This is a genomic window from Psychrobacter immobilis (genome assembly GCF_003148585.1).
GTDB lineage: Bacteria > Pseudomonadota > Gammaproteobacteria > Pseudomonadales > Moraxellaceae > Psychrobacter > Psychrobacter immobilis.
Genome location: NZ_QGGM01000002.1, coordinates 179,546 through 237,216, shown reverse-complemented (window position 1 = coordinate 237,216; position 57,671 = coordinate 179,546). Strand labels below are relative to the sequence as shown.

At 42.4% G+C, this 57,671-nt stretch carries 51 protein-coding genes and 1 other RNA gene (1 of these 52 cut by a window edge); 34 read left to right on the top strand and 18 right to left on the bottom strand.

From position 1 onward, the window contains the following. From C8D84_RS02935 to C8D84_RS02920, 4 genes are all read right to left on the bottom strand, one after another. Nucleotides 1–77: the beginning of a Smr/MutS family protein gene (locus tag C8D84_RS02935; RefSeq protein WP_055124887.1), read on the bottom strand. It extends 655 nt beyond the left edge of the window; the window shows 77 of its 732 coding nt (coding positions 1–77); it begins with the start codon at nucleotides 75–77; the stop codon falls past the left edge of the window. 76 nt (nucleotides 78–153) lie between these two features. Beyond that, nucleotides 154–1,032 carry an indole-3-glycerol phosphate synthase TrpC gene (gene trpC, locus C8D84_RS02930; protein WP_109589911.1) on the bottom strand — a complete coding sequence of 293 codons (879 nt, stop codon included), beginning with the start codon at nucleotides 1,030–1,032 and terminating at the stop codon, nucleotides 154–156. A 70-nt stretch (nucleotides 1,033–1,102) separates the two neighbouring features. Beyond that, the gene (gene trpD / locus C8D84_RS02925; protein WP_109589909.1) at nucleotides 1,103–2,224 is read right to left on the bottom strand and encodes an anthranilate phosphoribosyltransferase; all 1,122 of its coding nucleotides are present in this window, start codon (nucleotides 2,222–2,224) and stop codon (nucleotides 1,103–1,105) included. Nucleotides 2,225–2,332: 108 nt separating this feature from the next. Further along, a complete protein-coding gene (locus C8D84_RS02920; RefSeq protein ID WP_109589907.1) occupies nucleotides 2,333–2,956 on the bottom strand; it encodes an anthranilate synthase component II in 624 nt (207 codons plus the stop codon). Nucleotides 2,957–3,662: 706 nt separating this feature from the next. Between C8D84_RS02920 and glnA the strand changes: the two genes are divergently transcribed. Then, nucleotides 3,663–5,072: a type I glutamate--ammonia ligase gene (gene glnA, locus C8D84_RS02915; RefSeq protein WP_055124883.1), complete on the top strand. Its 1,410-nt coding sequence runs from the start codon at nucleotides 3,663–3,665 to the stop codon at nucleotides 5,070–5,072. Nucleotides 5,073–5,265: 193 nt separating this feature from the next. Then, nucleotides 5,266–6,063 (top strand): DUF4124 domain-containing protein, encoded by a 798-nt coding sequence (locus tag C8D84_RS02910; protein WP_109589905.1) that lies wholly within the window; start codon nucleotides 5,266–5,268, stop codon nucleotides 6,061–6,063. A 160-nt stretch (nucleotides 6,064–6,223) separates the two neighbouring features. Here C8D84_RS02910 and C8D84_RS02905 read toward each other — a convergent pair whose 3' ends face one another. Then, nucleotides 6,224–6,877, bottom strand: a complete 654-nt coding sequence (locus C8D84_RS02905; protein WP_372862538.1) for an SIMPL domain-containing protein — start codon at nucleotides 6,875–6,877, stop codon at nucleotides 6,224–6,226. A gap of 328 nt (nucleotides 6,878–7,205) precedes the next feature. On the opposite strand from C8D84_RS02905, the gene ffs reads away from it, so the two are divergent. The 12 genes from ffs to msrB all read left to right on the top strand — a co-directional run bounded on the left by ffs (nucleotide 7,206) and on the right by msrB (nucleotide 23,454). Next, nucleotides 7,206–7,302: signal recognition particle sRNA small type (gene ffs, locus C8D84_RS02900), an RNA gene on the top strand. A gap of 196 nt (nucleotides 7,303–7,498) precedes the next feature. After that, nucleotides 7,499–8,095: a LemA family protein gene (locus C8D84_RS02895; RefSeq protein WP_109589903.1), complete on the top strand. Its 597-nt coding sequence runs from the start codon at nucleotides 7,499–7,501 to the stop codon at nucleotides 8,093–8,095. Between the two features lie 58 nt (nucleotides 8,096–8,153). Continuing rightward, a complete protein-coding gene (locus C8D84_RS02890) occupies nucleotides 8,154–11,192 on the top strand; it encodes a M48 family metalloprotease (protein WP_109589901.1) in 3,039 nt (1,012 codons plus the stop codon). 146 nt (nucleotides 11,193–11,338) lie between these two features. Continuing rightward, on the top strand, nucleotides 11,339–12,247 hold the full coding sequence (locus tag C8D84_RS02885; protein ID WP_109589899.1) for a DNA polymerase III subunit psi: 909 nt from the start codon (nucleotides 11,339–11,341) through the stop codon (nucleotides 12,245–12,247). Between the two features lie 107 nt (nucleotides 12,248–12,354). Then, entirely contained in the window at nucleotides 12,355–13,464 is a 1,110-nt protein-coding gene (serC, locus tag C8D84_RS02880; RefSeq protein ID WP_109589897.1) for a 3-phosphoserine/phosphohydroxythreonine transaminase, read from the top strand. 291 nt (nucleotides 13,465–13,755) lie between these two features. Then, nucleotides 13,756–15,588 (top strand): extracellular solute-binding protein, encoded by a 1,833-nt coding sequence (locus C8D84_RS02875; RefSeq protein ID WP_109590081.1) that lies wholly within the window; start codon nucleotides 13,756–13,758, stop codon nucleotides 15,586–15,588. A gap of 105 nt (nucleotides 15,589–15,693) precedes the next feature. Continuing rightward, nucleotides 15,694–16,473 carry a hydroxyacylglutathione hydrolase gene (gloB, locus tag C8D84_RS02870; protein WP_109589895.1) on the top strand — a complete coding sequence of 260 codons (780 nt, stop codon included), beginning with the start codon at nucleotides 15,694–15,696 and terminating at the stop codon, nucleotides 16,471–16,473. A gap of 90 nt (nucleotides 16,474–16,563) precedes the next feature. Then, nucleotides 16,564–17,631: a microcin C ABC transporter permease YejB gene (locus C8D84_RS02865; RefSeq protein ID WP_109589893.1), complete on the top strand. Its 1,068-nt coding sequence runs from the start codon at nucleotides 16,564–16,566 to the stop codon at nucleotides 17,629–17,631. 50 nt (nucleotides 17,632–17,681) lie between these two features. Continuing rightward, nucleotides 17,682–18,713, top strand: coding sequence for an ABC transporter permease (locus tag C8D84_RS02860; protein WP_211181238.1), 1,032 nt, complete (start codon nucleotides 17,682–17,684; stop codon nucleotides 18,711–18,713). A 7-nt stretch (nucleotides 18,714–18,720) separates the two neighbouring features. Beyond that, entirely contained in the window at nucleotides 18,721–20,394 is a 1,674-nt protein-coding gene (locus C8D84_RS02855) for an ABC transporter ATP-binding protein (RefSeq protein WP_228244443.1), read from the top strand. Between the two features lie 222 nt (nucleotides 20,395–20,616). Next, on the top strand, nucleotides 20,617–21,981 hold the full coding sequence (locus C8D84_RS02850) for an iron-containing alcohol dehydrogenase (protein ID WP_228244437.1): 1,365 nt from the start codon (nucleotides 20,617–20,619) through the stop codon (nucleotides 21,979–21,981). 267 nt (nucleotides 21,982–22,248) lie between these two features. Then, nucleotides 22,249–23,454 carry a peptide-methionine (R)-S-oxide reductase MsrB gene (gene msrB / locus C8D84_RS02845; protein WP_109589887.1) on the top strand — a complete coding sequence of 402 codons (1,206 nt, stop codon included), beginning with the start codon at nucleotides 22,249–22,251 and terminating at the stop codon, nucleotides 23,452–23,454. Nucleotides 23,455–23,583: 129 nt separating this feature from the next. Here msrB and folE read toward each other — a convergent pair whose 3' ends face one another. Next, complete coding sequence (gene folE / locus C8D84_RS02840) at nucleotides 23,584–24,180, bottom strand: GTP cyclohydrolase I FolE (RefSeq protein ID WP_228244435.1); 597 nt, start codon at nucleotides 24,178–24,180, stop codon at nucleotides 23,584–23,586. 343 nt (nucleotides 24,181–24,523) lie between these two features. Here folE and C8D84_RS02835 point away from each other — a divergent pair, with 343 nt between their 5' ends. Together C8D84_RS02835 and C8D84_RS02830 are read left to right on the top strand one after the other, a co-directional pair. Continuing rightward, a complete protein-coding gene (locus C8D84_RS02835) occupies nucleotides 24,524–25,330 on the top strand; it encodes an enoyl-ACP reductase FabI (RefSeq protein WP_109589883.1) in 807 nt (268 codons plus the stop codon). Nucleotides 25,331–25,440: 110 nt separating this feature from the next. Beyond that, a complete protein-coding gene (locus C8D84_RS02830; protein ID WP_087814274.1) occupies nucleotides 25,441–26,136 on the top strand; it encodes a YoaK family protein in 696 nt (231 codons plus the stop codon). Between the two features lie 48 nt (nucleotides 26,137–26,184). Here the strand turns inward: C8D84_RS02830 and C8D84_RS13720 are convergent, their stop codons facing one another. Further along, complete coding sequence (locus C8D84_RS13720) at nucleotides 26,185–26,343, bottom strand: hypothetical protein (protein ID WP_167541670.1); 159 nt, start codon at nucleotides 26,341–26,343, stop codon at nucleotides 26,185–26,187. A gap of 531 nt (nucleotides 26,344–26,874) precedes the next feature. Between C8D84_RS13720 and C8D84_RS02825 the strand changes: the two genes are divergently transcribed. The 8 genes from C8D84_RS02825 to C8D84_RS02795 all read left to right on the top strand — a co-directional run bounded on the left by C8D84_RS02825 (nucleotide 26,875) and on the right by C8D84_RS02795 (nucleotide 35,749). Beyond that, nucleotides 26,875–28,296 (top strand): SLC13 family permease, encoded by a 1,422-nt coding sequence (locus tag C8D84_RS02825; RefSeq protein WP_060491069.1) that lies wholly within the window; start codon nucleotides 26,875–26,877, stop codon nucleotides 28,294–28,296. 142 nt (nucleotides 28,297–28,438) lie between these two features. Continuing rightward, on the top strand, nucleotides 28,439–29,242 hold the full coding sequence (locus tag C8D84_RS02820; protein ID WP_109589881.1) for a metallophosphoesterase family protein: 804 nt from the start codon (nucleotides 28,439–28,441) through the stop codon (nucleotides 29,240–29,242). A 91-nt stretch (nucleotides 29,243–29,333) separates the two neighbouring features. Beyond that, nucleotides 29,334–29,927, top strand: a complete 594-nt coding sequence (locus C8D84_RS02815) for a DUF1543 domain-containing protein (RefSeq protein ID WP_109589879.1) — start codon at nucleotides 29,334–29,336, stop codon at nucleotides 29,925–29,927. 48 nt (nucleotides 29,928–29,975) lie between these two features. Next, the gene (locus C8D84_RS02810; RefSeq protein WP_109589877.1) at nucleotides 29,976–30,293 is read left to right on the top strand and encodes a hypothetical protein; all 318 of its coding nucleotides are present in this window, start codon (nucleotides 29,976–29,978) and stop codon (nucleotides 30,291–30,293) included. A gap of 97 nt (nucleotides 30,294–30,390) precedes the next feature. After that, nucleotides 30,391–30,516 carry a hypothetical protein gene (locus C8D84_RS13945; protein WP_265089715.1) on the top strand — a complete coding sequence of 42 codons (126 nt, stop codon included), beginning with the start codon at nucleotides 30,391–30,393 and terminating at the stop codon, nucleotides 30,514–30,516. Between the two features lie 54 nt (nucleotides 30,517–30,570). Continuing rightward, on the top strand, nucleotides 30,571–30,807 hold the full coding sequence (locus tag C8D84_RS02805; protein ID WP_109589875.1) for a hypothetical protein: 237 nt from the start codon (nucleotides 30,571–30,573) through the stop codon (nucleotides 30,805–30,807). Between the two features lie 210 nt (nucleotides 30,808–31,017). Beyond that, on the top strand, nucleotides 31,018–35,205 hold the full coding sequence (gene hrpA, locus C8D84_RS02800) for an ATP-dependent RNA helicase HrpA (RefSeq protein ID WP_109590077.1): 4,188 nt from the start codon (nucleotides 31,018–31,020) through the stop codon (nucleotides 35,203–35,205). A gap of 175 nt (nucleotides 35,206–35,380) precedes the next feature. Next, a complete protein-coding gene (locus tag C8D84_RS02795; RefSeq protein ID WP_109589873.1) occupies nucleotides 35,381–35,749 on the top strand; it encodes a hypothetical protein in 369 nt (122 codons plus the stop codon). A gap of 212 nt (nucleotides 35,750–35,961) precedes the next feature. On the opposite strand, the gene C8D84_RS02790 is transcribed toward C8D84_RS02795, so the two are convergent. Together C8D84_RS02790 and C8D84_RS02785 are read right to left on the bottom strand one after the other, a co-directional pair. Further along, nucleotides 35,962–36,291 carry a hypothetical protein gene (locus C8D84_RS02790; protein WP_045447417.1) on the bottom strand — a complete coding sequence of 110 codons (330 nt, stop codon included), beginning with the start codon at nucleotides 36,289–36,291 and terminating at the stop codon, nucleotides 35,962–35,964. 293 nt (nucleotides 36,292–36,584) lie between these two features. After that, on the bottom strand, nucleotides 36,585–37,442 hold the full coding sequence (locus C8D84_RS02785) for an AraC family transcriptional regulator (protein WP_109589871.1): 858 nt from the start codon (nucleotides 37,440–37,442) through the stop codon (nucleotides 36,585–36,587). Nucleotides 37,443–37,627: 185 nt separating this feature from the next. On the opposite strand from C8D84_RS02785, the gene C8D84_RS02780 reads away from it, so the two are divergent. Continuing rightward, on the top strand, nucleotides 37,628–38,041 hold the full coding sequence (locus C8D84_RS02780) for an organic hydroperoxide resistance protein (RefSeq protein WP_109589869.1): 414 nt from the start codon (nucleotides 37,628–37,630) through the stop codon (nucleotides 38,039–38,041). A gap of 294 nt (nucleotides 38,042–38,335) precedes the next feature. On the opposite strand, the gene C8D84_RS02775 is transcribed toward C8D84_RS02780, so the two are convergent. Then, entirely contained in the window at nucleotides 38,336–38,707 is a 372-nt protein-coding gene (locus C8D84_RS02775) for an MliC family protein (RefSeq protein ID WP_109589867.1), read from the bottom strand. 177 nt (nucleotides 38,708–38,884) lie between these two features. Continuing rightward, nucleotides 38,885–39,805 carry a DMT family transporter gene (locus C8D84_RS02770; protein WP_109589864.1) on the bottom strand — a complete coding sequence of 307 codons (921 nt, stop codon included), beginning with the start codon at nucleotides 39,803–39,805 and terminating at the stop codon, nucleotides 38,885–38,887. Nucleotides 39,806–40,144: 339 nt separating this feature from the next. Between C8D84_RS02770 and C8D84_RS02765 the strand changes: the two genes are divergently transcribed. After that, a complete protein-coding gene (locus C8D84_RS02765) occupies nucleotides 40,145–40,828 on the top strand; it encodes a DUF421 domain-containing protein (RefSeq protein ID WP_109589862.1) in 684 nt (227 codons plus the stop codon). Between the two features lie 136 nt (nucleotides 40,829–40,964). Here C8D84_RS02765 and creD read toward each other — a convergent pair whose 3' ends face one another. From creD to pnuC, 4 genes are all read right to left on the bottom strand, one after another. Beyond that, the gene (gene creD / locus C8D84_RS02760) at nucleotides 40,965–42,557 is read right to left on the bottom strand and encodes a cell envelope integrity protein CreD (protein ID WP_109589860.1); all 1,593 of its coding nucleotides are present in this window, start codon (nucleotides 42,555–42,557) and stop codon (nucleotides 40,965–40,967) included. Nucleotides 42,558–42,702: 145 nt separating this feature from the next. Continuing rightward, nucleotides 42,703–43,227 carry a TIGR00645 family protein gene (locus C8D84_RS02755; protein WP_045453071.1) on the bottom strand — a complete coding sequence of 175 codons (525 nt, stop codon included), beginning with the start codon at nucleotides 43,225–43,227 and terminating at the stop codon, nucleotides 42,703–42,705. A 63-nt stretch (nucleotides 43,228–43,290) separates the two neighbouring features. Then, nucleotides 43,291–43,830, bottom strand: coding sequence for an AAA family ATPase (locus tag C8D84_RS02750; protein ID WP_228244434.1), 540 nt, complete (start codon nucleotides 43,828–43,830; stop codon nucleotides 43,291–43,293). Continuing rightward, the gene (pnuC, locus tag C8D84_RS02745; RefSeq protein ID WP_109589856.1) at nucleotides 43,823–44,584 is read right to left on the bottom strand and encodes a nicotinamide riboside transporter PnuC; all 762 of its coding nucleotides are present in this window, start codon (nucleotides 44,582–44,584) and stop codon (nucleotides 43,823–43,825) included. Before pnuC ends, C8D84_RS02750 begins: the two co-directional genes overlap by 8 nt. Before the next feature lie 297 nt (nucleotides 44,585–44,881). Here pnuC and C8D84_RS02740 point away from each other — a divergent pair, with 297 nt between their 5' ends. The 7 genes from C8D84_RS02740 (at nucleotide 44,882) to C8D84_RS02715 (ending at nucleotide 53,664) form a co-directional block, all read left to right on the top strand. Continuing rightward, complete coding sequence (locus tag C8D84_RS02740) at nucleotides 44,882–46,027, top strand: beta-ketoacyl-ACP synthase III (RefSeq protein WP_060491083.1); 1,146 nt, start codon at nucleotides 44,882–44,884, stop codon at nucleotides 46,025–46,027. Between the two features lie 303 nt (nucleotides 46,028–46,330). Continuing rightward, nucleotides 46,331–47,422: a peptide chain release factor 1 gene (gene prfA / locus C8D84_RS02735; RefSeq protein WP_055125440.1), complete on the top strand. Its 1,092-nt coding sequence runs from the start codon at nucleotides 46,331–46,333 to the stop codon at nucleotides 47,420–47,422. 201 nt (nucleotides 47,423–47,623) lie between these two features. Continuing rightward, nucleotides 47,624–49,156: a lysine--tRNA ligase gene (lysS, locus tag C8D84_RS02730; RefSeq protein ID WP_109589854.1), complete on the top strand. Its 1,533-nt coding sequence runs from the start codon at nucleotides 47,624–47,626 to the stop codon at nucleotides 49,154–49,156. A 114-nt stretch (nucleotides 49,157–49,270) separates the two neighbouring features. Continuing rightward, nucleotides 49,271–49,954, top strand: a complete 684-nt coding sequence (locus C8D84_RS13825) for a hypothetical protein (RefSeq protein WP_228244432.1) — start codon at nucleotides 49,271–49,273, stop codon at nucleotides 49,952–49,954. Then, nucleotides 49,939–50,550: a hypothetical protein gene (locus tag C8D84_RS13820; protein ID WP_228244430.1), complete on the top strand. Its 612-nt coding sequence runs from the start codon at nucleotides 49,939–49,941 to the stop codon at nucleotides 50,548–50,550. The genes C8D84_RS13825 and C8D84_RS13820 overlap by 16 nt, the downstream gene beginning before the upstream one ends. Nucleotides 50,551–50,619: 69 nt before the next feature. Further along, entirely contained in the window at nucleotides 50,620–52,530 is a 1,911-nt protein-coding gene (dnaX, locus tag C8D84_RS02720; RefSeq protein ID WP_109589852.1) for a DNA polymerase III subunit gamma/tau, read from the top strand. Between the two features lie 234 nt (nucleotides 52,531–52,764). Then, nucleotides 52,765–53,664, top strand: a complete 900-nt coding sequence (locus C8D84_RS02715) for a LysR family transcriptional regulator (protein WP_045448120.1) — start codon at nucleotides 52,765–52,767, stop codon at nucleotides 53,662–53,664. Between the two features lie 114 nt (nucleotides 53,665–53,778). On the opposite strand, the gene C8D84_RS02710 is transcribed toward C8D84_RS02715, so the two are convergent. Beyond that, nucleotides 53,779–54,960, bottom strand: coding sequence for an aspartate aminotransferase family protein (locus tag C8D84_RS02710; RefSeq protein ID WP_109589850.1), 1,182 nt, complete (start codon nucleotides 54,958–54,960; stop codon nucleotides 53,779–53,781). A gap of 47 nt (nucleotides 54,961–55,007) precedes the next feature. Next, on the bottom strand, nucleotides 55,008–55,199 hold the full coding sequence (locus C8D84_RS02705; protein WP_109589848.1) for a DNA gyrase inhibitor YacG: 192 nt from the start codon (nucleotides 55,197–55,199) through the stop codon (nucleotides 55,008–55,010). Nucleotides 55,200–55,408: 209 nt separating this feature from the next. Here C8D84_RS02705 and C8D84_RS02700 point away from each other — a divergent pair, with 209 nt between their 5' ends. Next, nucleotides 55,409–56,077, top strand: coding sequence for a class I SAM-dependent methyltransferase (locus tag C8D84_RS02700; protein ID WP_109589846.1), 669 nt, complete (start codon nucleotides 55,409–55,411; stop codon nucleotides 56,075–56,077). 81 nt (nucleotides 56,078–56,158) lie between these two features. Here the strand turns inward: C8D84_RS02700 and C8D84_RS02695 are convergent, their stop codons facing one another. Next, nucleotides 56,159–57,553 carry an ABC1 kinase family protein gene (locus tag C8D84_RS02695; RefSeq protein WP_109589844.1) on the bottom strand — a complete coding sequence of 465 codons (1,395 nt, stop codon included), beginning with the start codon at nucleotides 57,551–57,553 and terminating at the stop codon, nucleotides 56,159–56,161. Between the last annotated feature and the right edge of the window lie 118 nt (nucleotides 57,554–57,671).

Here is a 57,671-nt window from a genome sequence, read left to right as displayed (position 1 = left end):
TCGCGACCTTTGCTAAGTTGGCCTTTTAGCTCTTTGAGCTGGTCTTGCATTTCTTTTGAAAATAGAGAGTTTGACATAGAAGTTAACGTATCGTTGGTTGATGAATGAATGAATGATTGATTGATTTAAACTGTTCAATAGACTTAAGCCACTTTACCCGTCTGCTGCGACGCCCGCAAGTAAGGATTGTAACGCTTGTCCAGGATGGTCAGTCTTCATGAACTGTTCACCGATTAAAAAGTGCTGAATGTCATTATCTAACATCAAACGAATATCAGCGCTATTATGAATGCCACTTTCGGTGATGATAAGCGGTTTAAGCGTGCTATCCATATCAGCTGCCAGTGCGTCGATTAAAATATTTTTTAGATCAAGCGTGGTTTGCAAGTCGACATCGAAAGTATTCAAATCACGATTATTAATGCCGTAAATATTATGTGCTGAGCGCGGTAGCTGTAGCGCACGTTCAAGTTCGGCTTTAGTATGGACTTCTATCAATACATCCATACCCAATTCGATACTTAGCGCATGCAGCTCTTGTACTTGGATATCGTCAAGGCATGCCATAATGAGTAGAATACAGTCAGCTCCCATCAGATAAGATTGATAGATCTGGTACACATCTATCATAAAATCTTTACGCAGTATCGGTAGGCTTACCGCATTAGCTGCTTGAATAAGATAGCTATCATCACCTTGGAAATAATCGCGATCAGTCAATACAGACAGACAGCTGGCACCTGCTTGCTCGTATTGCTTGGCAAATAGGGCAGGCGCGAAGTTGTGATTGATAACGCCCTTAGAAGGAGAGGCTTTTTTAATCTCAGCGATGATACCAATACCATGCTCTTTAGTGCTAGCCGCCCGCAGCGCCGCCGCAAAGCCACGACGTGGTTTGTTATCCGCCGCGACTTGTGCTTGTAATTCCTCAAGAGATAATACCTTGCAAGCGGCGTTTACTTCTTCCACTTTAGTGGCGACAATGCGTTGCAATACGGAAGGAATATCTGTCTTGGTTTCTGTATGAGTCATGCGGGTATCCGAATATCGTTAAATGTAAATAGACAAAATAGCTAGAGTGCACAGTAATGGTGCTTAGCCGTTAAGCAGGAGTCACCAATTGCTGCGTGTATGTGGCGAGAGACTCAAGCTTGAGTAGAGCATCACCATTCTGAATGACTTTTTGTGCCCGGCTTACACCATTAGCATAGTTGCTGGCAAGTCCTGCGGTATATATGGCCGCGCCTGCATTTAGTGCAATCATATCACGTGCTTTAAGTACAGCACGGTCTTGAGAGTTTTCTCCTGATAGAGCCGCGCGAATCAGCTCAAGACTTTGCGCTGGAGAATCTACATCGAGACCGATAAGGGTTTGTGACTCAATACCTGCATCTTCTGGCATCATCTCATAAACAGATATCTCACCATCTTTTAATTCAGCGACAGTGGTTGAGGTAGCGAGACTGATTTCATCCAAACCGTCTTTTGCGCCCACAACCATGACATGACGTGCGCCTAAGTTTTTCATGACTTTAGCGATAGGCTCGCACAGCTGAGCGGTAAAGACACCGATTACCAGATTGGGTGTGCCAGCAGGGTTGGTTAATGGCCCTAAAATATTAAAGATGGTACGCGCTTTGAGCTCGCGGCGTACTGGATTGGCATAACGCATCGCACTGTGATGATTGGGCGCAAACAAAAAGCCGATACCTTGGTTTTCGATACATTCTTTAGATTGCTCAGGGGTAAGCGCCAGACTGATACCTGCTTGCTCAAGCAAGTCTGAGCTGCCAGAGTTGGTAGAGACGCCGCGGTTACCATGTTTGGCCACTTGCGCACCAGCGGCGGCGGCAACCAATGCTGATGCAGTAGAGACATTAAATAAATTTGCACCATCACCGCCAGTTCCGACGATATCGACTAAGTAATCACAGCCCCGTGGTTCGATATTGGCTGCTAACGCACGCATTGCACTGGCAGAGGCAGTAATCTCATCGATGGACTCACCTTTCATACGCAGACCAGTCAAAATAGCACCCATCATGGCGTCGCTACATCTGCCTTGCATGATAATCAGCATCACCTGATACATCTCATCAAAGGTTAAATCAATGTGCTGAAAAATTCGCCCCAAAGCCGTCGTCAGTAGCGTATGTGTGTCTTCATCAGACAGTTGAGCAATGTTAGTTGGGGTAGGGCTTTCATTTGTTTTTGTCGTACTCATTATGATCTCTCTTAATATTTTTATACGTTAATCTTAAATTATCAATAGAATAGGTTTTATTTTAATTTTGTTATTAACGCCCTTTTTAGAACATGCTTTAATAAGCTGTTAGCCGACTTGTGGTAGTTCATCTGAGGTTAGGACTGACAAATGATGCGTTTGCAAAAAATTGTTGAGCAGCTGATAACCTGCTTCGCTTAAGATAGACTCAGGATGGAATTGTACCCCTTCTATCGCAAATGTTTTATGACGGATACCCATGATTTCTTCAATACTGCCATCACTGTTTTGTGTCCATGCGGTCAGCTCAAGACAATTGGGCAGGCTGGTTTTATCAATGACAAGCGAATGATAGCGCGTGACTTGTACGGGATTAGGCAAGCCTTCAAAGACACCTTGGTCAGTATGATAAACGGCGGATAAGCGACCGTGCATGACTTCACCAGCCTTGACCACTTGTCCACCAAATGCTTGTCCAATTGCCTGATGTCCTAGGCAAATACCTAGTATCGGTATCACGCCCTGAAAAGTCTTGATAGCTTCTAGAGAGATACCAGCCTGATCGGGATCGCAGGGACCGGGGCCAATGACGATCGCATCTGGCGCAAGGGTTCTAATATTTTCAATAGTGGTTTGATCGTTACGCCAGACGGTGATGTCCTGCTGTAATTCACCGAAGTACTGTACAATATTGTACGTAAAGCTGTCGTAATTATCGATCATCAGAATCATTAGCGTTCTACTTATTGAGTTCTACTTATGGAGATGGTTATATAACGCCGTTATCTTACCACTATTTTGTAGAGTATCAAATGTAGGGTGCAGGCGACCCAAATAAGTGGTGAATAACAATCTATTTTGCTTATTGGGTGACATTCGTTAACATCTCAAACGCACTAAAAAAGTACATGATTTTTTATTTACGCACTAAATATGCACTAATTTAGTGCATAAATGCGTTATTAATGACTCTGGATAAATAATTTGTATGACACCACTGCCGATAAATCTATTGCTGAAATAGTTTCAAAAATATTATAAGTTGCTGTAATTATTATTAATAACTATCCTTTTATCCTCTATATTTTCAGCGTTATAAAAAACTGGCATAGCCTTTGCATTATTACTGTTATGATTATCTTTGGTGATAAAGTGGTTCAATAATTATTATTAACAAGTGCCTGAAGAGTTCAGCATAATGAGTGATATGTTGTTAGAATAATATCGAACCAAAACACTGGCGGGTCTTATTAAGCGCATAACTCAGATGACTATCTTGACTAATAATATTGACAGTGCTGAGAATAAGCATAATATTAAACAGGATATTTAGCTCTAAACGCAGCGCTGACTGTTATCAAACCAGAGATTTTTAACCAACAGATTGTACCTATAATTTTAAATCGCAATAACCTAATCAACACAACGGAGACTATTTATGTCGAACAAACTACTAGATCTTATCCAATCCTCTAATGCTAAATGGGTTGATTTTCGCTTCACTGATACACGTGGTAAAGAGCAACATATCAGCTTCCCAGCGCATAGCGTTGACGAAGAAGTGATGGAAGACGGCAAAATGTTTGATGGCTCATCTATCGCTGGTTGGAAAGGTATCGAAGCGTCAGATATGATCTTGCGTCCTGATCCAGAGACGGCTTTTCTTGACCCGTTCTTTGATTCACTTACCGTAGTTGTTACTTGCGATATTATCGAGCCATCAACGCTACAAGGTTATGATCGTGACCCACGTTCTATTGCGCGCCGCGCCGAAGAGTACTTAAAGTCAACGGGCATTGGTGATACTGCTTATTTTGGTCCTGAGCCTGAGTTCTTTATATTTGATGATGTGAAATGGTCAATTGATATGTCTGGCGTTAGCCATAAGATCACAGCCGAAGAAGCGGCATGGTCGACTAACAATGACTATGAATGGGGCAACATGGGACATCGTCCACGTGTTAAAGGCGCTTACTTCCCAGTACCACCAATCGATAGCTCGCAAGACATGCGCTCTGTTATGTGTGAGCGTTTAGAAGAAATCATCGGCGAAGGCTGTGTCGAAGTTCATCACCATGAAGTTGCGCCTTGCCAGTCAGAAATTGGTGTCGCTTTTAATACGTTAGTCAAAAAAGCCGATGAAGTACAGCAGCTAAAGTATGTTGTGCATAATGTTGCGCATCAGTTTGGTAAAACGGCTACCTTTATGCCAAAACCAATCGTTGGTGACAACGGTTCAGGCATGCACGTGCATATGTCAATCTCTAAAGATGGTGTTAATACTTTCTCAGGTGATGAGTATGCGGGTCTTTCTGAATCTGCACTGTATTTCATCGGTGGTATCATCAAGCATGCGCGTGCGTTGAATGCGATTACCAACCCATCGACTAATAGCTATAAGCGCCTAGTACCGCATTATGAAGCGCCTATCAAACTTGCATACTCAGCGTCTAACCGCTCAGCGTCTATCCGTATTCCACATGTTAGCAGCCCAAAAGCGGTACGTGTTGAAGCACGTTTCCCTGATCCAGCGGCCAACCCATACTTAACGTTTGCAGCGTTACTAATGGCAGGTCTTGATGGTATTCAAAATAAAATACATCCAGGTGAAGCGGCTGACAAAAACTTGTATGACTTACCACCAGAAGAAGAAGCACTCATCCCAACTGTTGCGGAGAGCTTAGAAGTTGCATTACAAGCCTTGCGTGATGATCATGAGTTCTTGTTAAAAGGTGATGTATTCACTGAAGACATGTTAGAGGCGTTCATCGCTTTGAAAGAAGAAGAAGTGCAACGTGTCAATGTAACCGTGCATCCCGTTGAGTTTGACTTATACTACAGCTGCTAATTAGTCGCTAAAGCACTCAGTTATTTTGAGTCATAAAAACCAGCTAAGTTATTCTTAGCTGGTTTTTTTTACGTCTCAATAATAATTTGCTAAATCAACGGATCTGTCCTCTTTGAAATTATTACTGATTTAACACCCAAAGTATCGCATAATAGATATTCATAATATTAGGTACTCATTAGGTTGACTGACTATGACTTCATTATCAAAACCGGTTTTTTCAAACAGTAAGTTAGGGTTGGCACTGATTGCTGCTACGATGATTGGTATGGCAACTCTCTATGCCCCTTTGGCAAATGCTGCGCCTATTTATAAAGTTATTGACGAAAAAACAGGCCAAGTCACCTTTACCGATCGCCCGCAAAATTATGAGCAGCAGGCAGGTAAAAAAATCAGCCAGACGGGTGTCACGACGAAAGAAAGTCGCGTCAGCTCAAGTAACAGTGATAACATGAGTAGTCAACCTCCTTCTAGTAATGTTAATACGACTACGCAAAATACGGCTGCCAAAAATAGCCCTGTCGCCAAACCAGCCGTCACTTATCAGCTTGCTATTACTGAACCAAGCGCAGAGCGTGCATATCGTCGCCCAGCCCAAAGCATTGATATCAATGTGCAAGTGAAGCCGAACTTACAAGCAGGTGATAGCGTTAGTATTTATTTGGATGGTAATGAAGTCGCGCAAGGTCTTAGCGCATCGATTGCAACGGTAGATGTTTTGCCAGGATCGCACAAGATAAAAGCCGTGTTAAAAAATGAGAAAGGTCAAACACTCAAACAAGTAGAGCGTACGGTTTATGTGATTCAAAACAATACAACATTGCAAAACAATAAGAAAATCGCGCAACAGCTTTTAGCTTATCAAAATCTACCTTGGTATCAAAAAGTACTGTTAAAAATGCGTCAAGAGGGCAAACAACCGAATATGCAATCATTTACTAAGCCTATAGTGGACAAACCTATGACGCTTGAGCAACCGGTGATAAATTAACTTGTAGGCAATGTTTCAATCATGGATAAACATAAGAACTTATACAAAGTAGAGTAACTTTATAAGTTGATTTCTTCCTTATAAACATAAAGGCAAGCGCTGATTGCAGCGCTTGCCTTTATGTTTATAAGGATATTTATTAATTCTATGTACTTATAGCTTATTTAGTCAATTCAATCGTACCATTAGCAGTCACTGAGATAGTACTATTGCCAGATTCAAAACTTTGGCTAGGTACTGACTCGTCGGCCGCGCCTGCTTTCATGCTCATAGCACTATACATCGGACGTGGGTAGTTGCTACCTGTATTTAGATTCACATTGACCACACGATAGCCACGAGCATCCCAAGCGCGTGTTAGGTTTTTAGCTTGTTGCTGAAAAGCACGAGACGCATTGGTCATCAGCTTTTGCTCAAGCGCATCCTTCTTGGTATCTGAGACACCAAAGTTCAGATTGTCCATCACCAACGTTTCTTGTAGGTCAGCGATGAGTTGGCTGGTTGCTGCAAAGTCGGTGCTCTTTAAATCGATGTTTGCTTGTCCTGTCCAGCCAATGATTTTGTCATTTTTATCATAGCGAGGGTAGGTGCGCTGTTGTCCGGTGCTCACGGTAACCGTTGGATAGCGCTTAGCAATTTTCATGGCATTATTAATTGAGGTGTTGAGCGTTGTCGCTAGAGTTTTAGAATCCGTTGCCTGCGCTTTTTTATATAAGCTGGCTCGTACTTCATCATTCTGGATTTCTTCTTTTACTTCTGTTTGAAAAGTAAGCTGATCGTAGCCTGTTGGTTCTGCATGCGCGCTACCCATCATGGCTGTGAGTAAAAATGCAGTACCAGTCGTTAGAGCAGCTTTATTAAGTAGAGTAGTTTTCACAATGATCTCCTGAGTGAGTTATAACAATAGTATTTAGGTGAGCCATACCATAGGTAAGACTCGCCTTTATATGAGAAGCTGTCCATTTTAGTTATTAGTTGATACCGAGTATGCTCAGCTTCCTCAACTAAAATAGCAAAATTTAACAGGCTTGCTGTGAGAATTTTGTCACCTAAGTTACAGGGCGTTTTGAGGTCATAGAAAGAGTTTTACGATAGGGGTTGTAATATTTAAAAATTCTTGTATAATTTGCAACTGGTGGCTCCATTGGTAGCCTCGCAACATTGTTCTATGAACCCCGCCAGGACCGGAAGGTAGCAACGGTAATAGTCACAGTGTGTGCCGAGGATTTGCTTTTGGAGTCGCTTTTTTTTGCCTAAAATTTGATACCTGTTTTGATATTTAATCAGAAATGCTCGTTTGATTTATTAAGTCCTTCATTGTAAAGGGCTTTTTTTCGACCTTTTTTTGTCCGATTTTGACCTTTGATTGATTAAGATGGGTTAAAATACAATGTATTAACTTTTATTAACATTCTGGACACTTTAGGGTTTTCTTATGAAGATGTTTGTTTGGTTGTTCATTGCCTTCGTGCTACTAGTGATTGTGTTTGGAGTATCTATATTTAATAAATTGGTACGCGCTCGCAATCAAGCGAAAAATGGTTTTGCTCAAATAGATGTACAACTGAAGCGCCGTCATGATTTGATTCCAAATTTGGTTGAAACTGCTAAACGCTATCTAACGCATGAAGAAGAGACGCTGACCCGTGTGATTAGTGCACGTAATCATGCCCAGAGCTTGCAAGACTCCAATACACATCAGCCAGACTCGCTTGAGCATATGGCGCTATTTGCCAAAGCTGAGAGTATGCTGTCTAAAGCGTTAGGGCAGTTTTCAGCGGTTGTGGAAGCTTACCCTGAGCTAAAGGCGGACAGCATGATTAAAGAGTTGATGGATGAGCTGACCAATACTGAGAACCGCATTGGCTTCGCCCGTCAGCACTATAATGACAGCGTGATGTTCTACAACAATGACCGCGAGGTATTTCCCAACAATCTTATTAGTACGACTTTTGGCTTTCGCCCGTTAAGCCCGCTAGTTTTTGAAGAAAGAAAGGTGATCGCTCAAGCACCTGTCGTCAATATGGGCTGATATTGAATTATATTCATATGTTCAGATGCGTTTAGCTATTTTTAAGTCAGGCATATAAATGGATTTTTTTGGTGAACAACGCACCCGTACCCAGCGAAGTCTATTGCTCTATGGGCTATTTTTTCTCATTGTTTTTGCTCATCTGGCAGTAGCGCTAGGTATCATGGCGCTGCTGCTAACGATATTTACTGGTGGCATTTATCATTGGGTGTTAATACTGGTTGCTATCTGGACAATCGGTAGCTTTGTGATCGGTAGTTTTTTAGAGTACAGACGTTTAGAAGCGGGTGGTCGCGCTATTGCTCAGCGTGTGGGCGGGGTTCGGCTGTTTATCGACCACAGCCAAGATGCGTGGGAGCATAGTCAAGGGGTTGCCCATCAGCATGAGACTATACCAAAGGTTCGTTTCAGCACCCACCATATCGCCGTGCGTGATGAGCGAGATTTCCCGCCTGTCTACCGTCGTTACTACGAGATTACCCAGCAGCTAGCCATTGCTTCTGGTGTACGTATGCCGATTCTCTATATACTGCCTAATGAGCAAGGTATTAACGGCTTCGTTGCTGGTCGTCATAGTCAAGATATGGTGTTGGTCGTCACTCAAGGCGCGCTTGATAAGCTGTCCGATGAGGGGTTATATGGGCTGATAGGGCATGAATATGGTCATATCTTGCATGGTGATGCGACGTTTAATTTGCAACTGATGGTGGTGCTGGCAGGCTTGCAATTACTCTATGACTGGAGTGATTCTATTAATAATTTTGGCACTGGTAATCAACGAAGTCATCAGAATAGCCATAATAATTATTTTGATGATGCGGTCAATCGACTGTCACAAAGAGCCGTCGATAGCCACGCGCGTAGCACTGAAGCTCAAACCGCCAATTTTACCACCCATAGTGAATGGGTAAGCTATTGGCAAAGTCAATCACAAAGCCAGCAGTCGTCAGCTAAGAGCCAGTCACGATGGCTACAAAATAATAATAAGTTCGATAGTCAAGCACCGCGCAATATTTGGACGTTGTTAATACATGGATTGAGTTTTTCGAGTATGGCCAGTGCGCAACTGATTAAACACAGCTTTAATCGCCAGCGTGAATTGCTTGCCGATGCGACCAGCGTGCAGCTGACACGCTCGCCGGCTATTATGGAAACCTTACAAGCCATTCATCAAGATTCGCTTGGTTCGCGCTTAACCAGTATCGCCGATATCAATGGTCTTAGTCATTTCTTCTTTGCCAGTAGTGGTGCTGATTTGGGTGACGTCTCTTGGTTTGCCACCCATCCGAGCTTGGCTGAGCGAATGAGTGCCATTAATGCCCACGCTTATCATGATTTTGCGGTAAAAGTGGCTAAAGAAAAGCACATAAATCAACAGAAAATAAAAGAGATATATGAGCAGCGGCGATTAGGGGATTGGGGCGTCATAAAAGCAAATAGCCTAAGCAAAAATAAACAAGAAAAAAATAGCCAATCATCAGTATTTGAAACTCAATCAGCGTTACATAACAATGAAAGCGATGACGATGACGATGACGATAAAAGCCGCCTTACTAATAACAGCAATGATGTTATAGACAAAGAAATTACTACTTTTCCTGCAAATGAAATAAAGAATGATTTGGACGAAGATAAGGGTCTAGAGTTTGTTATCGAGAAAGATGTCGTTGTTGCAGGACGTTTACAAGTTCAAGCGCAAAATACCGGTATTTATCAGTTGCTCAAGCCATGGCAAGCAAAACCTGATAGCGATTTGCCATCGGATACATTGATTGGTATCGACGATAGACAAAAAGTTTCACTGCCGCAGTATATACTCAATCACAGTTATCACCCGCTCGGGGCGCAAGCTTTGATTGAAGCTGTTATGTTGTGCCATCAAGGTCGCATATTATCAACGACTGAGAGTTATGATTTGAGTGATATCTGGCTTGGACTTGCTAACGATAAAACGTCTGCTGCTGAAATCAATAATAACGCTAGCGATAATATTAGCAGCCACCTCCAGTTTTTAGCGCATACGATAGATCATAAATTATTAGCGGCAGTGGCACATCTTGATAGGCGTTTAGACAACGCATTGATTGCATTGGCAATAAAGCAATTGAGTCAGCATGACCTGTCAGAAACTGCTATCAATGAATCACGCTTAAGATATGAAGCGAGTCATAGCAATCAAGATCATCAACATTATGTGCAGCAAAAAAAGTGTCGTACACTGCTGATGCGCTATCAACAGGGTATCATTGAGCTATTTGAACACTATCTAACGGCGGATTTAAGTCAACACTTCGCTGATAACATAGCCAGTGAAGATGGTGCTATGGATAAAACTAAGCCAGTATCAACGCACTCAGTAACAATCGACTCTCGGTTGCCATCGATTTTATCATTATGGCAAGCGCTACAGTTGCAGCAACTATTACTGATATTGTCTACTATATTGAACGAGACACACGTGCATGCTCAGCCTCAGCTATTATGGTTATGGCAGCAAGCATTGCAAGCGGGTAGAGATGATATTTATGACCAGCTTGACCCTTCAGGACAGGTATTTGATGGTCTCGATGTTGCGGCGAAAACCATGCTTGTTTTATTGGCTTATCGCCTATCAAAAGATGTCAAGGGTCAAATCGTATCAGCACTAGATAGCTCAGTACACATTTCAGTACTCAGTTATAATAATGAAAGTGTTGCTCACTATATTGTGGATTTGCGGCGTCATGCACGTTTGATTGATATTGATTTAGCCGCTGTTAGTGACGCAAATTTGCAATGGCTACTATTGACTGTGCAAAATATAAATAGTCTCCAATTATTGGCAGTGATAGAAGTGGTGTCTATTTTTATAGCGCCTGCCAGTCAGTCGCCTGCATCAGAAGCCAAAGGTAATGATAATTATAGACAGAGGCAACAGGGCGGCGATCAAATAGATTATAATGTGATTAATAATAAGCCTTATGATTACAATGATTACCGGCAATGGCTGAGCACATTGCATACGGTGATGTTACACGATACGATAGTCAGTCAAGATGAGTATGATTGCTTGACCGAGCTTGCCAATCATTGGTTCGGCGTTCGGCAGATTTTTTGAACAATGTCATTGACGGCATTTAAGTATTCTTTTTTAAATTGAATCGACTATATTTTTAATCCTTTTTTTTAACATCGCTCTTTAATATTGTTTTTGACATTAAAAGCCTGTAAATCCATTTTAGATAAGTAGGATAGTAAATAAGCATGAGTGATATCCAAGACCCGCTAATTGTATTGCAGCATCGTATGCAGCAGCGCCAGATTTTAGCGATGATGGGTATCACTCAGTGGGTGCAGCCGGGCTCTGAAATCCTGAGTATCGCAGATATTTCCGCGCCTACTCTGGCTACCACTAACTCGACTATCGTTAATACCAGCACGGCCTCTATTCCTGCTGCTGCGACCCTTGAACAGCCAAGTGTTAAGTCTCTCAATGGTGAAGATATAAGCGTTGGGGTGTCGCATTCAGCATCTGCTGATTCGCTATCAGGTATAGTGGATGATGAGTCTGCTAATCACTATTATGATGATGCTAATGAGATAGGTTTACACCATTCTGACCAGCAAAGCCCTGTTACTTATAGTTTTGACTCGACTACTCCTAATGCCCTTAATATATCTAAGCCAGCCGTTACCTCCTTTGTAGATACTGTTGTACAGCAAACTTCTATTGCTGATATAAATGACGCTTCGAGCTTTGGAAATGGCAGTTTTAAAGAAGAGGGCTTTCAAGAGGAAAGCTTTAAAAAGGTAGCACCCTTTGATTTACAAGGTGGTTGCTATGGCGATTGGGTGATTTTGGTGGACATCCAAGCCCTTAATCATGACAGCCAAAAACTGTGGCAAAATATCACCCAAGCCTTATCCATCAGTTGTGAGACGACCTCATTCCCTATTTGTGAAGGTATGGATACCGCTGAGCTTGCTAATGCCAGCCTTGCTGGATATGTCTTTAAAATTGGTCGCAGCGAAGAGATACAGGTAGTGACATTGACCGCACTTCCTGAAGGTTTGGAACATCCTAACCTGACGACTGCACCCACGTTGGATGAGATGCTTACTGATAGTAATCTCAAACGTCAGCTTTGGGAGCAGTTATCGAGTCACAGTTAAAGGCTTACCACTTACTATGATAGAGATTAAAAAATAACGATAAAATTCACCTTCAACATTCAACCTTTAATAACCACGATGACTTCATCATATTTAGGATATTGATTATGACCACTAAAGCCGCTCCTAACCGCGTACCCAATTTTTCAGCGGGACCTGCCACCATACCGACGGCCGTATTATCACGCGCTCAAGAAGAGTTGCTTGATTGGCAGGGACGCGGCATGTCGGTTATGGAAGTGAGTCACCGTAGTAAAGAATACATCGCCATTACCGAAAAAGCCGAAGCCAAATTGCGCTCGCTAATGGACATTCCAGATAACTATAAAGTTCTATTTTTACAAGGTGGCGCTAGCTTACAGTTTTCAGCGATTCCATTAAACTTGCTAAATGGTGGGCGCGCAGACTATCTAACGACGGGTGCATGGTCTGGTAAAGCGGTCAAAGAAGCCCAGCGCTATGAAAAGCTTGGTCTTGGTGAAGTGAATCAGGTCGCAACGGGTAAAGACAGTAGCTTTACTGACGTACCAGCCCAAAGCGAATGGAACCTGAGCGAAGATGCCGCCTATTTTCATTACTGCGCTAACGAAACCATTCATGGTTTGCAAATATTTGAGCCGCCACAAGTCGATGCACCAATTGTAGTCGATATGTCTTCTTGTATTTTGTCACAGCCCATTGATGTTTCTAAATTTGGCATGATTTACGCAGGTGCGCAAAAAAATATCGGGCCAGCAGGTCTGATTATCGTGATTATCCGTGAAGACCTATTGGGTCAAGCGAGTGAATGGTGCCCACTGCTGATGAACTATGAGCACCAAGCTGAAAAAGAATCCATGTCAAACACACCAGCGACGTATTCTTGGTATTTAGCAGGACTAGTGTTTGATTGGTTAGAGGAGCAGGGCGGCGTTGCTGCTATTGGAAAAACCAACCAACAAAAAGCTGATTTACTCTATAAAACGATTGATGATAGCAGCTTTTATAGCAATCCAGTTGATCCCAAATATCGCTCTATCATGAATGTGCCTTTTACCTTAGCCGACAGCAGCCTTGATAAAGTATTCTTAGAAGAGTCGGAAGCGGCAGGCTTGATGAATCTAAAAGGTCACCGCGATGTGGGCGGTATGCGTGCCAGCATTTACAATGCAGTGTCATTAGATTGGGTGCAGCAGTTGGTTGACTTTATGATTGCGTTTGAGAAAAAACACGCATAAATTAGCATGGATTTTAAAACAAAAGACGCAGCTTATAAAAGTTGCGTCTTTTTTTATACGCGTTAGTATTCTTTTAAGATAAATGATGCATCATGTAGCAACTCTAACGCTGCAAATCATTAGGTTAAAAAACCTAAGTTTGTTATGATAAAATTCTGCAGCACTTACGATACGTCAGATACGACATATTTTTTTAGATTTTATTTCATAAGCGGTCATTAGCCTTTAGTCACTGGTTAAATGTTCAATATATTCATTCGGTCTGGCAAAGGGGTTTGTTATAACTTTATGATGCTAAAAAATACCATGCTAAAAGCCGTCTTGCTTGCCATTACTATTAGCTGGATACCAGCCAGTATTGCGGTGCCAATCACCACTACTGCGCTTGGTCATAATAGTACCACTGAGTATATCGATGTGCCCTTTATGCCTTATGCCAACCCAAAGGCGCCCAAAGGTGGTACGCTTTCACTGGATGCGCGTGGTACTTTTAACGCGGCCAATAAATGGATGACCACAGGTGTGGCGATGGTTGGCACCGATTATCTCTATGACACCTTGATGACTGGCTCATTAAATGAGGCCTTTACCATGTATCCGCAGCTGGCAACCAAAGTAACTTATGATCCCGACGATACTAGTTGGATTATTTACCATATTAATCCTGCTGCGCGCTTTTGGGATGGCACGCCGGTCACCAGTAGTGACGTCAAAGCGACTTATGATGCACTGTTAAATAAAGGTCCGATGTATATTCGCAGCTATTTGGGTGATATTAAAGATATTCAGATTATTAATGACCAACAAGTGAAGTTTATCTTTGCCTCTGATGACAATAAAGAGATTTTATTAACCGTCGGACAGTTTCCTATTTTTGCTAAGTCCTCAATCGATACGGATTTTGAAAAAATAACGTTGACGCCATTGATGGGCAGTGGACCTTATAAGTTAGGACGTGTCGATGCAGGGCGCTCGGTCAGCTATGTACGTGATCCCAATTATTGGGGTCGTGATTTGATGGTCAATCGCGGTCGTTATAACTTCGATATGATTAAGTTTGTTTATTATCAAAGCGATGAGATTGCCTTCGAAGGTTTTAAGTCTGGTCAATATCGTTTTCGCCCTGAGAACAAAGCGTCGAACTGGGCAACGGGTTATAACTTCCCAGCCGTCAAGGCAGGGATGATTAATAAAGAAACCATAAGCAGCGAAAACCCAGTACCAATGCAAGGTCTGGTCATGAATATGCGACGTCCCATCTTTCAAGATATTCGCGTTCGTCAAGCACTGAGCAAGGCTTACGACTTTGAGTGGATGAATAAGACCTTGTTTCATGGGCAGTATGAACGCTTACAAAGTTTCTTTCATGGCTCTGAGCTTGCCGCAACAGGGATGCCGTCTGCTGAAGAAATGCGGGTGCTTACGCCTTTAATACCTAAGCTTGAGCCGCTGCAACGTCAGGCGGTATTAGCCGAGTGGCAATTGCCAACCAGTGACGGTAGTGGTTTTAATCGTCAAGGGTTGTTAGAGGCACGCCAGCTGTTATTAGATGCTGGGTTTTATTATCAAGATATGAAGTTATATCAGCCCAATGGGCAGCTTGCTCGGATTGAGATGTTGATGACAGGCGAAACCATGGGTCGGGTGCTGCTGCCATATATTCGAAATCTAAAGCGCTTGGGCTTTGATGCCACGTTACGTCAAGTCGATGGGCCACAATATTATGAGCGGGTACGCCGTTTCGATTATGATATGGTGGTCGATGTATTTGCTCAGAGTTTATCCCCTGGTGCGGAACAAGTTGGCTTTTGGGGTAGCTCAGCCGCTGACCAAGCGGGCAATAGAAACACTATTGGTATTAAAAACCCAGCCATTGATACGGTCATAGAAAAATTGGGCAATGCTCAAAACCGTGATGAGATTGTTTTATATACTCAGGTGCTCGATCGTCTACTACGTGCTGGTCATTATTTAGTGCCCTTATACGGCAAATCAGCGACCAATGTCGCCTATTGGGATCAATATCGTCATACTGAAAAACTGCCCTCTAATGCCATCGGTATTGACTACTGGTGGACTGATAAAGAAGCAGAAGCACGTGTTAACCAATACTTGAAGCAATAATTTAGAACAATAAATGAAATAATGCTGCATCTTAAAATTTTATTTCGTTTAAAAAAATCAATAAAAGACATCAGCAATAAAGATAACTACTGGTAAGGATTTAATATGACTATCCGCATTCACCCAATCAAAGCGTTCAATGACAATTATATTTGGACATTGATTAATGAAAATAATAAACAGGCGATCGTTATTGATCCTGGTCAAGCTGAGCCTGTCATGAGTTATTTGGAAGAAAATAAATTAGAGCTGACGTCTATCTGGACGACTCATCATCATCATGACCATATCGGCGGTGTCGCAGAACTGCAAGAGTCTTATCCGATGACGCATCTGGTTGCGCATACTGAGCATAATGTCGATGAAGACCAAACCATCAAAGATGGCAGTACCGTCAGTGCGTGGGGCTGTGCAGCACAAGTATGGGATGTGTCCGGTCATACCGCAAGCCACGTGGCGTATATTTTAGATATCGATGGACAGAAGCATTGTTTTTGCGGTGATACCTTATTTAGTGCTGGATGCGGACGGGTATTTACGGGGACGATTGAGCAATTACACAACAGCTTTAAGCGTTTAAATGGTTTGCCAGCTGAGACGCTACTATATCCTGCGCATGAATACACTGCCAGTAATCTGCGCTTTGGACTATCTATTGAACCTACTAATGACGCAATGCAGCAAACTCTGGTTCAAGCAGAAGAAAAAACCACCCAAGGTATTCCGACGTTGCCAGTCTCTCTAGAACATGAGCGCGCAGTCAATGTGTTTTTGCGGACGCAAGAGCCGAGTGTGATAGCAGGGGTGAAGTCTAAAGCAACTATCGATGATGATAAATCTTTGGCTGTATTTGCTGCGTTACGTGAGCTTAAAAATAGCTTTTAAACTATAACGGGCGCTTCGACTGACGTTTTGATAGTTATTAGCTGCGTATTATTTCTGCCGTCATATTTATTATCTTAGGAAGCCACCGTTATGGGTCGTTATATCTTAAAAAGGTTACTGCTGATATTACCGACGCTTTTTTTGATATTGCTCGCAAACTTTGTGATTGTACAAGCAGCGCCTGGTGGTCCTGTCGAGCAGCAGTTGGCGCTTATTGAGCAAGGGGAAAAAGACAATGCGCTTGGCGGTAATATTGGCGCGGGTAGTGCGGGAAATAACAGTACCTATCAAGGTACGCGTGGCTTATCTGAGGAAATGGTTGCAGCGATTAATGCCCAATACGGCTTTGATAAATCGGCACCTGAGCGCTTTTGGCTCATGTTAAAGAATTACGCTCAGCTAGATTTCGGTGAGTCTTTTTTTAAAGGACAGTCGGTAACGGATTTGATTATCGAGAAATTACCCGTTTCTATCTCGCTTGGGCTCTGGAGCACGTTGCTAATTTATATGATAGCGATTCCACTAGGTATCTATAAAGCCATGCATCATGGCTCGGGGATTGATAAAGTTACTGCCATGCTACTGGCTATCGGGCATGCAATACCCGTTTTCGTATTTGCCGTTATATTACTGGTGTTCTTTGCCGGTGGTAGCTACTGGAATATCTTTCCACTGCAAGGCTTGACCTCTGAGAACTTCGATCAATTAAGCGCGCTGGGTAAAATCAAAGATTACTTTTGGCATTTGGCGCTACCACTGCTGGCAAGTACGATTGGCGGTTTTGCGGGTTTGACCTATCTGACTAAGTTTAGCTTTTTAGAAGAGCTGGGTAAGCAATATGTACTTACTGCTCGTGCCAAAGGCTTGGCTGAGCGTCAAGTGCTATACGGACATGTGTTTCGTAATGCCATGCTGATTATTATTGCAGGTATTCCAGCGGCTATCGTTGGCATTTTCTTTGCCGGAAACTTCTTAATCGAGATTATTTTTAAACTTGATGGTTTGGGGTTGTTAGGTTTTGAAGCCATTCAGCAGCGCGATTATCCGGTGATATTTGGTACATTGTTTATTTTTACCTTGGTCGGACTGTTATTACAGTTAATCAGTGATTTGAGTTATCACTTGATTGATCCTCGTATTGATTTTGAGGGGCGCTAATGTCAACTTATCCATTACCTTCAACGCCTTCATCTGCATCTCCTGTCTCTATGCCAAAAAAACGTCGCCTAAATCCTATCTGGCAGGCACGCCTCAACCGTTTTCGCCAAAATCGTCTTGGCGTCGTATCATTATTCATTTTTGCGCTGATATTCGTCATTTGTATGGCAGCCAATGTGATTGCCAATGACAAGCCGCTACTGGTGCAGTATCAAGGCGATTATTACTTTCCTGTCCTAAAAGCCTATCCTGAAACGGCTTTTGGTGGGGTGTTTGAGACTGAAGCCAATTATAAAGACCCTGCGGTACAGACGCTAATTGATGAGCAGGGTTTTTGCATTATGCCGCCCATTCCATTTGCTGATCAGACACCTAATGTTGAGCTGGGTATTCCATATCCAGCAGCGCCCAATAGCCAGAACTGGCTTGGTACTGATGACTTGGGTCGCGACGTGTTGGCACGGATACTTTATGGCATGCGGGTGTCATTATTGTTCGGCTTAGCATTGACACTTGCTGGGGCAGTGATTGGTATTATCGTCGGTGCAATACAAGGTTATTACGGTGGCTGGATAGATTTGGCAGGGCAGCGCTTCATGGAAGTATGGGGCGGTATGCCGCAGCTGTTTATGATTATTATTTTGGTCAGCTTATTCAGCCCCAGTATCTTTATGCTATTTGCAATGATGTTATTATTTGGTTGGATGGGACTGGTTGGTTTGATACGGGCAGAGTTTTTGCGCGCGCGTAACTTTGACTATGTGCGCGCTGCCCGTAATCTTGGGGTATCGGACAGTCAAATCATGCTAAGACATATCTTGCCCAATGCCCTAGCGTCAAGCTTGTCACAGCTGCCATTTATATTGACAGCTAATATTATCGCTTTAACCGCACTAGACTTTTTAGGTTATGGCTTGCCGCCTGGGTCACCGTCTCTCGGCGAGCTGATGGTACAAGGGAAAAATAATCTCGATGCACCATGGCTTGCGCTATCTGGTTTTTTTAGTTTAACCTTTATTTTATCACTGCTAATATTCGTTGGCGAAGCGCTGCGTGATGCGTTTGATCCGAGGCGCTCTTAAGATGACTATGATTGATACGCAAACTGACAGCCTAAACGGAAATCATAGCAATACACAACAAAAGCTAATGTTGAGTGTCGATAAACTTAGTATTCTTACCAATAACGGCGTAACGTTAGTTGATAAACTCTCTTATGAGCTGCGGCAAGGACAAACTCTTGCTATCGTAGGTGAATCAGGCTCTGGCAAATCCATTGCAAGTCTTGCGCTATTAGGCTTATTGCCAGACAGTTTGACTGTTAGCGGTGAGGTGAAGCTAGCAGGGTTGACTGTGCTACCGATAGCCAATGCCAATGTTAGTGTTAGTGCTAAGGCACGTAACGCTGCGCTGCGCTCTATTCGCGGACAGCGCATCGGCATGGTGTTTCAAGAGCCGATGACAGCGCTCAATCCACTACATACGGTCGGCAAACAAATTGCTGAATCACTACGTCTAGTTGGTGTGCCCAAGAAACAATGGCAAAGCCAAACAATCGATTTACTAAATGATGTCAATATTACCAATCCGATTGATAAGCTGAACCGCTATCCGCATGAGCTATCAGGTGGTCAACGTCAACGCGTCATGATTGCCATGGCATTGGCACAGCAGCCTGATATTTTAATCGCTGATGAGCCGACCACCGCGCTTGATGTGACTCTGCAACATGAAATTCTCGCTCTATTAGATGATCTTAAGCGTCAGCATAATATGGCGATGGTGCTTATTAGCCATGACCTCAATCTGGTCAGGCGCTACAGTGATGACGTCATCGTCATGCACCAAGGGCAAACGATTGAGCAAGGGCAAACCGCAGCGGTGTTTAACCAGCCCAAAGCCGAATATACCCGCTCGCTAATCAAACAAGACTTTGGCCAAGCACTGAACTTCTCTAATGATGATAAAATTCAGCAATCAACCGTATTGCAAGTCAGCAATTTACAAGTACAGTTTCCCATTGAAAAAAGTCTGTTTGGTGGTACTAAGCGCTGGTTTGATGCGGTAAAAAATGTTGATATGACGCTACAGAAAGGGTGGGCGTTAGGCGTTGTAGGTGAGTCAGGCTCTGGAAAAACCACGATAGCGCTTGCGTTAAGTCAATTACTTAGCAATCAAGTGCGTGTGGGTGGCGAAATAATGGTCAATGGACAAGATATTTCAGTATTGTCCAAGGGTGAGCTACGTCAGTTTCGCTCGCAAATTCAAATGGTATTTCAAGACCCCTTTGCCAGTATCAATCCACGTATGACGGTGATGCAAATCATTGAAGAAGGATTGCTTGTACAAGGCGTTGATAAAGCAGCACGGCAGCAGGCGGTAATGGATAGCCTTACTACCGTACATCTGCCAGCTGAGTTTGCGCATCGTTATCCGCATGAGCTATCAGGTGGTCAGCGTCAACGGGTAGCACTTGCGCGCGCCCTTATTATGCAGCCGAGTCTACTGATATTGGATGAGCCGACGTCCGCGCTTGATAGTACCACGCAGGTCACTGTAGTTAGCTTGCTGCGTGAAATTCAGGAAAAATTGCAAATAAGTTATGTGTTTATTAGTCATGACTTAAAAGTAGTACGCGCCCTATGTCAGCATATTATGGTGCTTAAAGATGGCATGTGTATTGAGTCTGGACGTACTGAAGATGTTTTTAATAGCCCACAGCATCCCTATGCGCAGCAGTTGCTGCAGGCGAGTATGATTTAGCTTAGCTAAAAAGAGTTAAGCAGATATAGTCAAATAAGTAGAACATGGCAGTTCATACTAATTGCGATATCCTAAAAATAGCAGTGATACAATAAGTTAAACAGACGTTCACTTTAGTTAGATGCTTAAATTTGTTTAATTTTTAGTTAAAGAGCAGTTTAAATTGCTGCTTTAAAGGATTGTCATCGCTATTATTACCCTCATTAAAAAGGATTTTTACTCATGAAAAAACAAAATAGTATTGCTAAATTAGTAAATAACAAGTTAGTAAATAACAAGTTAGTAAATAACAAGTTAGTAAATAACAAGTTAGTAAATAACAAGTTAGTAAATACCAATGGATTGCAGAATGTCGGTTATTTAGCCGTTGCTAAAACACGCGCTAAAGTCTTAAAAGCGTTCGCTTATGTTGTTCCAATTAGAAGACCAATGCTATTTGTCGGTGAGACCTCTTGTGAAGAGCTATGTGATATGGCCATCAACGAAGGCAGCACCAATGTATTTATCGTCACTGATGCCGTGCTTAATAAGCTTGGCATTCCAGCCAAAGTGACTGATTATCTAGATAGCAAAAATATCAGCTATACCGTTTATGACGGCATTACCCCAGACCCTACTTTTAAAGTTGTCGAAGAGGGACTGCGCAAATCTATCAATGCTAAGTGCGATTCGATTATTGCCATCGGTGGTGGTTCTGTGATTGATGCGGCTAAGATGATTGCGATGTCACAAGGCAATAGCTGCAAGCCGCAACAGCTTATCGGCATTCTTAAAGCCAGAAAGCCTTCGATGCCGCTTTATTGTATTCCTACCACGGCTGGCACAGGTTCAGAAGCAACCCTTGGTGCAGTAGTATCAGACGATAAAACGCATCAAAAAGCGCTGTCTATTGACCCAAGAATGGTGCCATTAGCAGCGGCTATTGACCCTGTTATTATGAAAGGCATGCCGGCTCATATCACAGCGGATACGGGTATCGATGTTTTAACGCACGCGCTTGAAGCTTGGATGAGTGCCAATGCCAGCGTTGAGACCGATTATTATGCGGCTTCTGCGGTCAAATCTGTGATGCAAAACCTACCGCTGGTTTATAAAGACGGCGGCAATCTTAAAGCCAGAGAAGCAATGGGTATTGCCGCTCATTACGGCGGTATCGCCTTTAGTAAAGCGGGTCTTGGTTATGTTCATGCTATCGCTCATCAGCTAGGGGCGTATTATAGTATTCCTCACGGTCGTGCCAATGCCATCGTGCTGCCGTATGTGCTTGATGTCAATCGTCAAGGAAGTAAAAAAAGACTGGCAGAGTTGGCTAGAAAAACAGGTATGGTAAAGTCGGGACAAGCTGGCAAGAGTGATGCTGAGATTGCCGACGACCTCATCGCGCAAGTACGTGAACTGATTGCTACCTTGAATATCGATCCAACGGTGAAAGGCATGCAAAGCAGTGATTTTGATAAAATTGCCAAAGCAGCAGCAAAAGAAGTCAGTGATACCTATGCCGTACCGACTTATCTATCAGCGTCTGAAATCAAGGCTATTTTAACCAAGATTCAGCAAGCCAGTGATGAGCATACTGCTGGAAAATGAAAAAGTAACTACGCTACATAAGCTGCCTAAGATATATTGATATAATATAAAAGAGCACACTACACTGTCCGTAATGTGCTCTTTTTTTAATTATTGTACTTTGTAGCAAACTTATCTTATTAAGAAATTGTGTATAATTCAGGATTATACTGTTAAATTATATTAAATAATATCTAATTACTGTTAAATTTTTATAACAATATAGGTATAGTTTAGTGAGGTCAAAGAGTTATCATGCCTATATTATATTACTTTTAGGAGGTATCGATGAATCATAAATTAAAGACGGGTGCTATTACGATGGCTGTAGCAGCCATCAGTATGGTTTTCGTTGGCTGTGCTGCCACCGAAAATACGCCCGCTGTGAAAAATACTGCCATCGATAATCCTTATGCGCCAACGGATCCAAATCTCGCAGTTGCTACGGTCGCTGGCGGTTGTTTTTGGTGCGTGGAAGCGGGTTATGAAAAAATACCTGGCGTTGTAGAAGTGGTCTCTGGCTATACTGGCGGTCAATCGACCAATCCAACTTATAGCACTGTATCAGCAGGCGGCACAGGGCATACTGAAGCGGCTCAAGTCTATTATGACCCGACGAAAATCACCTATAATGGTCTCGTTCAAGCGTTATGGCGCATTGGGGATCCTACCGATGATAAAGGTCAGTTTGTAGATCGTGGTACTCAGTATCGTCCTGCTATTTTTTATAATAATGCGCAAGAAAAGCAGATAGCAGAAGCGGCTAAGCAATCACTACAAGACTCTGGTATCTATAGTAAACCAGTTGTGATTGAAATTGTTGCTGCTAGCAAGTTTTACCCTGCTGAAGAGTATCATCAAGATTATTATAAGAAAAATCCAATCCGCTATAAGGCTTATACCTTTAATTCTGGTCGCTATCAGTTTATCGAAAGTGTCTATGGTAAAGACTACGCGCTGGATTTTAGCCAGTTTAAACCTACGGCGGCAGGTAGCGTACAGGCAACATCAAACAATGCGTCAGCTACTAAAGCTAGTACAGGGTTCAATCCAGATACTTTTGTGAAGCCTGCACAGGATGAGCTAAAGCAGTCACTAAGTGATATTCAATATAAAGTCACTCAAAAAGACGGCACCGAACGCGCTTTTGATAATGAATATTGGGATAATAAAGCGCCTGGGCTGTATGTCGATGTGATATCGGGGGAGCCACTATATTCCTCTCGTGATCAATACAAATCTGGCACTGGCTGGCCAAGCTTTACCCGTCCATTGAGCACGGATATGGTCGTTGAGAAGGAAGACCGAGGCATATTCGGAAGCCGTACCGAGATTCGTAGTCGCTATGCAGACTCACACGTCGGTCATGTATTTGACGATGGTCCAGCACCGACAGGCAAGCGCTACTGTATGAATTCAGCGGCAATGCGTTTTATTCCACTGGCACAGATGGAAGCAGAAGGTTATGGCAATTGGATTGATGACGTAAAATAGGTTAGTTAAGCTTCGTTATATTGCAATTAATGGTTGATTGCTAATTATTAATGATAGCTATCTTGAAAGGACGCATAAAAAAAGGATACTTAAGTATCCTTTTTTTATTATCTATTATTACTTGAAGCGTTAGAATGCAGGCTGACGTCTAGGGATCGCACTCAAAAACTCATTGCGCGCTTGGTTATCATGGACAAATTCACCCAACATCGATGTTGTACGTGTGGTGGAGTGCTGCTTATTTACGCCGCGCATCATCATACACATATGTGCTGCATCCATCACTACTGCTACGCCGCGACAGCCAGTGACATCCATAATAGTTTGTGCCACTTGCTCGCTTAAATTTTCTTGAACTTGCAAGCGACGGGCGAACATATCGACGATACGGGCAAATTTTGATAAACCCAGTACTTGACCATTGGGTAAATAGCCTACATGAGCGATACCATGAAAAGGCAACATATGATGTTCGCACAATGAATAAAATTCAATATTTTGTACCAATACCAGCTCGCGATTGCTTGATGGAAACAGGGCGTCATTGACGACTTCATCCAAGCTTTGATGATAACCTTGGGTTAGATGGGCAAAAGCTTTCGCGGCACGCATCGGTGTTTCTTCAAGGCCGGGACGCTGTAAATCCTCGCCAGTTGAGAGAATCAGTTGACGATAAGACTCAACGCTTTCTTGGTAGTCTGATGCTATTGTTGGGGTGTTACTCATAAGTTTGGCAGCCATCCAAAATGTGGGTGTAGCTTAACGCTAAATCCTTGTTTACAAACAATGGTTGTAAAGGATTTTTATAAAAATTGTGCAAGCTGGGAAGGGCTGTGATTATACTTGAAAACTGCTTAACTTCATACTGCTGTGGCGAGCAGTTGAGTGTTTAATCGATATTAGGCGACATTGCAAGGGAATACAGTTTACGACTGTTTACTTAAATTAATTCGTGTATAATGGTTTATCTTATAATTTGTACTTTTTATGCTGCGATATTCATCGTATCTAATCACTCTAAATAACGTAATATTATTAAACCATCTTGGTCGACTCAAAAGGAAACATTATGCTACTACAAGGACAACGATTTGTCGTCACAGGCATTGCCAGCAAACTGTCTATCGCTTGGGCTATCGCTGAGGCACTGCACCGTGAAGGTGCCTCATTAATTCTCACTTATCCCAATGATAAGATCAAAAAGCGTGTCGATATGGCAGCAGAGAAATTCGAAGCAGATTTGGTACTTGAGTGTGATGTGGCGTCTGATGAGTCTATCGCTGCCTGCTTTAAGCAAGTCACTGCCCATTGGGGTGATGGAATCGATGGTGTGGTACATGCGATTGGCTTTGCGCCGATGGATCAGCTGGATGGCGATTTTGTTAAGGCGACAACTCGTGAAGGCAGTCAAATTGCCCATGATATCTCAAGCTATAGTTTTGTAGCATTAGCCAAAGAAGCTCGTGCTTTATTGGCCATGCGTCATGGTTCGATGCTGACATTGACATATGAAGGTAGTATCTCGGTATTGCCAAACTACAACGTCATGGGTATGGCAAAGGCCAGCCTCGAAGCCAGTGTTCGCTATTTGGCTACTTCGATGGGCGGTGAAGGCATTCGTGTCAATGCGATCTCAGCAGGTCCTATTCGCACGCTTGCTGCCAGTGGCATCAAATCATTCCGTAAAATGCTCGATATCAGCGAAAAAATCGCGCCGCTACAACGTAATATCACACAAACCGAAGTCGGTAATGCGGCGCTTTTCTTGCTATCACCTTGGGCATCTGGTATTACCGGCGAGATCATGTTTGTTGACGCAGGTTTTAATACCGTTGCTATCAGTGAGCAATTAATGATGCTTGATGAGCCGAAATAACCCACTTCAATAGTCGGTTATAGGGTTTTATACATCAGGAAGGCAGCCAATCGGTTGCCTTTTTTGGTTATAATAGATGCTTTTTGGTGATAAGCCATTAGGCGGCGAATATGATAACCAAATTACCAAAGTGGATATTGTGGGGCGGGGCAGTACTGGCATTCAGTGCTGGCTGTGTTAACACTGCTGCGTTAATGGGGTTTACCAATCTATCGGTTTCTCACGTCACTGGCAACGTAAGCTTATTTGCAGCGGCTATTGCTTACTTGGATGTGCGTAGTATCTTGTATATCGGTGCGCTGCTATTGTCTTTTTTGGCAGGTGCGATACTGAGCGGTTATGTGATTGGGCAGACATCATTAAAGTTAGGTAGGCGCTATGGTAGTGCGCTATATATCGAGGCGGCACTGTTAATGGTCAGCTACTGGTTGTATCAGCAGCATGATTATTTAGGACAGTTGGCAGCGGCAATGGCATGCGGATTACAGAATGCCATGGTAGCGACTTATAGTGGCGCGGTTATTCGTACCACCCATTTGACAGGTTTGACATCAGATATGGGCGCAGCGATTGGTAACTGGTTGGCAGGTCGATCGATTAGCAAACCGACATTAGGGTTTCAAGCCATTATTTGGTATTGCTTTTGCGGTGGCAGCGCCGTTGGAGCATTTTTATTCGCCAAGGTTGGCTATGAAGCGCTATTTGTACCCATTGCTATCGTCTTGACGGCAGCATTTATATATAACTACGTCTCAGATCGCTTGCCAGAAAAAAGAGAGCCAAAAAATAAAAGGCACTCATCATAATGATAAGCACCTTTCGTGTTTTGGCTTGGGTAATCATAAAACGTTGGTTTACTTCTCACCTTCATGGTCTTCATGTTCATGCATGCCCTGCATCATATCGAGTGCAGAGTCATCGGTACGCTGCTGATCTTTTTTAGCCAAACCGTCTTGATTGATATCTCTTGGTGCCATTTTAGTGGTTGAGTCTGTTTTATTTGCATCTGTCATAAAGTGCTCCTATTTATTGTTATTCATTTTCCGATATAAGTACTAATAAAAAATAGTTGTTAAGCTATTACTGGTATTAGAAATTTATTTTGACTTATTTAGTATGAGATAGCACCATACGCTTGTACATACTAAGTGTACGCTTGTTTAGTGACGATGTGTAACCGTACATCACAAGGCTTGCTACTTAATTAAAAGTAATTACTTGGTTATAAGTTGCTCTCACTCACTCTCGGCGTTCGGTTCAAAAATTAAAAACTCATGAGATAAATGTCATCTCTATAAAGTACCGTTTTAAAGTACCTTTCCTAAAACGCATTAAAGTAATTCTTTACCTGTGAAATAACCATATTTATTGCAAATTTTATAAGGGTTTTTTTATAAAGGCTTTGTTGTATCAGCTTTTTGTTATATATCTGTTATGATAACGGCGTATTTTTTGTGGTTGCTGGTTGAATAACCATTAATCGCTAACATGCGTTTTTATTTTAGCGTCTTTTTACACTGTCTTTGGGAAAATAAGGACATTTTATGTCAGAGCAAAAATTAGATAGCCATCTTCCTGATGATGGCAATGAGTATTTATTTACCGATACCTTTCCAAAGGGTACTGGTAAAGGGTTGATAGTGGTCGCTATTGCGGCAGTTATCAGTATGATTATTTATAATGTATTGCCATTCGATATCAATGCCAATAAGGGTCTTGCCTTATTGTTCTTCATCGGCGTATTGTGGCTAACGGAAGCGTTGCACGTCACGATTACGGCACTATTGGTAGTCGTGGTTGGTGCCTTAGTTGGTATACCAGAATTCGATGCCGAAATAGGCTTACAAAGCTTTGCCAATCCGACCATTTATTTGTTTTTTGGTGGCTTTGCTTTAGCGGCAGCCTTGCATGTGCAGCAATTGGATAAAAAAATTGCCCTGAAGATTTTATCGATGTCAGGTGGCAAATTAAGCACGGCGGTATTTTTGATATTTGGCGTGACCGCATTTTTGTCGATGTGGATATCGAATACTGCGACGGCGGCGATGATGTTGCCATTAGCACTGGGTATTTTAACGCAAGTTGACCGTGAAAAAGACCGAGGTACTTTTGTATTTGTACTATTAGGTATCGCTTATTCAGCAAGCCTTGGTGGTTTAGGTACGATCGTTGGTTCGCCACCAAATGCTATCGCTGCAAAAGCGCTCAATATTGCCTTTGTGGACTGGATGAAGTTTGGTGTGCCGATGATGCTGGTATTATTGCCGCTATTGTTAGGTGCGATGTATGTGTTTTTGAAGCCCAACCTGAATCGTAAAATTGTACTGGTTGAAGATGAGCCTATTGTATGGAATAAACCTCGCGTAGTGACGATTATCGTCTTTATTGTCACCGCATTGAGCTGGATTTTCTCCAAAAAGATTGGGGCTGCGCTTGATATTACGGATACTGACGCGGTTATTGCCTTATCAGCTGCTGCTGCTGTGGTCAGCTTAGGATTGGTATCGTGGAAGCAGGTGTCTGATAATACCGATTGGGGTGTACTCATGCTATTCGGTGGTGGTATTGCCCTGTCGACGATTCTGAAAGTGTCAGGTGCGTCCTTGGTATTGGGGGAGACGGTCGCGAATGCATTGTCTTCTGCACCGCTTATCGTGGTGATGATTGCGGTATCAGCATTTATTATTTTCTTAACGGAGTTTGCTTCTAATACCGCTTCTGCCGCACTGCTGGTTCCCGTATTTGCTGCCATTGCAGAGCAGATGGGTTTACCACACGAAGTGTTGGTATTGGTCATCGGTATTGGTGCATCTTGTGCCTTTATGCTACCCGTTGCGACACCGCCAAATGCGATTGTCTTTGGTACGGGATTGATTAAACAGAGCGAAATGATCCGTACGGGTGTCATTCTTAATATCATTGCTACCTTTGTCGTCGGATTGTGGGCTTATTTCTTCTTAATATAGTTTATTAATCACATTAATCATAATTTATGAAACCCAATGTCTCAATAATCACGAGCCATTGGGTTTTTTTTGTTTCTCTTTTCTGTTCCTTTTTACGGTTAGTCGATGTATAACATAGTGATTTGTTAGGAAAATAAATAAGATGGCGCACTCTAACTCCAACTCTAATAACAAGCAATTAAATACTATCGCGGCTATTTCCGACATTCATAGTAATGTCTTCGCGCTTGAAGCCGTGCTGACTGATATTAAACAGCGCGATATTGATCAAATTGTTAATCTGGGCGATATTCTATACGGACCGATTGCCCCTAAAGATACCTATGCGCTCTTAATGGCACAGCAGAACGATATCATTACTATTCGAGGTAATCAGGATAGACAGATTTATGAAGCGACAACGGCGGAGATTGGCAACAACGCAACCATGGCTTTTATTTTTGAGGACTTACCCAAAGCAGCGGTTAATTGGCTACAGAATTTGCCGTTTGATTGTCATTTGAGTGAGAATATTTATCTGTGCCATGGGTCACCAACCGATGACATGGTCTATTTGTTAGAAAATATCGAGACGGGTCAGCCGACCTTACGTGATAATCTAGACATTTGGGCACAGCTTAACAACGGTATTGGCAGTTCAGTGATTATATGTGGTCATACTCATATTCCACGTACAGTCACGCTATCGACAGGTCAGATAATCATCAATACAGGTAGCGTGGGTTATCCAGCCTATGAAGATGATTTGCCTATCGCTCATAAAATGCAAACCTATTCGCCCCATGCCAGTTATGCGCTTATCAAATGTGCTGACACTGAACAAGGTAAATGCTGGCAAGTTGAGCATATCAAGGTGCCTTATGATTATGAAGCTGCGGCTAAACTGGCTTCAATGAACGGTCGCGAAGATTGGGCGTTTGCACTGAGAACAGGGCGGGTGTTATAAATGTAGGAGTTGCCAACATATTTTTAGAGCAAGCTGGTAACATTAATTAGAATAACGATGAGTTTTATATCTTAAATAAGGACGTCGTAAAATGCCAACACTCTTCATGGTACAACTTGGTGGTCGCCCCAAAGGTCGTTTGATTGAGCAGCACGATATTTTCTTTGGTGTGGCCAATCAGGTGAGCGAGCTGGTAGATGATATCAATCACCACTGGCCTGAAGTCAACAATAAATGGCATATTGATTCATACAGAGCGATTACCAAAGTGGGAAACCATACTGTTAAATCGATCGAGTCAAACAATCAAACAGCGAATGATAACGGTTTAAAACTGTTCTTTATTAATTTAGGCGGCTATCAGCAGGGGAGTTTTGAAGAGTTTCATCATAAACTGCTTATCGTTGCTGCTACTCAAGCAGAGGCTATTAAACAAGCCAAACAAAGTACATTTTATAAAGAATTTACTTTTAAAGATAAAGACTCACCTTTTAATGCCGCATCGCACATTGATGATAAATTTCAGGTAGATATCGATGATATATACGACGTGAACGACCTTGTCTCAAACATACAGATTTTAATTGAGCCTACGATTCATAATAGTCACGAACTTGCAAATGCTGATGAAGATAAAGAGTATGTTGGTTATCTAAGTATCAAGAATTTAAGGAAGTTATTTTAAATTCATTTCATTTTTAGTCTCATCATTTAATTAAGGACACACCCTAATATGGCTTTAAATCTGTATTATAAAAATGGCATGATTCGCAAATCGCGTTGCCAACTCTCTGATGAGCTATTACCGACCCTTTATCAGATTCATGATAATGCTAAGTTTCCAAAACTCACTTGGTTGATTGATAATGTGTATGAAAATCCTCAGATTCAACCTGATGTCGCACAAGCATTAGCTGATGAAATGGTAGCGTTTGAGAGGTTAATACTTTCACTGCATCTGCCTTTTCCTAGGCTGCCATTGCAAAAGTTGCAGAATTTCTTTACGGGGGCTGCCATTCGTCAGCAGATTATTTATACAAGCAGCGTTTGAGCTGACAAATAATTTATTCACAAAAATAAAATAGGGCTGGCAGGTTTGAGAAATTTGATAAAATGTCACTACTAAGCCACGAATTTACGAACCTTTTATGATCTATCAATGCATCACAGAAGAGGGTGAGCATTTACGTTTGGATGTGATTAATAGCGATATTGGTTATATGCTTAAGTATTATTTCGCCACCCAAGGTAATCCTTTAAGATTAGAGGCGTAGCAAGCTGCTGAGGATACCTATTATACGACTCTTTCTAGTGGTAATAATCTCGTTATGCGGGATCCGAATAATTATTATGAGCTGACACAGTTTGAAGATAGCGATACCTCTTTTTATATTATTAATGCCATTACTGGTCAGGAGATGAATCATTTTTCTTGTGAGAATAATTCGATTGAAAATGATCAGTATGCTTTGATTGCTCAGATGGAGCCAGAGCATTTTAAGTTTAAGCCTATGACTAATGAGCTTAGAAATATTTTGACTGAGCGTTTTGCAAATAGGCAATAGCCTGCATAGCTGCCAAGCAAACACTATAACCACCTTGAATCACGCCCAAATTACCCTCATAATCTAACCACTTCCAAACAATAAATAGCCTAAGTAAATATGCCGAATACTTCTAAGAAAACCTCAGTTATGCCGACTGAAAACAACACCAATGAGCTTAGATTCGATGAATTAAGTAAATTAGCAAACACAAGTGACGATAATTCAAATATGACAGAAAACAGTAATGAAGCGTCTTCACAACCTGATATGGTTGTTGATTTACCAGTACTCGCTAAAGACAGTTATTATTTAAGTCGTCTTGAGCGTGAACTGGAAAGGGCTGCCGTGGCTAAAAATAAAAAAGTTTCTGACGATAAAGCGGATGATGGGCTAACTAAAAAACGTGCGCAGTATGAAAAAATCAAGACCCGCTCACAGCAAGCGGTGCAGGCACGTATGGATAGTATTCCAGAAAAACTGGCAGAAAAGCTGAATCTTGATTTGCCCGTGAGTCAACGTGCAGAAGATTTAGTACAGGCAATTATTGATCACCAAGTCATTATTGTTGCAGGGGAGACAGGTTCTGGTAAGACGACGCAATTGCCGAAGCTAGCAATGCTGGCAGGTCGCGGTATCACTGGGCAGATAGGGCATACCCAGCCTCGACGATTGGCCGCGCGCAGTGTGGCAAACCGTATCGCTGAAGAACTGGGCGAGCAGCTCGGTAATACTGTCAGCTTCAAGATTCGCTTTAATGAGCAGGGTACGGCGCAATCTGTTGTTAAGCTCATGACCGATGGTATCTTGCTGGCTGAATTGGGTCACGATAGATTCTTAAGTAAATACGATACTATCATTATTGATGAGGCGCATGAACGTAGCTTAAACATTGATTTCATTATGGGTTATCTGAAAAAGCTACTACCTAAACGTCCTGATTTAAAAGTGATTATTACCTCAGCAACACTTGATACCAAACGCTTTAGTGAATACTTTAGCCGCTATGATAATAAGCTAAAACGCAACGTACCTGCACCTATTTTCAATGTCGAAGGTCGTAGTTTTCCTGTTGAAGTTCGTTACCGTCCCCTCACTGATGAGCCAGTGAACAGCTCGGATGATGATAGCTACGATGACTTTGAAGAAAATCTGCCACGTGCGGTTGTGGCCGCCGTCGAAGAATGCTTCAGCGATGCACAAAATAAAGGTCATGCCGATCAAGCAGACATCTTGATATTTGCCGCCACAGAAGCAGAAATTCGTGAGCTCCAAGAGGTGCTTGAGCGTCATGGCCCCAAGCATACCGAAGTGCTGCCGCTGTTTGCTCGCCAAACTTATGAAGAGCAGCAGCGTATCTTCCAGCCGTCAGGTCGTGGTCGGCGTATCGTTATCGCGACCAACGTTGCCGAGACGGCGCTGACCGTACCCGGTATTCGCTATGTCATTGATTTGGGTTTTGCGCGGATTTCGCGTTATTCGTATCGCTCACGCGTACAGCGTTTACCGATTGAAGCTATCTCACAAGCCGCTGCCAATCAGCGTAAAGGTCGCTGCGGTCGTGTTGCGCCGGGTGTTTGTATCCGTCTTTATAGTGAAGAGGACTTTACCGGTCGTCCAGAATTTACCGAACCTGAAATTTTACGGACCAATCTTGCATCCGTTATTTTACAAATGGCCAATCTGCGTTTAGGTAGCGTTGATGATTTTGCCTTTATTGAGCCGCCTGACAGTCGCTTGGTTACTGATGGTCATAAATTACTTGATGAATTGGGTGCCATTACCTCGAAAAGCGAAGCAACTGCTGCTCATCAAACCAATAAGCCAAAACCAAAAAAAGGTCTCGATCACTTAAGCCTGACGCCCACTGGGCAAAAAATGGCGCGTATGCCAATCGATCCAAGACTGGCACGTATGTTGGTTGCCGGCAGTGATTTTGATTGTATCCGTGAGATGCTTATCGTTGTCGCCGCGCTTGCTGTACAGGATCCACGCGAGCGTCCTGCCAATAAACGTCAGCAAGCCGACCAAAAGCATGCGGAATTTCGTCAAGATGATTCTGACTTTTTATTCTATCTAAGTCTGTGGAAAGCGCTATTTGAAAAAGATGAAGACGGCAATAAGCTGTCTGGCAATCAGCGAAAGCAGTTTACGAAAAAAAACTATCTGAGCTTCCCGCGTGTACGTGAGTGGAATCAAACCCATCGTCAGTTAGTACAAATGGTCACAGACCTTAAGCTGACGGATGTTAAAGAGGCAAAAGCTTCCGATAAAGGAACCGATAAAAATGCTTCGTTAGAAAACATAACCAGCGATCCTACCGCGATTGAAGATGAAGAACTCAAAGCGGTTAAATATGCCAATTTACACCGCGCGTTATTGACAGGTCTATTGTCTACGATTGCGCATAAAACTGAGAATCGCGGTGAATACTTAGCGGCTCGCCAGCAAAAAGCCAAAATATTCCCAGCCAGTACGGTATTTAAACAAGTACCACCTTGGGTCATGGCCTTTGAAGTGGTCGAAACCTCACAAGTCTTTATGCGCACTGTTGCCAAAATTGAACCAGAATGGATTATCTCAGCCGCAGGTGACTTATTAAAGTATCACTACTTTGAGCCGCATTGGTCGAAGAAGACTGGACGAGTGAAAGCTTACGCGCAGATTAGCTTATTTGGGCTGATTATTATTAGTAAGCAGCTGACCAATTATGAGCAAGTGAACTTAGTTGAGTCACGAGAAATCTTCATTCGTGATGGTCTAGTGACTGGTAATTTGGGGCGTCAAGCGCCATTTTTACAGCATAATATGGATAAAATTGCCGACATTGAACGCATTGAAGATAAGTTACGTCGCCGTGATTTGTTGGTTGATGAAGAAGCACTGTATCAGTTTTATGATAAAAAAATACCTGAGCATATTGCCAGTCGCAAAGCCTTTGAAGATTGGCGTGCCGAGGTTGAAAAAACTGATGCCAAATATCTATTCTTTACCGATGATGACGTGCTCAATAGCCAAGCACCGACCACAGGCGATTTCCCAGAAGTGTGGAAATTGGGTGATTTAAAACTACCGCTACGTTATGTCTTTGATCCGTCCAGCGATGATGATGGCGTGACCATTCGTGTGCCACTTGCCGCGCTACCGCAGCTTGATGCGATCGAACTATTGTGGGGCGTACCCGGTTGGCGTTATGAGCTAGTATTGCAGTTGCTTAAGTCACTACCAAAGGATATCCGCCGTCAAATTGTACCGATTCCTGATACAGCCGATAGCTTGTTTTATGAACTGCAACCTGCTGGTGGACAAGGATTGCTCAAGCAGCTTTGCCAAGCCCTAAATCGTCGCGGCGTTATGTCAGTGACGCCTGATAGCTTTAATCCCTCTAGCATTGATCGCTATTTACAGCCGCAAATCTGTGTGGTCGACGACAAAAACCGCATTATCGAAAAGGGTCGCGACCTGCAAACGCTACAGATTCGTCATGCCTCTGAAACCCGCCAAGCGGTGAATGAGCAGCAAGGTACGCATACCGAATTCCCTGAGCATTTTGCCTTTAGCAAAAATCATCATAGTGCAGGCGTGGTGATGAAGCAGTTTGCTGCGCTCGTAGCAGATGCGTCAGGTGAAGCGGTATCTATCCATCAATATACCGATGTCAATGCAGCGTTACAGGCACACCGTATCGGGGTTTTGACCTTGATAAAAGGTAAGCTTGGTGCGAAGAAAAAACAGCTGACCAGCCAAATTGATAAGATATTCAAATTGGCATTTGCACCACTTGGTGATATGGAGAAGCTAAAAACCATCGTCATCGACGCGGCATTGGACGCGTCGCTTGAAGAGCATTATGTGTTATTTGACCACAGTGCTGATTTGCCTGAAAGCGCTGATGATACTGCCGTAGCGCTTGCTGAAGAATTACCCTTTACGCCAGAAGAGTACGAGAAAACCTTGGAAGTGGTGTCGGTTAACTTTCTATTGACGGGGCAAAACGTTATAAAAATCCTTAAAAATGTCTATACTCGCTGGCAGCGTATTCGCCAAAGCTTACTCATGCTCGATCGAGAGGTATTTGGTGAGTCTATCGAAGATATCGAAGACCAATTAGAAGACTTACACTTGGCTGATTTTGTTTATCGCATGAATTATAGCCAATGGCAGCAGTATCCGCGCTATCTAGAGGCGCTTGAAATTCGTATCGAACGGCTTGAGCACAATCTCGAATCTGATCTCGACGGTGTCTATGCCCTTGATGAGCATATGGAGCGGCTGGCAAATTGTGCCAATGATAAAGCCATTAGTGAGTATCGATGGATGGTCGAGGAGTATCGTATTCAGCTATTCGCGCAACCGATGAAAACCCGCATGGCAGTGTCACCAAAGCGCCTAAGCAAGATGTGGGATAAAATGAGTTAGGATAGCGTTAGATTTTTAAAATTTGCTAATTGACAGCATATGACAATTGTCTTGTATAGCTCTTTGATTTAGTCGATAATATTTGATTAAATCAAAGAGCTATTATTTTTTATACCAGAGTTTTTTGGTCGTTACTTAATATATTGATGTAGGTTTTTGAGCAGGATAAAAAATAATGACTAAACTTAGACTGATAATACTAGCATTTGCATCAACTATATTTATGAGTACGGGCTGTGATGAAACACAAGCCAGTAATAATAAAAATGTGAAGGGATTTGCGCCAACAAGCGTAGAAAAAGAAGTGCAGTTACGCGGCAGTTTTAAAAGAAGCTTTGAGATTCATGAGTTCGTTTCTGATAACATTATTTACTATGTGTCAGACCCAAAGCAATTATTAATTAAAGATTCAAAAAGTCTCAATCAAAAAGGCTATTACAAATATTTCGAAACTTGCGTCATTGGTAACATTAGCCCCATCGGTCAATATGGGCCTCTAGGCAAATATCAAAATCAAATAACTATTCGTGAGATTTGCGCGTAGCTTTGATAGCGTAGGTTATCGAATGGATACCCTACTGATTTTAAGTAACCAACCCTCACTCACTATCGATAAAAAGGCTGGGTTAGCAATTGCTAACCCAGCCTTTTTTTTGAGTGTCACTATTTTTCTGCGATGGATAAATCTTTTATGAAACAAAAAAGCAAAGGTGGCGTCATATGACCTTTGCTCTGAAGTTTAGCACCTGAGTAAAATTAGTGGCTGATCTTTTCTGTCAGTACACCCATACTATAAAGCACGAATGCTATAACGGTCAGTGCTACAATAAATGGCGTGAGTATCCAAATCACCACGTTGATCAATAATGAGGGCAATAATCCATTAAATAATACCGTGTTTGGTGTAAAAAAGTCCGTCATGACGTCGACTGAACGCTTAGCTACGGGGAATAACAAGGTGCTTAGTGCCAGCATATAAATATACTTGCTAAAACCAGGGTCGCTCATGACCACCATAAAATAAAACACCAAAAAGTAAGTGACACCCAATGCCCAGCATTTGAGAGTATAGCTCAGACGAATCATGTTAGTGCCTCCCGAAATATTCTGACGATCACACGTAGAATAATTATTATAATAGTTGCAAAATTATGAATATATAATATATGTTATAATATGAATATATAGACCAAGTCAACTGTTTTTTTTCTTGAGTAAGATATTTCGTCGTTTGTTTGGCTGGAAAGAGGGAGGGTGTAAGAACCTGTTAAACAGATAATTACATTGTGTACGCAGTTGCTTATGAAGCTGTCAAGGCGCAGAGGAATTGCTTTAGTCAGAAACCATTATAGTAGGGGCATTATGGTAGAAGCATCATGTTAGACATTTAACTCACTGCTTGGATTTACTCCAAATAACCGCTTATATTCACGGCTAAATTGGCTGGGACTTTCATAGCCTACTTGCATGGCGATTTGCGATACTTGTGCCTCGCCGAGTTGAATCAGCTGCCGCGCTTTCATCAATCGTAGGCTTTTTTGATATTGAAGCGGGCTTAGTTGAGTGATTTCTTTAAAATGTTGATGAAATCCCGACACACTCATACCGCATCGACTGGCCAAATCTTCTATGATGACGGGCTCTTCTAAATGCGATTTTAGCCAATCGGTAGCTTGGGCAATACGGTGGGTGTGACTGCCATTAACCACCAGTTGCCGAAGTTTATGACCTTGCTGTGCTGAGAGAAGCCGATAATAAATTTCTTGCTGAATTAAAGGTGATAAAAAATCTATATCATTTGGATAATTAAGCAAGTCTATCAGCCGCTCGAATGCGGTTAATATGGTGTCTTCTAACGGCCATTTTATCTCTTGATGCTCATAATCGGCATTTTTCTGAGGTGGTATTTGTGCCATGACCTCACGAATGAGCGCCAGATTTAATTTCATAGACAATACGATGACAGGCTTCTCTACAGTGGCGTGTTTGATATGCATGCTTATAGGAATATTGACAGGGCAGAACATCAGGCTACTGTCATCAAATTTCTGGCAATCTGTACCTAAGTAAATTTCACGCGTGCCTTGTAAGACGATACATATACTAGGTTCTTGGATATAGCTGATAGTCTTTCTTGGTGTGTCGGCACAATAAAAAAACAAGCCTGAAATGTCTGATTCGATGGTTTGGTTTTTGGGTAATATACTAAGTAGCTGCTCTACCGTTTTTGTTTTCATGATTTATGCTTACTTTATAATTTGCCTAATGATATAAATATTTATAGGATTAGGCAAGGATTATGGAGTAATGCTCTACCGGATTAGCGTGCTCACTTCTATGATGATGGCATCAAAACGCAGTAATATTGATTTACAGCGTATTGCACAATACCAATAACACGCCAATCCATAAGGAATATATGATGAAAATTTTCTATAAAACGCGAGCAACGGCAACGGGTGGTCGTTCTGGTCATACAGGTCTTGACGATGGTTCGCTAGCTTTTGATCTGGTCTCTTTTCAAGAAACAGACAAGGAAGGTGTCAATCCAGAGCAGCTTTTTGCAATGGGTTATGCGGCTTGTTTTGATAGTGCTTTAAATCTGACCGCCCAGCAAATGAAACTGCCAATCACTGCCTCAAAAACTTCGACCCAAGTGGGTATTGGTATGAAAGCCGATGGTAGATATAACCTAGATATAGATTTGTATGTTGAAGTGTCGGGCATTGATGACGCTCAAGCGCAAATACTGGTCGAAACAGCTCCCCAAGTTTGCCCATACTCTAATGCTACTCGTGGTAATGTCGATGCACGTTTGCATGTGACCGTGGTTTAACGGTCAGCAGTAGTTAACACCTAACGACTGATTCAACAGCTGTTTCTAATAACTATAAACAAATATAAAAACGACATGACTTTCAACTGCTTGGGTACATAAAGTATTCAGGCAGTTTTTTATTGAGTGATTCAATGTTGATCATTAAAATCAAATTATTAATCACAAAAAGTTAAGCATAAAAAAGAGCCAGTAGTTTGACTACTGGCTCTTTCGTTTTCAATAGATGTGAATAAAAACATGGATTTTATTCAAATAACCACCACGTATTATTTACGTTTGTCTCTAGGGTTATTATAGTTGGCAGTTCACTTGGTATTGTTGACCATTGTCTGATTTGATGGTCATGATGCCGTAATCCGCTTTGGTGTGCCAATCGTAAGTGGTTTTAGGGTTAACATTATTGACATAACGAGCGCCAGAACCTGATACCGCTTGCTCCATAGTGATTTTTGCGTTGGTTAAGCCAACTTTAGGCAAGGTCACGTTTAGGTTAGCAGTTTGACCATTTGCAGTGTAAGCAGCAGTGAGTTGACCGTTGTCTTCACAAGTGAATGATTGGACTACTGGCTGAGTATTGGTCTCTGGGGTCGTAGTAGTTGGTGAATTAGTGGCGCAGGCAGACAATAATAGAGCAAAAGGTGCTACGGCTAATAATTTTTTCATAATATGCCTCAAAAGTATCGGTAAAAGTAGGTTGTTACTTCAAGCAACATGATACCGTAGAGAATGTAACTTCATGTTGTGTTTGAGGGCTATGGTAGTAATCTTATCTGTCTTTTTTATCACTAAGCATTTTAGTCTTTATTAGCCTATTAATTTTGAATAACGAATGAGGATATTTCACGTAGGGGCTTTTTCTCTATTTAAAATAAATACCAGTACTGCACCTAAGATAACCGAGCTTGCTATAACGAATGGCACGGTCAATTGCTCAGATAAAAACACCACGCCTAATATCGCAGCCAGTATAGGTACACACAGTTGTACAACTGCTGCTTGGGTGTTTTTTAACAAAGGCATGGCCATATACCAGATGCTATAGCCTATACCGGATGCGATCGCTCCTGACGCAAAGGCCAAAAGTACTCCTTTTATAGTAATATCACCTAAATTGATGTTTTCCAAGCCTATATTTTCTAGATAAGTCATGCCTATCACTAACAGTATGGGCGCTGCTATTAGACTCCGAATGAAATTAAAACCTGTGGCTCGCAGCGGTGACACGCATGATTTGCCGCGTATGCTATATATGCCCCAAGCAGCACCACTGATTGCCATAAGCACCGCCGCTAGTAACGAAGGCACCGCTGCTGACGGTAGCATCAAATAGACAAACCCTGCTACCGCTACGATGAATGCTAGCCATTGTAAGCCGCTCAATTGCTCTTTTTTATAGATGCCCCAACCAATCATCGTCAGCTGAACCGCTGAAAATAGAATCAGCGCTCCTGTACCAGTATCCAACTCTACATAAGCAATCGAAAAGCATAGTGCATAAATCACTAAGCTCACGCTGCTTAACCAACTGCCTTTATCGTTTAAAATAGCAGCGTGAGCAATACTGTCAGGCTCTCGCACGTGCTGTCGTAACCGATAAGCATGAATGGTCATGATAATACCTAGGCAGACAGCAGCGCTCAGCAGGCGCAAAATGGTAAAGCTCCAAGCATCTATATGACCCTCTGCTAACGCCATCCGGCAAAAGAGAGAGTTTGCAGCAAAGGCGATTAATGCAGTGACGGTGTACAAGGTGGCTTTCAAAAATAATTCCTACAATAAAGAAGCTGATTTTTTAATAAAATAGTCAAATTCGACTTTTAGGGATGTTGTTATTACCGCTTTTTTACCAGCAAAAATGCTGGCTGAAGTGCGAAAACTGAGTTGCTAGCTGCTAGTTGCCAATTGAGAGGTTTCTCACAACAGACCATATTTTATTGCACTCGTAGGTAAAAGTATTTTTTAAATTGGACTGATGATAGTTGAATTGACAATAAAGGCCGACTGCAAAAGTGATGTGATGTGGGTCAAGCGCATACTCAGAACGATTGCTTAAATGAATCGTCGTAAATTAAATAAAAATAATAGATAGGAAAAAGTAATATGGATTGGGCAAGTATCTTTATTCATGACACCACTTGGGCATTTGCGCTTGAGATATTGGTGCGTGTCAGCGTCATGTTTGTGCTGATTATCTCGTTTTTGCGTTTGACGGGCAAACGCGGCGTCCGTCAGCTGTCAATCTTTGAGTTGACCATTATTTTATCATTGGGTTCTATCGCAGGTGACCCTATGTTTAACGAGGATTTGCCGATTATTCAGGCGGTGCTGGTCATGAGCATCGTTATCCTGCTTTATCGATTGTGCACGTGGATTATGATGGAATTCCAACCTTTTGAAGATATGTTAGAAGGGAAATCGCTCTATATTGTAGAAGACGGAATGCTGGTACTCGATAAGATTAAAAAGGGTAAAATGTCTCATGATGAGTTTTTTACTGAAATGCGCCAACAAGGGGTCGAGCATTTGGGTCAAGTGCGTACAGGCCTGCTAGAGACAGACGGTAATTTTAGTATATTGTTATATCCGCCTGAAAACACTGGCTATGGTATGCCGCTTTTCCCTAAGCAGTATCAACCTGTCGAAGAGATAGAGTCAGAAACATATTACGCATGTATGCATTGCGGCTATGTTGATCATATATTTGACCCCAATCAGCTCTGTGAACGCTGTGAGAATGGATGTCGAGACTGGGCGAAGGCCTTGAATAGTGAGATCATTAGATGATAATAAATAAGATGATTGCTATATTGAATTATCTATGAGTAGATCGAGCGGTCTTATGTTAGCAGGCTTAATAATAGCCAATGATACCAACGTAAGACAGCCCTAGACTAAACGCTTTTAACATGCCCTATCTGAGTTAGGCAATTTTGTACCAATCAATTTTACGCGTCATGACCATCACGCAAGCGAGTAGCACAAAACAGAAGACAGCACCAAGCAATAAATTCATATCTTCGGTGGTTAATATACCGAAAAACGCCGCATACAATCCTGCCAGTGTGACAGTAAAAATCGCCGCTCGCTTGACGCCGCCCAGTACATAATAAGTATACCAACCAATGAGTCCAACACAGGCGCTGGCAGCAATGGCATACGCTTTCCAAAAGACAATTTGCTCAGCAAGTGGTAATAGTAAGACATAAAACACAAACAGCGCGCAACCGACCAACAGATATTGAATAGGGTGAATACGACTGGATTTAATTACTTCAAATAAGAAGAAAGTGCCGAATGATACTAAGATTAATAATAAGGCATATTTCATCGTTCGTTCAGTTTGTAAATACACATCATTAGGCTCAGCAAAACTCACACCAAAGCTGTTCAGGCGCACGTTTCGATAGCTATCAGGTATGGCAGTAGCTTCTGCTGTAGCAGCGCCTTCCATTGCTATAAGCGCATCACCAGAAGCCATTGACTGGCTATTATTATCGAGAGTGGCTTGACTGGTGACGATACATCGGTTGTTGGCGATGCTGACACATTGCGACAAATCTTGATTGTTGGCTATTGTTAAATACTGATTTTGCCAACTGGCTTCAAAACCTTTAGCGGTAAGTTTTTTGGCATTGGGAAGCGCCTTACCAATAAAGTTTGGCGCATGCCAATTACTGCGCATCGTTAAGTTAAAGTTTTGTCCAGTCGGCACAGTGTTTACATTGCTAATACCAGCTAATGGTAAATCAATGACGATTTCTGTACTGGTCAATGACTCGCTAGCACCGTTCGTAGCTAGGATGTTATTGCCATTCTGCTGGCTCGTTATATTTTTTACTGAATGCTGTAATATATCTTGCGGAATAGCTGCTTCTACATAGGTCAGATTTTTCAGCAGCGCTGTCTGAGGGTAGGTCGCTTTTATCGGTTTTTTATTAATGGTTACCGTTGGTAGCGTCGCAACGCCGCGCAGATCTGATACTGGAATAATCAATTTTGCTGCATTCCAGTGGATAATGGTTTTTTCGGGCTGGGTGTTATTCTTATTGGCGGGTGTACTGACAGAACCTTGTGCGTCACTAGCTGTGCTCGTAGTGTCATATAAGCTGCTGATGGCTTGATCAAATGTATAGCGTTGGTCAAATGTCAACGCACCATCATAACTGGTCGCATGATAGATACCACGTTTATAGGTATCAGTGCTGACTTCAAGATCTTGTATGGCTTGGGTCTGACTGGCAAAGACAATTTCATTTTTTGAATAGGATGGTGCACATTTACTGGTTGTTTCAGGTGCTGTAATCTGACATTCAGGCGTAATTGTGGTAGGTATGATGATAAATGGGGTGATGACTTCTTGCGGATTGACGTGCTGCTGGGCAATTTCTTTAACCACCGACGCGGCATAATTTTGTCGTTCGTAGATGACTGAGCCAATCATACCAAGACCGATGGCAAAAATAATACTAAGCCCGGCGATGATGGACAATTTAGTCAATAGTGTTTTTTGCATGAAAGCTCCTCATATGAATCTTTAGTCCAAAACTGTGCATATAACAGTCAGTAGGTTCAAAGAAGATCATAGAGGAGAGATGAAGAAAAAATATGTAAGAACGATGGAGAGTGTGTGAAAAAATAAGCCTTAGTATTTTCTGGCATCAGTGTTTTTTAGTATCACCAACCACTTTATCCATAATAGCAAACAATAAGCCAGACAACACAAAAGTCATATGAATGATGACTTTCCACATGAGTTTGTCCGCTTCACCCTCACTCAATTCATTAGGAATATCCATAAACGATTTTAATAGATCAATCGCAGAAATAGCGACGATGGCACCGATGACTTTTAGTTTTAGACCAGAAAAATCTACTTTGCCCATCCAACTAGGTCGATCAACGTGATCACCAGTATCAATTTTTGAGACAAATATTTCATAGCCACTAAATATGATAATTAATAATAAACTGGCTACTAAAGAGAGGTCGACCAACACTAATATATTAACAATGACGTCTGATACAGAAGCGCTAAATACAGTATTAAACATCATGGCTGTTTTTTGAATGAACTTTATAAATAATAAAATAATCCCTAAGACCAGCCCTAAATAAAAAGGCGCCAATATCCAGCGGCTGTTAAAGATGGTTTTTTCTAGGTATCGTTCAATATTTTTTAGCATGGACATCTCTTAATGCTCTTAAAGGTTGTAGGTCATTTATTGATAACGTGGTATAGGATGGATTTAAGAAAGCCATTCGAGCACTTGTTGTACCCGCTCATCTCTATCACCACCTATGCGATGAAATGGCTTTTGGTGACGGGTCAGCTGACTTTCAAAATAAGCACTGATTTCATCACGTTGATGTGGGCTATCTCTTAGGTCATCGGCGACCCATGGGATATCAACTTCGGTTAATAAAATCAAGTCATAATGATGTGTTAACGCCGCATTGGTAAGTGCATCAGGGCAATCACCATAATACCAATTAGAATAAACCATTAGCTCAAATAAACTGGTGTCACAAAATAAATAATGGTTGTAACCGCTTTGAGCCGCTTGTTCAGCGAGTTTATTTTCTAACTCAATTTGACCTTGTGCAATAGGGAGTAAATCCTCCCAAGTGCAAGTGAGGTGTTCCTTATCCCATTTCGCTTGTAGATAGGTGCGCATGTATTCTGGCACCCAAGGGCAGCCAAAATGCGCTGCCAAGTCGCGACATAGCGTGGTCTTACCAGTGCTCTCTGCCCCTAGGATAGCGACATTGATGACCGATTTAGGCATATGCTGCTTTAGGTTGCAAGCGGTAACGTCGTTGCCATTCATAGTAAGCCCAAATTGCGATAAGAGTGAAAACTACGTATTGTAGCGCAGTAAAAGTGAGACCTTTATAAAAGTACAGCGGGACTGAAATAGCATCGGCGATTATCCAGAGTATCCAATGCTCAATTTTGCGCCGCGCCATCAGCCACATCGCCATCAAAAACAGCGCGGTGGTCAGCATATCGGTGTAATCGACCCACGTAAATAAATGCAAACCTAATACCGCGCCATCAAAGCTAAAGTTATTATTGATGACTGGTCTGAAGTAATACACCAACGCAACAAAGGCAATAGTTGCCGAGGCTAGTAAGGCGAGTATTGGCACATCTTTTTTATCGAGATGTTCTACTTGAATAGCATTCTGGGCATTAATGCTTGCTAACGACTCATTTTGCTGCTGACCAGTAGGGTTGATATAATCTTGCTGTTTTTTTATTGCTGTGTTTTTCTTACTCTGTGTCCAATTGATCCAGCCATATAGACTCATCACCGTATAGTAGGCATTGATAAACATATCGCCAAATAACTGCCATTTCCACAACAGATAGACAAATATAGCGGTGCTGACGAGACCTATCGGAAATACCAAAATATTGGTTCTGCTGGCGAGTAAGACACTTGCTACCCCAAATATGACGGCAATCAATTCGAGAGCAATAAAGACGGTGGGATAGTCAGCGTATTGTCCAAATAACCAGTTAAAAATTTCTACCATGAGTATTCCCAAATATGAGCGGGTTTATGTCTCGCAGTTTTATGAGCTCGAACTGTGAACGCGTCGCTAGCAAAGTACGCCAATTATAACGTAGCTGCTCCAAAATGAAGTCAGGACTTTGCTTATTTTTCGCAACAAACAGATTATTTGTAACAAAGTATTAGAAAAATAATTATATTCAGGCATAATAAAGGCTCTGATTTTAAGTTTACAGTTATTCACTGAAATCAAACGACTGTTATTTTTCCACTTTTATGCTTATCCCAAGCCCTATAGTAGTAGACAAGGAAGCTTATCATGACGACTTGTATCACAGGCACTGGCCTGTATATTCCGCCTTATAGCATCAGTAATGAAGAGCTAGTAGATTCATTTAATAAGTATGTTGAGAATTATAATGCAAAGCATGCTGACGAGATAGCAGCAGGAACTTTGACTGCCCTAGAGCCTTCTTCAGCGGCCTTTATCGAAAAAGTATCTGGTATCAAATCACGTTATGTGATGGAAAAGGATGGTATTTTAGATCCTGAAATCATGGCACCAGTGATTCCTTATCGTCATTTAGGTGAAGAGCTGTCTATCATGGCAGAAATGGGTACTGCGGCTTTGAAAGACGCGCTAGCAGATGCGGGTCTTGAGGCGAATGACCTAGATGGTATCATTCTTGCCTGTTCAAACTTTCAGCGTACTTATCCTGCGGTCGCTATCGAGATTCAAAATGCAATCGGTATGATTGGTGGTTTTGCTTATGATATGAACGTTGCTTGTAGCGCCGCGACTTTTGGTCTATCGCAAGCACACGGTTCTATCGTTTCTGGTCTGGCTAAGCGCATCGCTGTGGTCAACGTTGAGATCACCTCAGCGCATCTGAACTGGCGTAACCGTGACAGCCACTTTATCTTTGGCGATGTCGCAACAGCATCTATCGTCGAAGAGCTAGACACGCCAAAAGGTTATGAGATTCTGAACTCTAAGCTATTTACCCAGTTTTCGACCAATATCAAAAACGAATACGGCTTTATGGATCGCTCAGAGTTCTTAGCGGCACAGACTGAGATGTATCCAGACATTAAAGAGCCTGTTACCGACAAGCTATTCTTACAAAATGGTCGAAAAGTGTTCCGTGAAGTCTGTCCAAAGGTTTCAGAAGTCATCACTGAGCATTTGCAAGAAAACGATATCGCAACGTCTGACGTTAAAATGATGTGGCTGCACCAAGCCAACGCCAATATGTTGGATTTAATTCTACGTACTGTGATTGGTAAAGAAGCAGATAAAGCGATTGTGCCAAGTGTCATTGCTGAATTTGCTAACACCAGTTCAGCCAGTCCGATGATTGTTTTCCATCGCTATAAAGATGAGCTGGCATCAGGTGATTTGGGTGTGATTTGCTCATTTGGTGCGGGTTACTCTATCGGTTCAGTGTTGGTGCGTAAGGTTTAATTTTTAAAGTAAGACCTGTGACTAGGGCGTGTCCTCAATTTTATTAGCACTTTCAAAATGAGGACACGCTCTAATAAAAAATAGCTATGAGCAATCTTAGCTATTTTTTTTGTCTGTTATTTTTGTTATGAGCATTTAATCATATTATTTAAGCAATATATTATTCAAGAATGAGGCGCTATTTGCGAATATAACGGGAAGAATGCTTAGAATATCGACAAGAATGCGTAGAGGTTTTAATTTACCCCGAAAAATTTGCTATAATCACGGTCTTATTCCTCTCATCCAATTAAAAGTCCTTTTATGAAAGAATCCTTACGCCTGCGTTTAGACCAGATGGTAGACCGTTATGAAGAGGTCACCGCCTTATTATCAGATCCTAGTATCATCAGCGATAATAATAAATTCCGTGAATTGTCTGTCGAGCACAGCGACTTGATGGATATCACTACTTTATGGCAGAACTATGTGCGTGCAGAAACGGATCAGGCTGATGCAGAGGCTATGCTGGCTGATGCATCAGATCCTGACATGAAAGAGATGATGCAAGAAGAGATTGATAACGCCCGCGAGACCATCGTAGAGATGGAAGAGGCGCTCAATGTCATGATGCTACCGAAAGATCCAAATGATAAAGTGCCTGCTTTCTTGGAAATTCGAGCGGGTACAGGTGGTGATGAAGCCGCGATTTTCTCTGGTGACTTGTTCCGTATGTACCAAAAATACGCGCAGACACAAGGCTGGACAGTGGAAGTGCTGTCGGCAAGTGAAGGCGAGCATGGCGGTTATAAAGAAATCATCACTCGCGTATCAGGCAACAGCGTGTATGGGCGTTTAAAGTTTGAATCTGGCGTACACCGTGTGCAGCGTGTGCCTGAAACCGAAAGCCAAGGTCGCGTGCATACCTCAGCTTGTACCGTGGCGGTGATGCCTGAAGTTGAGATTGATGATACAGTAGATCTAAATCCAGCCGATATCCGCTTTGACACTTTCCGTTCAAGCGGTGCGGGTGGTCAGCACGTTAACACCACTGACTCAGCCGTACGTTTGACCCACATTCCAACGGGTACCGTGGTAGAGTGTCAACAAGAGCGTAGCCAGCACAAAAACCGTGCGCAAGCGATGAAAATGCTGATTTCAAAGATCCAGCAAGTCAAAGTACAGGCGCAAGTTGATGCAGCAGACACCATACGCCGTGATTTGGTGGGCAGTGGCGATCGCTCAGAACGTATTCGCACTTATAATTTCCCACAAGGTCGCATGACCGATCATCGTATCAACCTGACGTTATACAAGCTTGATGCCATTATGGAAGGCGACTTGGATGAGATTCTTGATGCACTGTTGCGTGAGCATCAAGCTGATTTGATGGCGAGTATCGGCGGTGGTGATTAGTAACCATCAGGATATTAATGACTAGAGGCTCAATAGCTGGTCGTGAATCCATTAATTCATAAAAGCGTGACACTGTCTAGATGACAGTGTCTGTTTGTTTATAGCTGTTTTTTTACGGCTATCGACCATGATAATAAGTATAGATTTAATTTTGCAGTTTTCGTTTATTCCATTTAATTACCTAACAATATTGAGAGTGTTATGTCAAAGCACAACAATCAGAATCAAGAGCAAGCCCCAGAAGACGCTAACGAGCTAATTGCTCAGCTGCAAGCCAAGCTAGACGATATCAGTGCTTCAGGCAAACAGCCGTATCCAAATACATTTAAACGTACTGATTATGCGCAAGATTTGCAAACCGCCTTTGACGGCATCTCAAAACAAGAAATTGAAGAAAAAGCGGCGAATGGCGAAAAAACACAGGTCAACGTGGCAGGTCGCGTCATGCTGAACCGTGGTGCCTTTATTGTTATTCAAGACATGACGGGTCGCATTCAGTTATATGTTGCACGCAAAGAGTTGGATCCAGAGACGTTAGCGACCATTAAATCATTAGATTTGGGTGATATTGTTGGCGTATCAGGCTATATCGGTCGCTCAGGCAAGGGCGACTTATATGTGCATATCGAAGAGTTTCAGTTGTTGACTAAAGCGCTACGTCCAATGCCAAACAAGTTTCATGGCTTAGCCGATGTCGAAGCTCGCTATCGTAATCGTCATCTTGATTTGATGACCAATGAGACGACTCGTGATACCTTTATGATTCGCAGTCAAGTCATTAGCGGCATTCGCAAGTTTATGTTAAATGAGCGTTTCATGGAAGTTGAGACGCCGATGATGCATCCTATCCCAGGTGGTGCGGTGGCACGTCCGTTTGTGACGCATCATAACGCTCTAGATATGCCTTTATATCTGCGTATCGCGCCTGAGCTTTACTTGAAGCGCTTAGTTGTTGGTGGTTTTGAAAGAGTGTTCGAGATTAACCGCAGCTTTCGTAACGAAGGTGTATCAACTCGCCATAATCCTGAATTTACCATGATTGAATTTTATCAAGCCTATGCTGATTATCATGACTTGATGGATTTGACCGAACGCTTATTTAATGAATTGGCGATGGATATTTTGGGCACGACTGAGATTACTTATCAAGAAGAAGCCATCAGTTTAAAAGCGCCATTTATACGTTTGTCTATGTCTGATGCAATTGCGAAATATGCCGAAAATTTCGATATGGCACGTATCAATGACCGTGAATATCTAGCAGAGTACGCCTCGACAACGCTTAAACAGCAAGTGAAAGAGGTGTTTGGTGTGGGCAAACTACAGACCATTATCTTTGAAGAAACCGCTGAACACCAATTGCGTCAGCCAACGTTCATCACTGAATATCCAGCGGAAACGTCACCACTAGCACGCCGTAGTGATGATAATCCTGAAATCACCGATCGTTTTGAGCTATTCATCGGTGGTCGTGAACTGGCAAACGGCTTTAGCGAGCTTAATGATCCTGCTGATCAGGCAGAACGCTTCCGTGGACAAGTCGCTGAAAAAGACGCTGGTGATGATGAAGCGATGCATTTTGATGAAGAATACATCGAAGCGCTGTCTTATGGCTTACCACCAACCGCAGGTGAAGGTATCGGTATTGACCGTTTAGTGATGTTGTTTACCGATTCGGCCAGTATCCGTGATGTGATTTTGTTCCCGCATATGCGCCGCAAGTTAGAAAGCTAAAACTGGTTTACTTGCCATAAATCCATGCTGGGACTAAACTGAACATAAGAAAGCTCTTTTGCTTTCAATGGAATGGTCCCAGATTCTTTATGAGACCTCATTTATAGGGACATCATGGATACTCAGCACGCGTCACCCTCACTTTGGCAAAAAATGATTCAACGAAGTTTCTTATCTTTGTATGAGTTATTAGCAGATAAAACAACCAATCCTGAGCAGTTTCAAGGTTATAATTTCGTTTTTGAGTTTTCTGGCGCTATCATTTATTTGATCGTCAATGATGTGGTGATGCAAGCGAGTAGGCAAAAAGTAGACAGCGCTCAAGTTTGTGAGTGGAGAAAAGAAGTCGTCAACCAACTAATCAAGCGTCATGCTCAGCTTTATCTAAAAAACGATAGATCGATGGCAGAAAGTAATACCTCGACAGCTGGTAAGGATGTTTATTTCATTGGTTTGACGTCACTGTCTGTTACACATCAAGATGACAAATCACAAGCATCCTCGCATACGGTTGATTATGAATATGGTAGTCAGTTTTTTGCTGAAGACTGTGTTTTAGATCTGGATGATGAGCAGAGTGTCTTACAGGTATTTAGCCATCAAAACTTTGTCGATATCATCAGTCAATTAGTTACGCCAAGCGATTTGTCTGCATTTTTAGACTTTCATCGCAGCCAGCTGACAGGGTTTGAGTCATTCCAAGACGAGTCGACATTACTTACCCAGTTTTTACAGTCGCCTGACTTTCATCAAAGAGCGATTAGGGTGCAAGAGCAATTAGGGTGCAAGAGCAATTGATTGATAACCAGTTGATCGATCAGATTGAGCAACGCTTGCTCAAAGCTACAGAACCAGATCAGGCAGTATTTGCCAAAGCACTCATGGCTGAGATTCAGAAAAATACTCGAATGTGGTACAAGCTGTTTAATAGTTTGATCAAAAATTATTATGAGGCAGGTCAACCCCTACCAAAAGAGCTGGTTGATATTTTGGTCGATGAGTCAATGTATACTTACGCTTGTTTGGTTGAAAAAATATTAGCTTACAAAACGATGGATCAAGACTCTCGCTGGAATGGTTATGTTTGTCATGAGCACTCTTATCACGTGTTTGGACGCCATTATCTGCTGGTTTTCTATGCGCAAGATGATAATAGTTCGCTGAGTGCTGACAAGGTGCGCACGTCTCAACAAGACTTGTTGTTGGAGCTCAATGCTCAAATGCAGGATCCAGTGATGGATGATTTGTTTTTGATTGGCGTGGAGTTTAGACCTTGTGATGATAGCGTCAATACAGAGGTGCATTTGGATGCCTTTTATCAAAAAGGCTCAGTGATTGACGCCAATACTCAGCGCTTATACGAACGTTTAGCACAACTTCAAGCGCAGTTATAATCTGAACCTAATATAGCTTACTGGTTTGACACTCCATCTATATTTGTATTATTCACATTGGCATTTATTATGACGCAGCAATATCAAGTTTTAGCGCGCAAATACCGTCCCAGAAACTTTCACGAGTTGATTGGGCAAACGCATGTTTCTCAAGCATTGATTAATGCGATTGATTATAATCGCCTGCATCATGCTTACCTCTTTACTGGCACACGCGGTGTGGGTAAGACCACAATTGCGCGTATCTTATCTAAATGTTTGAACTGCGATACGGGTATCACTAGTACGCCTTGCGGTGTGTGTGATAACTGCGTGGCAATCGATCAAGGGCGATTTATCGATCTTATCGAGATTGATGCGGCATCCCGTACCAAAGTAGAAGACACACGAGAGTTGCTGGATAATGTACCTTATGCGCCAAGTCAGGGGCGTTATAAAGTATACCTGATTGATGAAGTACATATGTTGTCCACACACAGTTTTAATGCGCTTCTTAAAACTTTGGAAGAGCCCCCTGAGCATGTAAAGTTCTTACTTGCCACGACTGATCCGCAAAAATTGCCGATTACCATTATTTCGCGCTGTTTGCAGTTTGTGTTGCGTCCGCTACCGCAAACGCTACTCAGCGAGCATTTGGCAAATGTTCTTACCCAAGAGCAGGTGGGTTATACACAGCCTGCGCTCTGGCAGTTAGCCAGCGCCGCCAAAGGCTCGGTACGTGATGCGTTGTCATTGACCGATCAGGCCATTGCTTTTGGTCAAGGCGCGCTCGATGATGTCACTGTAAACGCCATGCTTGGTTCAATTGATGCGGCTGATCTGGTCAGTTTAATTACTGATATCTATAACCATGACAAATCTGCTGTCGCGGCTCATATAGAACAAATGCGCGCGCAAATGGTTGATGCAACTAGCATGTTTGATGGTCTTACTGAATTACTGCATCAATTGGCGTTGACTCAGCTGTTGCCTGAAGTGGCATTAAATGTAAATGAGGCACAGGCGCAAGATATTAACACGCTTGCGCAGGATATGAGTCCAGACGTTCTGCAACTGTATTATGAGATTGTCGTGCAAGCACGTGAAGGTGTTAAGCTTGCGAGCACACCAATGCAAGCGCTGGAAATGTGCATTTTACGTCTGCTAGCATTTCGTCCATTGCCAGTCGATGAGATATTAAATCATACTTATGCTGGCTCTGTATCACCTGAAGTACCAGCTATAGAAGATGGGACATCTACACCTTCTACACAATCATCGAATAGCCAATCGGCTTCTGCACCGCCATTACAGTCTTATGGCGTTGATTATCAAGCACGAGATAATGATGATTTGCAAGTCAAAACCTATAACAATTTTGAGCCAAGTTTGGCTCAAAATTCTGAGAAAAATCATGATGTATTAGTTACTAACCCTGAACCCGTTGTTGAGCCTGAACCCGTTGTTGAGCCTGAACCCGTTGTTGAGCCTGAACCCGTTGTTGAGCCTGAACCCGTTGTTGAGCCTGATGCAAATAATTCTCAGTTAACAACGCAACTTGATGATCCTCGTACTTTGCTGCGTTGCTCACCGCAAGAACTGCTAGGTGAGTGGACACCAGAAAAATGGGATTATTGGCTACAAACGGCTCGTGAAGCGGAGATATTGGCTCAAGACGAATTAGCACTTGCGCGTCAAGGCATGATGACGGGCTTATGTAATGGCAAGGCAATATTTATAACAAGTGTAGATAGTCGGCATTTACAAACCACTTTTCAGCAATTAGCGGCTAAACTGCAACAGCAGTTCACTCAAGCAGAAATTGACTTACAAATCGATGGCAGCGTCATGCAAGCAGAGGATAAGACGCCTGAGCGTCGCCAACAAAAGCGCTTGGTGCAAGCCAAGACGGTTGCAGAAGCAAGACTGCTTGCTACGCCTGTGATGCAGTATTTGAATGAGCGCGGTGAAGGAAAAATGGGTAAGGTTCAGTTGTATTAAACAGTCAGAAAAACTGTTGTTAAAATTATTTAAAAGTCTATATAGTTATTAAATACAACTTTCATATAAAATATCAAGGCGATGTTGTACTATCGCCTTGATATTTTTGTTTTTATTGCAGAGTAAATGGGCTTTTTTAAACAAGAGAGAAATATTTAATAACGATAAAATAAATTAAGATTCGCTATAATGGTTAAGTTATATTAAAAACTGAAATGAAGTTTAGGTGAGAATATGTTGGATAATTTACGCGGTATGGCTGTGTTCGCCAGTGTGGTTGGACATGGCTCTTTTAGTGGCTCTGCTCGTGAGCTTGGCATTACAACCAGTGCAGTCAGTCAGCAAATCCGCTCATTAGAAAATGAGCTGGGCGTCGTGCTATTACACCGCTCAACTCGTAAGCTGAGCTTAACAGAAGCTGGCGAAAGCTTTTATGAAGCCGCAAAGGATGTGGTAAGTGCTGCTGAGCAAGGGCGGATTAAGGTCAATCAGTTACGTGATGAGTTGGCAGGCAGCTTACGAGTGGCGACAACACCGGAGCTTGGCGTTAATCACATTTTGCCGGCACTCTCTACGTGGATGGCGGCACATGATGATCTTAGCATTACCTATCTAGCAGACAACCACTATATTGACATGATTGATGAGCGGATCGATATTGCGATTCGTATGAGTCCATCGATTAATGACTCGAGCCTCAGCAGTCATCCATTGACCGATGTGCGCCAAATGTTGGTTGCTTCACCGCAGTACCTACGCCAACATACCAAACTGCAGACTCCTAAAGATTTGGCTGACCATCAGCTGATTTGTATTGAAATCATGAAAGATGCCAATCAAATTGATCTCATTCAGACAGAAACGGGTAAAAAGACGCGTACGAAAATGAATTCACGCATTTATACCAATAATGTCTTTATGGCGACCACCTTGGCAAAAGAAGGTCATGGCTTGGTTAGAATGATGGAAATGGACATCAAAAAAGAGCTTGAAAATGGTGACTTGGTCGAAGTGTTGACCGGTTATCAATTACCAAGTTTTGTACTATATGCCGTCACCTTAAACCGTGATCAACAGCCAGCCAAAATCACTCGCTGTTTAGAGGTGTTAAAAAAGTACTTTCATGCCAATTAAGTGACGTTTGAATAACGCACCATAGAGAGTAGTTTAAAACCTCTAAAAGCAAAAAGCCTATAGACATATTATCTATAGGCTTTTTTAGTGTTAGCGTTTAGTGTGACCAATCATTTAAAATGATGGTTTTAGCAAGTCAATCAAACGCTCAGCCACTTGTGTGCTCTCATCGCGGCTCATATTAAGCGGCGGTAGCAAGCGCACAACATGCCCACCAGTGACATTGATGATTAGCTTTTGCTCATCACGCGCACGATCAACCAACTGACTACAGTCCATGTCTTCAGGCAAAGCGATACCAATCATCATACCTGCACCACGACTGCTGACGCCGTATTGTCCTAGTGTATCGACCAGCGTCTCACGAATAAACAGCCCTTCGGTTACGGCATTGGTCATGATATCACTGTTAGCCAATACGTCATATACGCTATGTACCACACGACTGGCTAGCGGCGTGCCGCCATAAGTAGAGCCATGGCTACCAGCACCAAACAGACCATTAGCGCGGCCACGTACCATACATGCGCCTACTGGAAAACCGTTACCCAAGCCCTTAGCTGTCGTCAATACATCAGGACGCGCATTACTATGTTGATAAGCGAAGTATTTACCCGTACGGCCATTACCTGTTTGCACTTCATCCAGCATAAATAACCAGTTATGGGCTTCACACTCTGCTTGTAGTTCTTCAAGATACGTAAATCCGTTAGCAGCAGTATTTAAACCCCCTTCACCTTGAATAGGCTCTACAAAGATGGCGCAAATTTCATCATGATCTTGCGCGGCTTGCTTAATCGCGGCAATATCGCCAAAGGGTACACGGATAAAGTCATCATCTAATGTGTAAAACCCTTCACGGGCTTTTGGGTTGGCGGTGGCTGACAATGATAGTAAGGTACGACCATGGAATGACTGCTCCATAACGATGACTTTTGGGCGTTTAAAACCTTGCTGATAGGCATATAGACGCGCCAATTTAAGAGCCGCCTCGTTCGCTTCAGCACCACTATTAGCAAAGAACACACTGTCCATTTGGGCGGCTGTACATAGAACTTCACCCGCACGCTCTTGCCAGTCGATACCGAATAAATTACTGGTATGTACTAAAGTCGCTGCTTGCTGCTGAATGGCGTCAGTCACTTGCGGGTGGCAATGCCCTAGACCGCATACGGCAATACCAGTCAGCGCATCTAAATAAGGTGTGTCACCTTTGGTATATAGCCAGCTGCCTGAACCATGCGTAAAGCTGATTGGCTGACGGTTATAAGTGGGCATTAGATAAGTAGCAGACATATAAAACATCCTTAAGATGATAAATTAGTTAAAAGAGAAGGTGTTGATTATAGCTCGTCAGAAAAAGGCGTGGTTTCTGCAGGTAAGGTATAGTCTTCATTTGCCCATGCACCTAAGTCGATAAGTTTGCATTGACTGCTACAAAACGGCTTGTATTTATTGTCTTGCCATGCTGTTTTAGTGCCACAACGTGGGCAAGGATAGGTTTTAGGGGAGGTGTGGGGGATAGATTCAGTCATGATAAGGGTGGGAGTATCCTCGATTTATTTGTATGATGAACATCATTAGCGAGCGGCAGTCGGTAATTACATCTATTTTCATCTCGTACGCGCTTGATAGACTACGATAGCGCGTTACTCGCTGTCGCCATATTACTATTGAAGTGGATTGGCTATATAATAGCATGCGCCCGAATAATGGCAAAAGACAAATACTTTAAGGATAGTAGATGACCGATAATATTGAGCTTACACATCAGCAACAGCGAGCATTTCAACCAGAAAAGCTTTCAGCACCACGTGATTTTATTATGCCAAATATCATCCACGACAATAAAAGCGCTGTCCCTTTGATATTAGAAATTGGTGCAGGGAAGGGTAAGCATGCGCTTGGTTTCGCCGCAAAAAATACCGATAAGCACCTGATTGCGATCGAACGTACGCGTAATAAATTTGACGCTTTTGCCAAACTGGCAGTGCTACAAGATTCACCGAATTTAACTGCCATTCATGCTGATGCGATCGCATGGATTGTGCATGCCATTAAACCCAATAGTGTCAGTAAGATTTTCATTCTGTACCCCAATCCTGAACAGCATAATCCCAACCAGCAATGGCTAAACATGCCTTTTTTCGAGTTTTTATTGTCACGCTTGCAAGTAGGTGGAGAGGTGGTACTAGTAACCAACATCGAAGCCTATATAAATAATGCAGAACAGCAAGCAAAGGAGATATGGTCGTTGCCTAATGAGCGCTATCAAGTCGCTGATGACAGTCAGCGCACGCATTTTGAAATAAAATATTTAGCCCGTGGAGAGGTATGCTGGGAGCTTAATATGTGTAAGCCGGAGGATTATAAAACTAGGTTTGATGAGTGGCAGGCGGATATTGTGCATTAAGTTAAATAGCCTAAGCAAATAAAACAATAAAAAATAAAACCGCCACAAAGAGGCGGTTCAAAAATTACTTGCTATTCAAAACTATAAATAAGGTTTTACTAAGGTATCGGAATCAGTATAAGCGTCAAGCACCGTCAAAAAGGTATAAGCACCAATAAATTTTCGACTGATAAACATAAATTCTTTTGGTGGTAAGTTAAACTCAAAAGACTGCATTGCTTTTGTGGCTTGTGTTGAAAGGCGAGAATGAAGTTTGCTGTTCGCCCAAATATAACGGTCGTCCTTATCTAGACAATCGCTAGGAATATCAGGATTGGTCGCTGGATCACTAAACGGTTCGGTTGCCAATAAAAATAGCGACGCCATATCAGAGCGTACTTTATCACTCATACTATCAAAGAAGTCATAACCAGTCATCGCAAGCATCATCGCCTGATGGTCATGGCGGTAACCAGCTTTTAGTAAGCCATGCGCAATGGTCAAAAGGTTGTTATCAAATTGACGAATAGCACCAAAATCTAATAATACTAATTTATCGATATCGCCTTCATTTTCACTGACACGAACCAGATAATTACCAAAGTTGGGGTCCGTCTGCATTTCACCCCACACAAAAATCTCTTGCATCATGATTTCGATGGCTGCCTGACCAATAGCGTTACGACGCTCATGAGGTAATAATTGTAATGCCTCAGAAACTACGGTAATACCTGGCTCATAAGACATACAGAGTAGGCGCTTTTTGGAATAAGTGCGATTAATCTTGGGGACTATGTAACGCGGATCATTACTCAGACGGTCATAAAACCGTTCTGTCGTCGCGGCTTCAGCTTCATAGTCCACTTCATGATGGAGTAGGTCACGTATCTCTTCGAACCAAGCATCGAGCGAACGGGTCTGCGGAACGATATTACTTACTCTTAATAGTTGCTTAAATAAAGCAAGATCTGAGTTGATCGCATCAGCAACACCCGGATACTGAATTTTTAATACAACTTGCTCGCCAGTTGCAATTACCGTAGCGCGATGAACTTGCGCGAGAGACGCAGTACCTATAGGAACCGTATCGACATCTAATTCATGTAGTTTTTCACCCAATAATTGCTGCAGCGTTTGTTGCATGGTTGGCCATGATAACGTAGCGGTATCGTCATTGAGCGTTTGCAAGGCACGGGTGATTTCTGGTGGTAAAATATGTTCGCCATAAATCGCTAGCATTTGACCAATTTTGACGACCGAACCTTTTAGCTTACCTAGCTCTTCTGCGAGGTAGTTCGCTTGGGCTTCCATAAATACTTGGTTACGTGCTGTACGAGCTTCTTTATTTAAGAACATGCCAGACACACTATTACCCGCCCAGCGGCGACCAATATTTAAGGAAGTTTTGGCAATCGACATTCGTCTATCAAACCCTGAGGTTTTTAAGTTATCGATGGATTGCTTGGTGCTAGAAGGTTTAGACGTATCATTTGCCATAAATATAATCATTCATCCAGTTGGTATTGATTTGTGGGTTCAAAACCTACAATACAAGGGAGATGCGATGTACGGGTACAAAATTGTATCATATAAAGCACATTTGGTTGATGAGCCT

Excerpts from the sequence above, each read along its gene's own strand:
- gloB (WP_109589895.1), top strand. The coding sequence starts at position 15,694 with ATGACTATCCGCATTCACCCAATCAAAGCGTTCAATGACAATTATATT.
- creD (WP_109589860.1), bottom strand. The coding sequence starts at position 42,557 with ATGCAAAAAACACTATTGACTAAATTGTCCATCATCGCCGGGCTTAGT.
- C8D84_RS02850 (WP_228244437.1), top strand. The coding sequence starts at position 20,617 with ATGAAAAAACAAAATAGTATTGCTAAATTAGTAAATAACAAGTTAGTA.
- folE (WP_228244435.1), bottom strand. The coding sequence starts at position 24,180 with ATGAGTAACACCCCAACAATAGCATCAGACTACCAAGAAAGCGTTGAG.
- C8D84_RS02780 (WP_109589869.1), top strand. The coding sequence starts at position 37,628 with ATGAAAATTTTCTATAAAACGCGAGCAACGGCAACGGGTGGTCGTTCT.
- C8D84_RS02755 (WP_045453071.1), bottom strand. The coding sequence starts at position 43,227 with ATGCTAAAAAATATTGAACGATACCTAGAAAAAACCATCTTTAACAGC.
- serC (WP_109589897.1), top strand. The coding sequence starts at position 12,355 with ATGACCACTAAAGCCGCTCCTAACCGCGTACCCAATTTTTCAGCGGGA.
- C8D84_RS02860 (WP_211181238.1), top strand. The coding sequence starts at position 17,682 with ATGCCAAAAAAACGTCGCCTAAATCCTATCTGGCAGGCACGCCTCAAC.
- C8D84_RS02715 (WP_045448120.1), top strand. The coding sequence starts at position 52,765 with ATGTTGGATAATTTACGCGGTATGGCTGTGTTCGCCAGTGTGGTTGGA.
- C8D84_RS02895 (WP_109589903.1), top strand. The coding sequence starts at position 7,499 with ATGAAGATGTTTGTTTGGTTGTTCATTGCCTTCGTGCTACTAGTGATT.
- C8D84_RS13945 (WP_265089715.1), top strand. The coding sequence starts at position 30,391 with ATGATCTATCAATGCATCACAGAAGAGGGTGAGCATTTACGTTTGGAT.
- C8D84_RS02785 (WP_109589871.1), bottom strand. The coding sequence starts at position 37,442 with ATGAAAACAAAAACGGTAGAGCAGCTACTTAGTATATTACCCAAAAAC.
- lysS (WP_109589854.1), top strand. The coding sequence starts at position 47,624 with ATGTCAAAGCACAACAATCAGAATCAAGAGCAAGCCCCAGAAGACGCT.
- prfA (WP_055125440.1), top strand. The coding sequence starts at position 46,331 with ATGAAAGAATCCTTACGCCTGCGTTTAGACCAGATGGTAGACCGTTAT.
- C8D84_RS02910 (WP_109589905.1), top strand. The coding sequence starts at position 5,266 with ATGACTTCATTATCAAAACCGGTTTTTTCAAACAGTAAGTTAGGGTTG.
- C8D84_RS02835 (WP_109589883.1), top strand. The coding sequence starts at position 24,524 with ATGCTACTACAAGGACAACGATTTGTCGTCACAGGCATTGCCAGCAAA.
- C8D84_RS02920 (WP_109589907.1), bottom strand. The coding sequence starts at position 2,956 with ATGATTCTGATGATCGATAATTACGACAGCTTTACGTACAATATTGTA.
- C8D84_RS02865 (WP_109589893.1), top strand. The coding sequence starts at position 16,564 with ATGGGTCGTTATATCTTAAAAAGGTTACTGCTGATATTACCGACGCTT.
- C8D84_RS02700 (WP_109589846.1), top strand. The coding sequence starts at position 55,409 with ATGACCGATAATATTGAGCTTACACATCAGCAACAGCGAGCATTTCAA.
- C8D84_RS02810 (WP_109589877.1), top strand. The coding sequence starts at position 29,976 with ATGGCTTTAAATCTGTATTATAAAAATGGCATGATTCGCAAATCGCGT.
- trpC (WP_109589911.1), bottom strand. The coding sequence starts at position 1,032 with ATGACTCATACAGAAACCAAGACAGATATTCCTTCCGTATTGCAACGC.
- trpD (WP_109589909.1), bottom strand. The coding sequence starts at position 2,224 with ATGAGTACGACAAAAACAAATGAAAGCCCTACCCCAACTAACATTGCT.
- C8D84_RS02855 (WP_228244443.1), top strand. The coding sequence starts at position 18,721 with ATGATTGATACGCAAACTGACAGCCTAAACGGAAATCATAGCAATACA.
- C8D84_RS02875 (WP_109590081.1), top strand. The coding sequence starts at position 13,756 with ATGCTAAAAAATACCATGCTAAAAGCCGTCTTGCTTGCCATTACTATT.
- C8D84_RS02740 (WP_060491083.1), top strand. The coding sequence starts at position 44,882 with ATGACGACTTGTATCACAGGCACTGGCCTGTATATTCCGCCTTATAGC.
- C8D84_RS02710 (WP_109589850.1), bottom strand. The coding sequence starts at position 54,960 with ATGTCTGCTACTTATCTAATGCCCACTTATAACCGTCAGCCAATCAGC.
- C8D84_RS02825 (WP_060491069.1), top strand. The coding sequence starts at position 26,875 with ATGTCAGAGCAAAAATTAGATAGCCATCTTCCTGATGATGGCAATGAG.
- glnA (WP_055124883.1), top strand. The coding sequence starts at position 3,663 with ATGTCGAACAAACTACTAGATCTTATCCAATCCTCTAATGCTAAATGG.
- C8D84_RS02830 (WP_087814274.1), top strand. The coding sequence starts at position 25,441 with ATGATAACCAAATTACCAAAGTGGATATTGTGGGGCGGGGCAGTACTG.
- C8D84_RS02775 (WP_109589867.1), bottom strand. The coding sequence starts at position 38,707 with ATGAAAAAATTATTAGCCGTAGCACCTTTTGCTCTATTATTGTCTGCC.
- C8D84_RS02705 (WP_109589848.1), bottom strand. The coding sequence starts at position 55,199 with ATGACTGAATCTATCCCCCACACCTCCCCTAAAACCTATCCTTGCCCA.
- C8D84_RS02695 (WP_109589844.1), bottom strand. The coding sequence starts at position 57,553 with ATGGCAAATGATACGTCTAAACCTTCTAGCACCAAGCAATCCATCGAT.
- dnaX (WP_109589852.1), top strand. The coding sequence starts at position 50,620 with ATGACGCAGCAATATCAAGTTTTAGCGCGCAAATACCGTCCCAGAAAC.
- pnuC (WP_109589856.1), bottom strand. The coding sequence starts at position 44,584 with ATGGTAGAAATTTTTAACTGGTTATTTGGACAATACGCTGACTATCCC.
- C8D84_RS02790 (WP_045447417.1), bottom strand. The coding sequence starts at position 36,291 with ATGATTCGTCTGAGCTATACTCTCAAATGCTGGGCATTGGGTGTCACT.
- C8D84_RS02795 (WP_109589873.1), top strand. The coding sequence starts at position 35,381 with ATGACTAAACTTAGACTGATAATACTAGCATTTGCATCAACTATATTT.
- msrB (WP_109589887.1), top strand. The coding sequence starts at position 22,249 with ATGAATCATAAATTAAAGACGGGTGCTATTACGATGGCTGTAGCAGCC.
- C8D84_RS02815 (WP_109589879.1), top strand. The coding sequence starts at position 29,334 with ATGCCAACACTCTTCATGGTACAACTTGGTGGTCGCCCCAAAGGTCGT.
- C8D84_RS02765 (WP_109589862.1), top strand. The coding sequence starts at position 40,145 with ATGGATTGGGCAAGTATCTTTATTCATGACACCACTTGGGCATTTGCG.
- C8D84_RS02805 (WP_109589875.1), top strand. The coding sequence starts at position 30,571 with ATGCGGGATCCGAATAATTATTATGAGCTGACACAGTTTGAAGATAGC.
- hrpA (WP_109590077.1), top strand. The coding sequence starts at position 31,018 with ATGACAGAAAACAGTAATGAAGCGTCTTCACAACCTGATATGGTTGTT.
- C8D84_RS13720 (WP_167541670.1), bottom strand. The coding sequence starts at position 26,343 with ATGACAGATGCAAATAAAACAGACTCAACCACTAAAATGGCACCAAGA.
- C8D84_RS02905 (WP_372862538.1), bottom strand. The coding sequence starts at position 6,877 with ATGATGGGTAGCGCGCATGCAGAACCAACAGGCTACGATCAGCTTACT.
- C8D84_RS02750 (WP_228244434.1), bottom strand. The coding sequence starts at position 43,830 with ATGCCTAAATCGGTCATCAATGTCGCTATCCTAGGGGCAGAGAGCACT.
- C8D84_RS02890 (WP_109589901.1), top strand. The coding sequence starts at position 8,154 with ATGGATTTTTTTGGTGAACAACGCACCCGTACCCAGCGAAGTCTATTG.
- C8D84_RS02885 (WP_109589899.1), top strand. The coding sequence starts at position 11,339 with ATGAGTGATATCCAAGACCCGCTAATTGTATTGCAGCATCGTATGCAG.
- C8D84_RS13825 (WP_228244432.1), top strand. The coding sequence starts at position 49,271 with ATGGATACTCAGCACGCGTCACCCTCACTTTGGCAAAAAATGATTCAA.
- C8D84_RS02820 (WP_109589881.1), top strand. The coding sequence starts at position 28,439 with ATGGCGCACTCTAACTCCAACTCTAATAACAAGCAATTAAATACTATC.